Genomic DNA, 57,671 nt, shown 5'->3' with positions numbered 1-57,671 from the left:
CTCCACCTTTTCATGGTATAATAGAGTGAATCGATTGCGGGAGGACATCTGATGCTAAGGCTTGGAATTATTGGAACGAGTTGGATTTCACATGAATTTATAATTGCGGCTCACCAGACGGGTCACTATCGTTTGCAGGCTTTGTATTCGAGAAAAATGAAGACAGCTCGAGATTTTTGTGACCCATATGAAGCGATCTCCTGCTACACTGACTTAGTGGACTTCTTAGATAGCGAACTGGATGTAGTCTACATTGCCAGCCCCAACTCTCTTCACTACGCTCAGGCCAAGCTTGCTATTCTAGCCAAGAAGCATGTCATCATTGAAAAACCAGCTGTGACGAGTCCTGCTGAATGGAAAGAACTAGTGAAGCTTGCTAAAGACCACCATGTTTTTCTCTTTGAAGCTGCTAGAAATTACCAAGAAGCTGCCTTTCAAGTCGTTAAAGACTTCCTTTCAGGCCAGGAGATACTAGGCGCCAACTTTACCTTTGCCAAGTATTCTTCCAAGTTACCTGCCCTCCTTGCTGGTGAGATGCCTAATATTTTCTCAGATCTCTATGCAGGTGGCGCTCTAATGGATCTGGGAGTCTACTGCCTCTATCTGGCCATTGGCTTTTTTGGAGCGCCAGACTCTAGTCACTACACCGCTCACCAATTACCTAACTCAGTTGATCTCTATGGGCAAGGGATCTTGATCTATCCTGAGTTTCAGGTTGCTATTCAGGCGGGAAAAAACATTACCAGTCATCTCCCTGCTGAAATCTACACCAAGACTGGAACCCTGACCCTAAATGCTGTAGCTGCAATGGACCAGGCTCAATTCGTCAGCCATTCTGGAGAGGTTATCGACCTTCCTATTGAGTCCTGCAGTCATGTCATGCAAGAAGAGGCCGAGGCCTTTGCTCTTGCCATAGCTGGGCAAAAAGAGACGGCTTACCTCGAGTGGTTAAAAACGGCTGAGCAGGTCCATGAAACCCTCTACCAAATGCGCCAAAGCGCTGGAATACAATTTAAGGATAAAAAAGAATGAAAGAACAATTTCCACAAAGCTGGATAGACCAGCTAGAAACACTTGGATTTGATACCTTCACTGACATTCAGGAGCAAATCTTCTCCCCTATCTACGAAGGCGGAAATGTCCTCGGGATCAGTCCCACTGGTACGGGAAAGACCCTGGCCTACCTCTTTCCTAGCTTGCTCAAAGTCAAACCTAAGAAGGCCCAACAGCTCTTGATCTTGGCTCCTAATACGGAGTTGGCGGGACAAATTTTTGATGTCACCAAACAATGGGCAGAGCCTCTTGGGCTCCAGACCCAACTCTTCCTTTCTGGATCCAGTCAAAAACGTCAGATTGAACGCCTCAAAAAAGGACCCGAAATCCTGGTTGGGACCCCTGGTCGGATCTTTGAACTGATCAAGCTGAAAAAGATCAAAATGATGAATGTAGATACCATCATTTTAGATGAATTTGACCAATTACTGAGCGATTCTCAGTACCACTTTGTCGATAAGATCAGCCACTATGCTCCCCGCGACCATCAATATGTCTACATGAGTGCTACAGCCAAGGTCGATCCAGACCAGCTAGAAGAAAATACCCTTCGCATTGCGGTTGATGGGGTTTCTTTGGATAATATCCAACATTTTTACATGCAAGTGGATAAGCGGGACAAGGTCGAATTGCTCCGCAAACTCGCCCATGTTGAAGATTTCCGTGGCTTGGTTTTTTTCAATAGCTTATCCGATCTCGGAAGCGCAGAAGAAAAACTGCAATATAGAGATATCGATGCTGTTTCTCTAGCCAGTGATGTCAATGTCAAATACCGCAAGGTCATTCTGGAACGCTTCAAAGACCATCAGCTAACCCTCTTGCTTGCTACCGATTTGGTGGCACGCGGAATTGATATTGAACATCTCGAATGTGTGATTAACTACGATCTCCCCCGTGATGTGGAGACCTATACCCACCGTGCCGGTCGGACAGGACGGATGGGGCGTGATGGCTACGTGGTCACCTTTATCACCCACCCAGAAGAACTCAAATCCTTGAAAAAATACGCCTCTGTACGTGAAATCGTCTTAAAAAATTCTCAACTCTTTTTAAATGAATAAGAAAATCCTCTGCTAGTGAATGGAACTGCAGAGGATTTTTACGTTAATTTCCATTGTAATAAATGCGATGACTTTCAAGTTGATAGTTCAATAATTCATCGACCGTTACAAAGGTATAGCCTTGGGCTTTGAGATAGTCAAGCAGTGCTGGCAGAGCATCAATCGTGGTTTGATGGATATCATGCATGAGGATAATCGAACCTGGTTTGACAGCTTTTTTTACTTCATTCAGAATGGATGTTGTATTGTGGCTCTTCCAGTCTAAACTATCCACATCCCACATAATATAGGATTGGTCCACCCCGTATTGGATGGCACTATTAATTGCTCCGTATGGTGGACGCATGATCTTCGTTTGGACGCCTGTCGCTTTTTGGATGGCTTCTTGAGTATCTAGAATCTCTTTTTTAGCACCGTCTAAGCTCAATTTTGGTAATTGAGGGTGATTCCAGGTATGGTTTCCAATCTGATGCCCTTCCTTACGAACTTGCTTAGCAATATCTGGGTAAGCATTGACATTTTTTCCAACCATAAAGAAAGTTGCTTTGGCATTGTATTTCTTTAAGATAGAAAGAGCTTGAGGAGTCGTCGTTGGATCCGGCCCATCATCAAAGGTCAGTGCAATCATCTTGCGATGACGCTCTTCAATATAAGAATGATAGGAGGCCAAATCTTCAGAAAGCAACCGTTCAGTATCAATCACATCATAGAATTTAGACAAGGGAACAGTAAAGGTATCATCTCCCTTAACCTCAGTTGGAAAGGGAATGGTGAAATTTCCTTTTTCATATTGAAATTCCCATTGGCTCAGATCTAACTCTGCAAAATGAGCGACCATTTTCTCAATGCTCTCTTCATCCAGCTGACGAAAGGCTAGATTGCCTTGCAACTCTTCCAAAAAGATCTGCTTAGCTCCATCTGGATCCGCAAAAACCTGGCTGAGGGTCAGAGGATTGTTCTCATCATCCAAGTAAAAGAGAGGCAGCTTCACCGTCTCATCTTTGATGAATTTTCCTTTTCTGTACTGATACTCAGCCCGCTTGATCTGAATGGGATGATAGCCGACAAAAGGAGCTGCTGCTCCTTCACTATGGTAGAAAGTTAGATGCTTGGGTTCCTTGGTTTTCTCATCCGATCCTAAATGATTCAGGTCTTCTTGGATCTTTTCTTTAATGATCTCAACGGGTTGTCCATCTTTTGTAGGATAATAAGCCGTCACATAGGAGGTCCCTATTATTCCTTCTTGAATCTGAACATTTTTTCCTTTCTCCACCTCTACTTCTAGCTGGGTTACCTTAGAAAATTGGTCCTGATAGGCCTTGTTTTCTCGTGCTTTTTGAATCTTTTGGTAACCAATATACAAAAGACCAACTAAAAGAAGATTTATAAGGATTAATAAAATAATTTTTGTGTGTTTGAATCGCATAACTTTATTATAGCAAATTTCTCTCCAAAAAACAGTCCTTTTTTGTAAATGTTTTCATAAAAAAGAGGGCGACAGTCGCCCTGGTTATTATCAAATTGATTTCTCACGAATAACTTCAACTTTATAACCATCCGGATCTACTACGAAATAATAGTTTGGTGGTGTTCCTGGAAGCCCCTTTGGTTCAGTCACTTCATAACCTTTAGCCTTATGCTCTGCATGCAAACCTTCTGAATCTGGTGTGCTCAAAGCTACGTGAGCATAGCCATCTCCGATGACATAAGGACCATGATCATAGTTGTAAGTCAATTCTAACTCGTAGTCATCCCCAGGCAAGGCCAAATACACAATGGTGAATTTGTAGTCTGGGAAATCCTTCCGACGTTTTTCCTCAAAACCAAATGCATCTTGGTAAAAAGCGATTGATTTTTCCAAGTTTTCTACACGAAGGCAAGTATGCAACATTTTTGAAGTCATAAGATTTCCTCTTTTCTTTTTTTAAAAATTTATAAACGATTTTTTTTACGACTTTCCGTCTTAGTGAATAACTTCACTTCAAAGATAGTCCCCTTGGGTTTGTTATCTTTAACTTGAATAGTCCCTTTAAAGGCTTCAACGATCTGCTTAGCAAGCGATAACCCCAAACCAAATCCACCTTTCTGACGAGTTCTGGCCTTGTCCACCCGGTAAAAACGATCAAAGATTCGTTTCTTATCCTCATCACGAATCCCCGGACCATTATCCACCACTCTTAGAAAGAGATTCTTGTCCTTTAACTGGACTTCAAACTGGATCTCACCGTCTTCATCGGTGTATTTCAAGGCATTGTCATAGAGAATAGTCATCAACTGCTTGAGCAATGTTTTATCCGAACAAATGACTTTGTCCACCTGATTGTCTCCACGAAAGATCTTATCATTTTCTTCAGCAACAATCTCAAAATTCGAGAAAGTCTGATCAAAAAAGCTTGGCTCAATATCTTCCATCTCTGGCTTCAAGCCGTCATCCCTTCGGGCAATATTGAGAAGGTTGGTGGTCAAGAGCTTCATATTTCGAACTTCATCCAAGCTAGATGCAATGCTCTCGCTTGACTCCATAATGGTCGCTTCGGGCTTTCTAAAAAGCGTTTCGAGGCGATTTTGAAGGACTGCTAGAGGCGTCCGTAACTCATGAGAAGCATTTTCTACAAAAGCCTTTTGCTTTTGCATACTCTCAAGAAGCGGCTTAACGCTAAGACGGGCAAGGAAGAGACTCGCAAATAAGGAGATCCCCCAGAAGCAAATCATGACGAGTGCGATCTGGCTTTCGTGTTCCTCACTGGTCTGCTCTAGCTGACTGATATTGGTCATGACGACCGCATACTTGACGTCGCTATCTCCGTCATCAGACAAGCCCAAATCCGTCATGTAAGCCCGGTAACTTTCTTTTTTTCCGTAACTATTTGTAATTTGGAGCTGGGAAACTTTGTTGAGCAGTTTCCGGCCAAAGGTTACGGTTTTGAAGTTTAAAAATCCATTTCCTGTTGTCAAGTTTTGATATTTTTTATTCAGCAGAACAACAGTCGTATTGGAAGTAACATCTCCTTTTGGTTCCGATTTATCAGGATCAGGCATCATCATCTCATGCTCATCACCCTCTTTGGAATTAGACTGTTTCTGATCCCGGTTGGCAATAGCTATAATGGAATAGGGATCCTGACTCAGGGTCTTGAGATTCTCATCGACCGTTGTATAGAGACTCGAGCGCATGACCTGGATGATAATCAGGGTCATGGCTGAGAATATCAAGGTGAAGAGACCAAAATATCGGATGAAGTAGGAAAAATCATCTTCCCCGACGGTTTTCTTAATCCTTGTTAACATCTTTTAAGATATACCCCACACTGCGTAATGTTTGCAAGTTCTCAACAAAATCTGTTCCTTTTAATTTCTTACGGATTTTTGAAACATAGACTTCAACCACTGAGATGGTTGTGTCACTATCAAAGCCCCAGAGACGATCGAAGATCTGGGTCTTTGGAAGGATGACATTTTGGTTTTGAAGGAAATAGACCAAAAGATCAAATTCCTTCCCAAGAAGTTCTACTTCCTTATCGTCCACGTAAGTCGAATTAGTGGATAAATTAACCTTTAAATTGCCATAATTGAGGGTATTTTCATTGACCTTCCCTGAACGCTTCAAGAGAGCTTGAATCCGCATTTTAAGCTCTTCAAGATAGAAAGGCTTGGTGAGGTAATCGTCTGCTCCTAGCTCAAATCCATGCCCTTTGTCATCCAGACTTTCTTTAGCTGTCATGATCAAAACAGGGGTTGTCACGCCTTTTTCACGCAACTCTTTTAAGACATGGAATCCGTCTTTTTCAGGAAGCATGAGGTCCAGCAGAATCAAATCATAGATACCGCTCTCTGCTTCGTAAAGACCTTCTTCTCCGTCAAAGACCTGCATGACGTCCGCAAAATCATCTAAAAAATCAAATACTGAATTTGATAAACCAAGGTCATCTTCGACCAATAGAATTTTAATCATCGTGGCTTCCTCTTCTCTTTCCTGAGTGAGTCTTTCTAATCTATTCTTAATCATTATAACACGACTTTCCTTCATTTCCTATAGTTTCGAATCTTGTTTTACTAGCAAATTCAGTCTGCCTGAGGAAGGTTATTTTATGAGTTTGTCGTGTTTTCCTTGTTACTTTGACTGTCACTTGTCTTGTTTTTATTCTTCGCTTTCTTTTTGTTGGACTTGTTAGAGGAATCCTGGTTCCCTTCTTCTTGTCCGCCGGATTGGTTCATGCCATTTTCTGGACCATTTCCTTGTGGCCCACCAATTCCATCCTGCGGCATCTGACCAGGACCACCTCCTTGTGGACCACCATGTCCTTGGCCACCACCTTGTGGACCACCGACTTGAGGACCGCCATCCTGTAGGCCACCATTTTGCTGGTTTCCTTGTGAAGCATGGCCATTTTGACTATTTTGTTGCTGATTGGATCCTTGGTTCTGACCTGTTTGGACCGGTTGAGAAAATTGTTGGTTATTGGAGGATTGAGAGGCGATGACACCGACACCAAAGCCACTTCCAGCACCGACCAACAATCCACCAACTGCTGCCATACCGATCCACCACTTAGGACTTCGTTTTATGACGACCATTTTTTCTTTTGATTCTTGCGTTTCGACTACTTGTTTTGTTTCTTTTTGATTCATCTTTTTACCTTTTATCTTTGTGTACAAGTACTTGTCTTTTAAATTTTAAAGGGAGCTCGATCCTTTAAGTAAGGCGATTATACTGTAGGAGTCTTAAGCCTGCCTAAATTTTTACTTAAAAAAAACTAAACTAGCCTGTTCTTTCTCGTATGGGCTAAATCTTTCTCTTCTAGACATAAAAATACCTCTTAAATAGATTTTGGTTATTTACCATGTCTACTTAAGAGGTATCATATCAAAATTTTGTATCGATTATTTTCTTATTTCATGGATAGAAGCGCTGCTTCAACAGCTGCTTTCTCCCGCTCGATAAGATCGATTCGAGCCGCGATTTCCTTCATTCCCATCTTGATATTACGGCTGATCGCCATATCATCCAATTGAGGCTCAAAGAAGGCCTTGTATTCATTTAAGCGTTCACGGGTCTTGAAACAGTTAGCTGGGTAGATGACAAACTTATCAAAGCTCATATCACCACCGAGGGCTTTCTTGATCCAATCCCAGTTTTCACGCGCCCAAGTCCAAGTTCTTCCTTGGGTAAAGTCATCATGCAAGAAGTTGTAGTACCAGCTCATAGCCAAGTCCTGAGGTTTCACCACATCCTTGTTCTTCCACTCCTTCAATAGACTTTCCAAAGTTTCCTCATCCTTGGTATAAGAAAGTGCAGCCGCCAACTGGCGTTTAAAGTTCCCATCTACCGTCTTAACATAAGTATCCAGGTATTGTTGACTAAGTTCCTTGGTTTCCTGGTGCTTGATTTGGTTGACCAAGATTTGCAAGCGGATGGCAGCTGGAAGTTTTTCCAAATCAGCTGCATGCGCTTCAAAGATAGCGCTCGCTTGAGCTTTTGCAGCTTCATCATTGGCCTTGATCATATTAGCAATCATTAGCTGACGAACTTTTTCGTCTTCTTCTGTTTCACCAGGCTTAGCTTCTAGACCCAAGCGTTCAAAGTTGTAACGGTTCAAGCGTTTCAACAACTCATGGAAGGCAGCTTCTGTTTCAGTTCCTTCATCCACAAAGAGACTGATTCCAGCTAAGACGCTCGAAACAGCTGAAACAACCAAGTAGGAACTTTCTTCTGTCAAGTGTTCAATCACTGGCAAGAGGCTTGCATAAGAAATTTGACCACTTTCCGCTAAGAGACGGCGTTCTTGAACCACTTGTAGTTTCGAAGTGCTATCCAAGCTAGCAAGGTCAGCAAGAATGTCCTCTAACAATTCCCCACGGTAGTCACTGATATAGTGAGCCGTATTTTCTGTATTGAAGCGAAGAGCACCATTGTTAGCCGCTTTCAAGGCACTATAGTTTGGAATTTCTAAGACTTCTGTTTCCAAAGTATCTGGAATACCGGTCCAGTTGCTGTTCAAAGGAACAACCCACTTGCGACCTTTTTCTTCTCTTTCTCCGATGAAGAACTGCTCTTGACGGATGATCAAGGTGTCGTTCTCTACAGAAGCTGAGACAACAGGGTATCCTGGTTGCTCCAACCAAGAATCCATAAAGGCTGCGACATCACGACCGGAAGCTTGACCCAAGGCATCCCAAAGGTCACGACCGATAGTATTGCCGTATTGGTGTTTTTCAAAGTAGATCTTCAACCCTTTACGGAAGGCGTCATCGCCTAACCAACGGCGAAGCATGTGCATGAGACGGCTACCCTTGGCGTAAACGATTGCTGGGTCAAAGAGGGTGTTGATCTCATCAGGGTGTTTGACTTCCACATGGACGGATTGAACGCCATCTGTAGCATCGCGTTTCAAGGCAGCAGGCACTCCAGTTGTTTGGAAGTCTTCAAAGATATTCCAGCTTGGTTCAATGGCATCCAAGCTGACATATTCCATCATATTGGCAAAGCTTTCATTCAACCAGAGATCATCCCACCATTTCATGGTCACGAGGTTACCAAACCATTGGTGAGCCAATTCGTGAGCCACCACCAAGGCTACTGTTTGACGGCTTTGGGCCGTAGAGTTTTCATCTACTAGAAGGTAGACTTCACGGTAGGTTACCAAGCCCCAGTTTTCCATCGCTCCTGAAGAGAAGTCTGGAAGGGCGATATGAAGGGATTGAGGGATTGGATACTTCACGCCATAGTAGTCTTCATAAAATTCAATAGCACGAACGGCAATATCCAATGAGAAGTCCAAGTTTTCTAATGGGTGAGCTTTGGTAGAATAGACACCGACTAGGGTTCCATTCTTGGTCTTAGCTGTCACTCCTTGAAGATCTCCAGCAGCAAAGGCAAGGAGGTAAGAAGACATCCGTGGAGTCGTTGCAAATTTCCAAATGCCTGTTTCTTTGCGGTTTTCCACGTCGATTTCAGGCATATTTGAAAGGGCAATTTCACCTTCTTCTTGGTCAAATTTCAAAGAAAGATCGAAAGTTGCTTTGGCTTCAGGCTCGTCCACACTTGGAAAAGCTTCACGCGCAAAATGGCTCTCAAACTGAGTAGAGAGGACTTCCTTCTTCACGCCATCAATGCTATAGTAGGATGGGTAAATCCCAGTCATATTGTCTGTGATCTTACCAGAATAGGTCAGGGTAACTGTCACTTGACCTGTTCCTTCCAGTTCAACATAGACTGCTTCATTGGCATCATCAACCGTAAATGGACGGGCTTGACCGGCTACTTCTACTGTTTCGATGGTCAAATCCTTTTGGTGAAGCGAGATCTTTTCCGCCTTGGCCTGACCTTTAATGACCACACGACCACTAAAAGTCTTTGTTTTACGACTTAAATCCAAAAACACTTCGTAATGTTCTGGAACGAATGTTTCTACAAAATGTGCAACTGCTTGCATAATTTCCTCCTTTAAATTTCTTTGCTTTTCAACTAAAAGCCCTCATAAAACTATTTTATCACAAAGTCAAGATAAAAGAAAAGACAAGCATTGGAATGCCTGTCTGAGATCGAAAAGATTCAGCAATTCTACATTTCGATAATTTTACCTGTTTCGAAGTAAACTACCCACTCACAAATGTTTTTTGCATAATCTCCGATACGTTCCAAGAAGTTGATCACTTGGAAATAATCCCGTCCGGTCACGATGGACTCTGGATTCTTCCGGATTTCTTCTGTCGCCAATTCTTGAATGCTATCAAAGTAATGGTTGATCACTTCGTCCCGTGTAGCAACGTCATAAGCCAAATCCACATCACCTTTGAGGTAAACATCCAGTGTCGCTTCAACAAAGTCTTTAACTTCACGACCCATCTTGCTGATCTCTTCCTCAACAGATTGGATACGGACTTCACCCTTCATACGAATGGTTGCTTTGGCGATTGAAACCGCATGGTCACCCATCCGCTCTAAGTCTGAGACCGCTTTTAAGACCGTCATAACCACACGAAGGTCTTGTGAAACGGGCTGTTGAAGCGCGATAATCTCAAAGGATTTACGCTCTAATTTCACTTCGTACTCGTTGATCTCCGCATCATCTTCGATGACCTGGCGGGCCAATTCCCGGTCATGGGTCACGAAAGCACGAACCGTACGATTGATTTGGGTCAACACTTCATTTCCCATTGCATAAAATTGGTTATGCAATTTTTCTAAATCTTCTTCAAATTGAACTCGTAACATTTTATTTTCTTCCTATCCAAATTTACCAGAGACATAGTCTTCTGTTTCTTTCTTAGCTGGGTTCAAGAACATTTCATTGGTATCATTGTACTCAATCAAATCGCCATCCAAGAAAAAGGCCGTTTTATCGGAAATCCGACTCGCTTGTTGCATGGAACGTGTCACCAAGAGCATGGTGTAGCGGTCTTTTAGTCCATACAAGGTTTCTTCAATCTTCCCAGCTGAAATCGGGTCCAGCGCTGAAGTTGGTTCATCCAAAAGAATAATCTTTGGACTGGTCGCAAGGACCCGCGCCACACAGACCCGCTGCTGTTGGCCACCGGAAAGTCCGATCGCTGAATCATGCAGGCGATCCTTGACTTCATCCCAGATGGAAGCGCGTTTCAGTGAGGTTTCAACCGCCTCATCCAAGACAGCCTTGTCCTTGACACCATTAATCATCAAGCCGTAGGTCACGTTATCATAAATGGACATTGGAAAGGGATTGGGCTGTTGAAAGACCATTCCGATTTCCTTACGCAATTCGACCGTATCGGTCCGTGGTCCGTAGATATTGTGACCGTTGTAGAGGATGGTGCCTGTGGTTGTAACCTCATGGTTAAGGTCCCCCATGCGGTTAATGGCTTTTAAAAGGGTAGATTTCCCTGATCCTGAAGGACCAATCAAGGCTGTAATCTCTTTTGGAGCAAAGTCCAAGGAGACACTATTTAAAGCCTTCTTTTTATTGTAATAAACCGACAAGTCCTTGACTTGCAAAATTGGTTCTGTCATTCTATTTTCCTTTTTATTGTCATATTACTTTATCCAAAGTGACCTGATACATAATCGTTGGTCGATTGCAATTTCGCGTTTTGGAAAATATTCGAAGTCTTATCGTACTCGATGAGGTTTCCAAGATAAAAGAAACCGGTATAATCACTAGCACGGGCTGCTTGTTGCATGCTGTGGGTCACGATGACAATCGTGTAATCCTTCTTCAACTCCAGCATGGTTTCTTCTAATTGCGCTGTCGCAATCGGGTCAAGTGCTGATGCTGGCTCATCCATGAGTAAGATATCTGGCTTCACAGAGATGGCCCGCGCGATACAAAGTCGTTGCTGTTGACCACCTGAAAGCGTTAGAGCTGATTTATGAAGATCATCCTTGACCTGATCCCATAGAGCTGCCTGTTTCAAAGAAGTTTCGACCAATTCGTCCAAGACTTTCTTGTCTTTCACACCAGCACGTTCATGCGGGAAGGTAATATTTTTGTAAATCGATTTGGCAAAAGGATTGGGCCGTTGGAACACCATCCCAATGTGCTTGCGCATTTCATAAACATTGATATCTGGACGATTGACATCGATTCCTTCATACCAAATTTCACCCGTTACACGCGCAATATCGATGGTATCATTCATCCGGTTCAAACTACGAAGGTAGGTTGATTTCCCCGATCCTGAAGGACCGATCAAGGCTGTAATCTTATTCTTTTCAAACTGCATGTCGACGCCTTTAATGGACTCGTTCGTTCCATAATAGACATGCAAATCTTTGGTCGATAGGACCACCTTTTCTTCAGGAAAAGTAATGATGTGTCTCTCATCCCAATTGTATTTTGACATTTCTTCTCCTTTAAGCAGATGTTAGTTTTTTATGGAGGTAACTTCCGAGTTTGCGAGCTCCAAAGTTAAAGATCAAGATAAAGATCAAAAGAACAGCGGCTGAACCAGCTGAGACTTCAATGGAGTCAGGAATCGTTCCTTCACTATTAACCTTCCAAATATGGACAGCCAAGGTTTCAGCTTGACGGAAGATTGAAATCGGACTCGTCACACTAAAGATATTCCAGTTTGACCAATCGAGAGCTGGAGCTGATTGACCTGCTGTATAGATCAAGGCAGCGGCTTCCCCAAAGATCCGTCCTGAGGCCAAGACAACCCCAGTGATAATGCTTGGAAGAGCCTCAGGAACCACGACATGCATCACGGTTTCCCAGCGAGACAAGCCCAGAGCTAGACCTGCTTCACGCTGGGTATGATGGACGTGCTGCAAGCTATCTTCGATATTACGAGTCATCTGTGGAAGGTTAAAGACGGTCAAGGCCAAGGCCCCTGAAATGATCGAGAAGCCATATTTGAACTGGACAACAAAGACCAAGTAACCAAAGAGACCTACAACGACCGATGGCAAGGAAGACAAGATCTCAATACAGGTACGAACCAAATTGGTCAAGCGCCCTTTTTTAGCGTACTCGGAAAGGTAAATACCAGCCCCAAGAGAAAGTGGGAAGGAAATCACCAAGGTAATGACTAAGAGGAAAAAGGAATTATACAATTGAATTCCGATCCCTCCTCCTGCTTGATAAGAGGAGGATTTACCAGTCAAGAAATGCCAGGATACATGGGGCAAGCCACGGACCAAGATATAAAGGATCAATGAGGCAAGAATCGCAACGATGATCCCTGAAATAGCATACAGTACTCCTGTTGCAATTTTATCCATTCGTTTAGCGTGCATAGTTCTTCTTACCTCTTTCTTTCGTAATCAGTTTAATCACACTGTTAAAGGCAAGACTCATGAGGAGCAATACCAAGGCGAGTGACCAAAGAACATTGTTATTGACCGTACCCATGACGGTATTTCCGATTCCCATGGTCAAAATAGAGGTGAGGGTGGAAGCTGGTGTTGTGAGCGAGGTTGGCACCACTGCAGAGTTTCCGACCACCATCTGGATAGCCAAGGCTTCCCCGAAGGCACGCGCCATACCAAAGACAACTGCTGTAAAGATTCCAGAGCGGGCTGCCTTGAGGGTGACATGCCAAATGGTTTGCCAGCGGGTCGCACCCATGGCCATACTAGCTTCCCGGTAATGACGGGGTACAGCTCGGAGGCTATCGGTCGTCATAAAGGTAACAGTTGGTAGGATCATAACAAAGAGGACAAAGACCCCGGAGAGGATCCCAAAACCAGTCCCTCCAAAGAGACTACGGGTGAAAGGGACAACGACTTGAAGACCAATGAATCCATAAACAACGGAAGGAATTCCCACCAAAAGCTCAATCGCTGGTTGCAAGAAACGAGCTCCTTTGGGAGAAACTTCTGTCATAAAAACAGCTGCTCCAATGGCAAATGGCGTTGCCAAAAGGGCAGAAAGCAAGGTTACAATAAAGGAACCTAGAATCATTGGTAGGGCTCCGAATTCCTTTGCGGCAGGATTCCAAGAGCTCCCAAATAGAAAACTAAAGATATTGACTTTATTGACAAAGAAAGTCGATAAGCCTTTTTGAGCCACAAAAATCAAAATCATGGCTACAACGACAACAATCAAACTCATACATAGAAAGGTAATGGTCTTCCCAAATTTTTCTAGGCGGGAGTTTTTTGATTTCGTCAGCATTTTTTTTGCTACTTCGTTCATTTTTTACCTAATTCTTTTATTTTTTTGTCACATTCCCTTTTAAATCACGGGTGACTTTCATATCATTGATTGGGATATAGCCCATCTTACCAACAACCTTTTGCTGGATCTCATCGGTCATCATGTAGTCAATGAATTTTTTAGACAACTCATTGGGTTTTCCTTTGGTATACATGTGTTCATAAGACCAGATTGGCCAGTTATTGTTGATAACATTGGCTTTGGTTGGTTGATAACCATTGAGCTTCATGGTTTTGACACTGCTATCCAAGTAGGTAAAGGCCAGATAAGAGATGGCTCCTGGAGTCTGGGAAACGATATTTTTCACCATTCCATTAGAATCTTGCTCTTGGGCCTGCTTAGGTTGTTTGCCATCCATGATAATGGCATCAAAGACTGCACGGCTACCAGAACCAACAGCCCGGTTCACAATCGTGATCTCAAGATTTGGTCCTCCCAATTGCTTCCAGTTGGTATATTCACCCGTAAAAATCTTTCGCAATTGCTCAGTTGTCAAATTATCGACTGAGATATTTTTATTGGCAATGATCGCTGTCCCTGCTACGGCTACCTGGTGATCGACAAGACTAGAAGCATCAATCCCAGATTTTTCTTCGGCAAAGAGGTCACTATTTCCGATATCAACTGCGCCTGATTGAACTTGAGAAAGTCCTGTACCAGATCCTCCTCCTTGCACATTCACAATTTTACCTGGATGTTCCTCAATGTAGCGGTCCACTACTCCCTCAACTAGAGGTTGTAAGGCAGTCGAGCCAACTGCTGTGATAGACTCTCCACGATTGATCCAAGAAGCACAAGCAGATAAGCTTCCTGCTAATGCGATCGTCGCTAATCCTAAGACTAACTTTTTAGACGTTTTCAAATCATGTCTCCTTGATATTTCACTATTTCACTTTCGATTTTTTGTCAATTTTTTCCAAAAAACCTTTACTTCCACTATATCATAGAACCAGTTCTTTGCCTAGCATTTTACCTAAAACGTAGGCCCTTGGGATAGAAATTTTTCAGGGTCTGTCCAGTGACTTTGGCAAAGCCCAAACCATTGCCTTCAACGAGGACCTGGTACCAACCATTTGGATGTGTTTCCTTCAATTGGATGGTCTCTCCCACCACATAATGGACAAAGTCCTCTGGTGTGATGGCAACGGTCTCTTTAACTTCACTCGGTCTCAGAGCTAGACCAAGGGCAAAACTAGGTTCAAAACGATTTTTCTTGAAGGTTCCGAGGTGCAAACCATTTCGAGCAATTTTTACTTTGCGCAAATCTGGTAAACCTAAAGGAACAATATAAAGCTCGTCACCAAAGGTTTCGAGGACCCCTTCCAGTGTGACTTTCAAGTGTTTCTTAGCAAATTCCTGCCACAATTTCTTTTGTTCTGCAGATAATTGGTCCTTCTTCGAAGGGACTTTGGCAGGTCGATTCTCTCCTAGATAGCGGAACTTAGCAACAAATTGTCCCTCCCCTTTAAAGAGATGAGGATACATGCGCGCCGTTTCTGGATAGTCAATGCCTTCTGCCATACCATTGATCTTCTGGATCGTTTCCAGCTCCAGATTATAGTTTTCCAAAAGCCAGGATACGATCTCTTCATTTTCCTCAGGAGCCCAAGTACAGGTTGAATAAACCAAGAAACCACCCGGAACCAACATCTTGAGAGCATCCTCTAGAATCTCTCTTTGAAGGAGACTGCACTCTCGAGGATAATCGATGGACCAATAGTCCATGGCCTCCGGTTGCTTACGAAACATCCCCTCGCCTGAACAAGGGGCGTCTAGTACAATCAGATCAAAAAAGCCTGAGAAGACTTTGGCCAGACGATCGGCTGATTCATTGGTCACCAGCACATTTCGAGAACCAAAGCGTTCGACATTCTCTACGAGAATTTTCGAGCGGCCCTTGTGGATTTCATTAGAGACCAAGAGTCCCTGATTGTCCAAATAAGACAAGAGCTGGGTCGTCTTTCCTCCAGGAGCTGCCGCCAAGTCTAAGACCTTCATCCCAGGATTAGGGTGGGCTACTTGGGCCACTATCTGTGCTGCTGGCTCTTGCGAATAGACCAAGCCTGTTGCGTGCTCGATGGATTTCCCTGAGACCTTTCCGTAGTGCCCCCAAGGCGTATTCGGAATGGGATCGTCAAATACTTTTTGCGCTTCTTTCAAGGGATTGGTGCGAAAGGCTGCTAACGCTTCTTGATCAAAGGTCGCAAAAAAAGCAGCAGCATCCTCACCTAGAAGATGCTGGTATTTTTCTTTAAAACCATTGGGAAAATTCATTTAACTTCTCCCTTTCTTAAGATAGGTTTGAATTTCTGTTAGCTTAGCTTTTGGAACCATCATAATGGGTTCCACTGTCTGGTAATTGGGGCTATCCCCATTTAGATTTAAGACTGTGTATCCTAACCGTTCGCCCATGATCGCTGCTGCTGCGTAGTCCCATGGCCAGATATAGCTAAAGTAAGCCAAAATACCGCCTGAGAGAATTTTTGCAAAACTAATGCCTGCACTCCCATAGACTCGAATTCCTAGTGAATCCATTCCAAGATCGGCCATCCCCCAGTCATTTTTCTCAAGCATACCGACATTTGACGCAATCAGGAAGTTCTCCAAAGGCTGATCCACAAAGGGCGTCAGTTCAACCTCATTGCGATAAACTGGGAATTCCCCACCACCATAAAAGAGGTGGTCCCGCATGACATCGTAGATCAAACCAAACTGACCAATCCCGTCTTCAAAATAGGCTACCATGACCGCAAAGTCTTCCTTTTGGGTCACAAAATTATTGGTCCCATCAATGGGATCGATTACCCAAACCGCTCCTTCTGAAATCGGGGATCGAAGACCATCTTCCTCCGCAAAAATCCGATCTTCGGGATAGCGACGATTGATTTTTTCAACCAAATCCTGTTGAACTTGTTGGTCCATTTGGGTGACCAAGTCCGTTGGCCCCGTCTTTTTCGTAATCATTAAGGAATCATTGAGATGAAGACGTAAATACTCCCCTGCTTCCAAAACGATCTGTTTTGCATACTCTAATTTATTCTTCAAGAGAAAACCATCCTTCCTCTTTTTGCTTTGCAGCCTGGGTCGCGCGATAGAGAGAATAACCACTCACTTCTTCGAACTCCCGTCCAAGTCGTTTTTCTTCTCCGATACTTGGCACAACCTTTTTAAAAGCCCGGTAGGCATCCATGTATTCTTTAGCCTCTACCTTACTTTCATAGGCTTCTTCGACTTTATTGAAAAAAGAAAGCACTGAAGCAAGCTCTTCAGTGCTCCACGATAAGTCCAGTGGGTAACTATAATTTTTTTGCATTCGACATACTTCTTAGTTTATTTCTGCTCTTAGAGTGGCAGAGCGTAACTCTTGTTTGCGATAACTGCGCGGCAAGAAGGCGCGAATTTCATCTTCGTTAAAGCCAATCTGCATGCGTTTGTTATCTAAAATAATCGGTCTCCTCAAGAGACTTGGATTTTCCTCAATCAGATGAATCAAGGCTGAGATCGATAAATCTTCGACATCAACATCCAATTTTTGAAAAATTTTTGAACGAGTTGAAATAATGTCGTCTGTTCCGTTTTCGGTCAAGGCCAATATACTTGTCAACTCCTGTTTGCTCAAAGGACTTGTCATAATATTGTGTTCTTTAAATGGAACATCGTGCTTTTTTAACCAAGCCCGAGCTTTTCGACATGATGTACAACTCGGTGATAAAAATAATGTAATCATGTGGTTCACTTCTTTTTTTATATATAACTATCTAACTCTATTATACAAAAAAATTAGGTGCTTGAAAAGCGCTTTTTTGATTTCTAGTCGATTTTTCTGAATTTCTTTGGAAATCAGAAAGCACTTCCATTTTTCTTCTAAAAAACCTAGAAAAAAGGATTAGGAGAACTCCTAATCCTTGGTCCATTTTCGTGCGACCACTTCGTCCTCTTCTAATTGAGCCACTAATTGGGGAATGCTATCAAATTTGATCATCTCCCGAATCTTGTCCAACCAATGAACCGTCAGCGTATGGCCGTAGATGTCTCCTGAAAAGTCAAAAAGATTGACTTCAAACCGAAGCTCCTTCCCATCAAAGGTAATATTCTTCCCGACAGAAGCCATGCCCCGATAGGTATGCCCTTTAAAATCGACATCAACCACATAGACCCCGTCAGATGGTAGATAGGTCCGATCAATCGGTGCTAGATTGGCAGTAGGATAGCCAATAGTCCGGCCACGCGCATCTCCATGGACAACAATTCCCCGACTGGACAAGGGATGACCAAGCAACCGTGCAGCTTCCTTGACACGCCCTTTTATGACATCTTGTCGTATGCGGGTTGAGCTAATTTTTTCGCCCTGATCCAATACAGGTGGAATGACTTCAACCTGGCCATCAAAATAAGTAGCTAAATGAGAGACATTATTTTTATCTGAACCAAAACTGTAATCAAATCCAGCAATTAAGACCCGAGCTCTCAAGGCTTTCACGTACTGTTCGACAAATTCTTTTGCTGTTTTTGAAGCAAAATCAGTCGTAAAATCAATGAGGAAGAGTTCATCAACACCTAGTTCTTTTAATTTTTGGAACCGATCCTCAGGGCTCTGCAAATGAAGGAGTAATTCCGGTCGGTAGCGAACAAAGGCTAATTTAGGAGATTCAGGAAAGGTTAGCAAAGCAACCTTCAATCCCTTTTCATCTGCCATTTGACGGGCCTTATTAAAGAGTTCTTGATGCCCCAGATGCAGGCCATCAAAATAGCCTAGGACTAAAACAGTATCACTGTCTACATGGATCTGATGAGCAGTAGTTATCAAACGAATATTCATAAATTTATTGTAACACACTTTCTGTCAGAAAAACCTTGCGAGGTTTGTAAAGTTCTTCCCTTTTTTCCAAAATAGCTACCAATTTCCCTTGGTAAAAAGCAGCTAACTCTCTGGCTTCGCTCTCAACTGGAATAAAGCGTCCCACTTGGACTTCACCAACCTCTTCAACTGTCAGCTCTACTTTTTCCAGATCCCCGGTTCCAATCTCAAGTGGATGAAGGAAGCTCAAATCTCCTTGCGCTACTTTTTCAGCAAGCTCTTCCAGGGTCAGGGCATCATCCAGTGACAAACCGGCAGCACTGGTCCGGGTCAGATAGGACATGTGGGCGGCGTAACCCAACTTTTGACCAAGGTCCACCGACAAGGTCCGGATATAGGTCCCCTTGCTGCATTTGACCCGGAAGCGAAAACGGGCCAGGCCTTCCTCGTAGCCAATATCACTGGTACGCGTAAAGTCATAAATGGTCACCTGTCGAACCGGCCGTTCCACTTCTTCACCTGCACGCGCATATTCATAGAGCTTACGTCCATTAACCTTGATCGCTGAATACATGGGCGGGACCTGCTCCATTTCTCCCACCATTTGAGCTATCTTGCTGTCTACCTCTGCTACATCTAAAGACGCTTCTACAGGGGTCCGCTCTACGACTTCCCCGCTGGCATCCTCCGTTGTGGTAGAAAATCCCAAAGTGATTTCTCCCTCGTAGATTTTACCCTCATCCTGCATAAATTCAACCATCCGGGTCGCTTTTCCTACGGCAATCGGAAGCACCCCCACCACATCCGGGTCCAGAGTCCCTCCATGGCCAATCTTCTTGGTTCCTAAGATTTTCCGCAGTTTAAAGACCACATCATGTGAAGTCATGCCTGCTTCTTTTTTTACATTAATAATTCCGTCCATTTGAATTGATCTTTCTATCTCATGTGTGACCATGACGGTCACCGACCCTTTATTATACCATGAAAGCAGACTTCTTGTCCCTCTTTCCCCCTTCCCATGAGCTCCTAAAAAAACCCGTAGCAGATTTCAGACTTTTTAAAATGGGTTTGATACAATAGAAGACGAAAGAAGGTGTAACATATGTTAATGTATGATGTTATTGTTATTGGATTTGGTAAAGCTGGTAAAACACTCGCAGCGAAATTATCAAGCCAAGGGAAAAAAGTCGCTCTGATTGAAAAGAGCAAATCTATGTACGGTGGTACTTGTATCAATATCGCTTGTATTCCCACCAAGACCTTGATTGTTGCCGCAGAAAAAGGCTTGGATTTTGAGCAAGCCATGAAGGAGAAAAATGCAGTCACCACTCGTCTCAACGGCAAGAACTACGCAACTATTGCAGGAACTGGTGTAGACATTATCGATGCGACAGCTCGTTTCCTTTCCAACAAGGTCATCGAAATTCAAGCTGGAGATGAAAAGGAAGAATTGACTGCTGAAACCATTATTATTAATACTGGTGCGGTGCCAACTATCCTTCCAATCCCAGGACTGGCTGAAAGCAAATTTGCTGTAGATTCAACCGGTATTCAACGTTTGGAAAACCTACCTAAACGCCTGGGCGTCCTTGGTGGTGGACCAATCGGATTGGAATTTGCCCACCTCTACAATACCTTGGGTAGCCAAGTAACAGTACTGGATGCTTCTGAAGCGTTCTTGCCACGGATTGAGCCAAGCATCGCAACTCTTGCAAAAAGCTACCTTGAAGAAGATGGCATTCAATTCTTGCAAGGCGTTCATACCCAAGAAATCAAAGATGGTGAAGCTAGTTTAACCCTTGTAACCGATAAAGGAGACTTCGAGTTCGATATCCTCCTCTACGCAACCGGACGCAAGCCAAATACAGCAGGTCTTGGTCTTGAGAACACAGACATCCAAGTCACTGATCGTGGAGCGATTCAAGTCAACCGTCATTTGGAAACCAGCGTCCCTGGTGTCTTTGCAGTTGGGGATGTCAATGGTGGGCCTCAGTTCACTTACATGTCACTCGATGACTTCCGCATTGTCTTCAACTACCTTACAGGTGATGGTAGCTACAATCTCGAAACACGTGGAAACTATGCGACAACACTCTTCATTGCTCCTCCATTGGCCCAAGTCGGCTTGACTGAGCAAGAAGCACGCGACAAAGGACTTCCAGTGGCTGTCAAAGAATTGCCAGTTGCTGCCATGCCACGTGGCCATGTCAATGCAGACCTTCGAGGTGCTTTCAAAGCTGTGGTTAACCCAGAAACCAAAGAAATCCTTGGAGCAACTCTCTTTGGAGAAGCCGCAGGTGAACTCATCAACCTGATCACCATGGCCATGGACAACAAGATCCCTTACACTTACATCGCAAAACAAATCTTTACCCACCCAACCATGGCAGAAAACCTAAACGACCTCTTTGCGATTTAACTAACATAAAAAAGCTGGAAATATTCCAGCTTTTTTTAGTTTAAGAATTCACAGACAGCCTCTTGAAATGCTTTATTTTCTTCATACAGAGCATGACCTGAATGCTTAAGAATAAGGAGCTGACAACCCGAAATCGCTTTTGCCAGTTCCTTGGATCCATCCACACCAATCACATCATCTTCGAGGGCACCAAGAACCAAAGTCGGACATTGAATTTCTTTTAAGACCTCAAGGCTATCATGAGTAAGGCAAGACTGAGACTGAATGGCAATTCGTTTCTCATCTTTGATTCGTCCCAAGCGCCCCATAATGTTAGAAAGAAAGCGCCACTTTTGGTAGCTCTTTTGCGTATAGGAGTGCTTTGCGATATCCAGCATGAGGTCTCTAAAAGTTCCAGATTGACTAAGCTTTTGCCAATGCTCAATTCGCTCTCTAGCAAGTTGACTAGGCTTCGCTGTTGTCACAGCTAGGATGAGCCTTTGAACCCTTTCTGGAAAATCTACAGCTAGCCATTGAGCAATCATTCCACCTTGTGAAATCCCCATAACATAGGCGGCATCTAGGTTTAGTGTCTCCATTGCTTCTGCTACATCTGCTGCCATATCTCGTGTCGTATAGCCCTGCCTCAACTCATTGATTCGAGAAAAAACATAAATTTTGTAACGTTTGGCAAGTATACGGTATGTGATTGAAAAAGGCATAGCCATACCTTTAACCGTCTGCACCCCATCCCCCAAGCCTGGTATGATAACGAGAGGCTTCTTTCCTTTACCAAAGGTCACATAGTCCATGGTTTTCTCATTCATGGACAAGGTAGCGTTCTTAGCTGAATACAAAGATTATTCTCCTTTCAGAGCATCAAACTTGGCCTTCATGGTTGGATTCTTCCGAGTCAATTTTTTAACGGAAACATCATCCAACTTGTTGTTAGCGAGGCGGAGTTGGTTTTCTGATGTGGTCAGGAATTTCTTGACTTCTTCCATCCGTTTGATGGCCTTGTCGATTTCATCGATGGCCTTACCGAAGTTGACTGAGGCTGAATTGTAGTTCTTTGCAAAGGCAACTTTAAATGCATCCAGGTCTTCTTCAAAGTGGGTGATGTCGATATTTTGTTCACGAACAAGCGCCAATTCCTGCTTGTACTTCAGGGAGTTGAGAGCGGCATTACGTAAGAGGCCGATGATTTGGATAAAGAACTGAGGACGAACGACATACATCTTCTCGTATTCATGACTGACATCGACAATCCCTGTGTTGAAGTAGTCGTTATCTGCCTCAAGCATGGTTACTAAAACGGCATACTCACAGTTTTTTTCCCGACGATCCTTGTCCAATTCTTTGTAGAAGTCTGCATTTTTGTGTTTCTTTTCGGTCCCGTCGGCTTCATTCTTCATCTCGAACATAATGGAGATAATCTCTACCCCATTTTCATCGCATTCGCGGAAGATAAAGTCCCCTTTAGACCCACGCGCAGAGACCTTGTTGTCCTTTTCAAAATAAGCATTTGGAAATGCAAAACTGCGAACCTTGTTGAATTCACTTTCCGCATACTGTTCTAAACTTTCTCCGATTGCCTTGGTCGACTGTTGGGCCTTGAAGTTCTTATAGAACTCAACTTGCTCATTTGCTGCTTTTAACTGGGCCTCATAGTTTTGTTTAACAGAAGTCAGAGAAAGCTCGTTTTCTTTTTCTTGTAAGAGAAGCTGGTTTTTGACCTGATCTCTTTCTTTCTCTAGATCAGACAGTGTTTTTTGAAGCTGATTTTCATGCTCCAAGCGCAAGGTAGCCAACTGATTTTCCAGTGCCTGCACTTCTTTTTCTTTCTCTAGCAGGCTTTGGCTAGCCGTTTGCTCCACCTCTTTTTTGGCCAATTCTTTTTCAGTATCAAACTGTTGAATCTGGTTTTGTAACTGAGCAATTTCTTGGTCCTTCTTGGCTAACTTCTCTTGCTGCTCATTAAGGGCCTTTTGCTCAGCTAAAGCCAACTCTTGCCGAATCCGCTCATGAATTTCCTTGTCAAACTCAGCTGTACGTACCTGTGACAAGAGCTCGCTGTATTGACTTTCATTAACTGTAAAAACTTCCCCACAGTTGGGGCACTTGATTTCGTTCATAGCCTGCCTCTTTCTCTATTCTTAGTATATTATATCATGCCGCCTGTAAAATCAAAACCAGCAAACGAGGCTTGCTGGTTTTAACTGAAAATTCATTTCTCTATTGAGACTTTCCTTAAGTGAGGACGGACAGTAGCGACTCCCTTTGGGATTCCATACCTTAGATTTGAGCCTTCCGTCTCAAATCTACCGAGCACCTGAAACTAATGCGTTTCTGATGCTTTCCTCACGGCGAAAAGTCTCAATCTATTTTGAACTAGTTCCAAAATATTTTTTCAATAGTCTCATTCAGTAACAACTTTAGATTTCTGAAAAGATGTTGCTTGTTTATAATCTTAAACAGTACACTTAGCTTACTGGTCTCCACTTATTTCTTCTCAATCGGCGCGACACTGGCCAAGAGTTTCTTGAGCCCCACTTCTGGGAAGTTGATCTTGAGTTCTTGGGTGTTGCCACTACCAGAGACTTCAAGCACAGTTCCTTCTCCCCACTTCTTGTGAATTGCAATGTCGCCAATAGACCAAGCGACGCTCTCTTTGGCACTAGAACGGTTGCTAATGCCAAAGGGGAGGCTTGATGATGTGAGGGCACTTGGAGCTGCTTGTCTCTTGCGCTCTTGAAGGGCTTGTGACAGACTCATTCCTTTTCCAAAGATCGTTCCGCTACCATTGCTATAAGAAGCCTTAAAGCTAGTGTTGGCCGGACGCGCTAATCCTTGGTAGGTTAACAAATCTGAGCTAATTTCATTTATAAAGCGCGTCGGACGGTTGTAGCTGGTCCTCCCAAAGAGCAAACGTGAGTTGGCGTTGGTCAAGAAGAGAACCTTCTCTGCCCGCGTGATCCCCACGTAAGCCAAACGACGTTCTTCTTCCAACTCATCCGGATCCTCTGCCGCTCGACTAAGAGGAAAGACGTTTTCTTCCATCCCAATCAAGAAGACCACTGGGAATTCCAAACCTTTGGCCGCGTGAAGGGTCATCAAGGTGACTTCTGAGGTCTCTTGCGCTCCATCATCTGTATCGGCAATCAAGGCCAAATCGTTCAAGAAACGACTCAAGGTGTCCACACCTGTTTCGTCTTCAATAGAATCGCCATTTTCATCAAAATTCTTGGTAACAGATAGGAACTCTTGAATATTCTCGATGCGGGCCTGACTTTCCAGATTTCCTTGATTGGTTAGGGCCGTCATATAACCTGTTTTGTCAAGGACCTCTTCGACCAACTCTGTAATGGTCAGCTGGTCCAATCTTTCTCTCAAATCAAGAATGAGATTGGCAAAGTCCCAGATGGCCTGAGCTGCCTTTCCTTTGATGCCTGAAAGCATGATATTGGCTGAAGCATCCAGAAGTGAAGACTCTTGCATTTGAGCAAAATCACGAATCTTATCCACTGTACCTGGCCCGATTCCCCGCTTGGGTTCATTGATAATTCGCTCAAAACTGATATTGTCACTGAGGTTGGCAATCAAGTTCAGATAAGCAATGACATCCCGAATTTCCTTCCGGCTGTAGAACTTGGTGCCCCCTACCATGGTATAGGGAATGTTGGACTTGAGCAGCGCTTCTTCAATGGTCCGTGACTGGGCATTGGTCCGGTAAAGAACCGCAAAATCACGGTGCTTGTAGCCCGCTTCGCGACTGAGCTCTTCAATGGTTTTAGCAACAAATACTGCTTCATCCTGCTCATCATTGGCCCGATAATAGACAATCTCTTCCCCGTCAGCATTTTGGGTCCAAAGATTCTTCGGACGGCGGTTCCGATTGTTTTTGATAACATCGTTAGCTGCTTGTAGGATGGTTTTAGTGGAGCGATAATTTTCCTCTAACAAAACGACCTTGGCATCGGGATAATCCTTCTCAAAATCCAGGATATTCTGCATATCCGCTCCCCGCCAGCCATAAATAGATTGGTCAGCATCCCCAACGACACAGATATTTTTAAAACGTGAAGCCAAGAGTTTGACCAATTGGTATTGGGCATGGTTGGTATCTTGGTACTCATCTACATGGATGTATTGGAACTTCTGCTGGTAATAGGTCAGTACATCAGGATACTGGTCAAAGAGACGCAAGGTCAACATGATCAAATCATCAAAGTCCACCGCTTCTGACTGACGGAGTTCCTTTTGGTAAGCCTCATAGCACTTAGCTACGATCTGGGTGTACATATCTCCCGCTTGGGCAGCATAGGCCACTTCATCGATCAAGTCATTCTTGGCATTGGAAATGGTCCCCAAAATAGTCCGTTCATTCCATTTCTTAGGATCCAAGTTTAACTGCTTGAGAATACGTTTCATCAGTGTTCGTTGCTCACCTGGATCAACAATGGTGAAGTTGCGGTTGTAACCAATATGATCTGCATCTCGACGAAGGATGCGCACACACATAGAGTGGAAGGTGGCAATCAAGCAATCTTGGGTCGCTGGATTCAACTGATAAGCCCGCTCCTTCATCTCCCGAGCAGCTTTATTGGTAAAGGTAATGGCCAAAATATTCCAAGGATTGACCATTTTTTCATCGATCAAGTAAGCGATGCGATGGGTCAAGACACGTGTCTTACCCGAACCAGCCCCCGCCATGATCAAGAGGGGGCCTTCTGTCGTTTGGACCGCCTCTGCTTGGCGATCATTCATACCATTCAATAAAGGATTCATCTCATACTCCTCATTCATTCAATCGTTCTATTATATCACAATTTGCCTCTTTCTCCTTGAGAAAATGGTCGGCTTCATTTGAATTTTAAGCGTAAAAAGTCTATAATGAATCTTTAAGAAGATACGTTTTTCTTTATCAAAGGAAAACGAGGAAACGAATGAAATAAAAAATGAAAAGTAAGGAGGGACTCGTGGAAAAGTCACAAAGTAATTTAAAACTAGCCGAACGTGGAGCCCTGATCAGTATCGTGGCCTACCTGCTCCTATCCGCCGCTAAGTTAGCAACCGGCCACCTCCTTCACTCCTCCAGTTTGGTTGCTGATGGTTTTAATAACTTATCCGATATTATCAGTAATGTCGCCCTTCTCATCGGCATTCGCATGGCCCGCCAGCCAGCTGACCGCGACCATCGATTTGGTCATTGGAAGATTGAAGATCTAGCTAGCCTGGTAACTTCCATCATCATGTTTTATGTGGGCTTTGATGTCCTACGAGATACGGTTCAAAAAATCCTCAGCAGGGAAACAACTGTTATTGATCCTTTAGGAGCCATTGTTGGAGTTGGGTCAGCCCTTGTCATGTTTGCGGTCTATCTTCATAACCGCAATTTAGCCAAGAAAGCCCAATCCAAGGCCCTCAATGCTGCTGCTAAAGATAACCTGTCTGATGTAGTCACTTCTTTAGGAACCTCTGTTGCGATTGGAGCTAGTGCTCTTAACTATCCGATTGTAGACCAATTAGTGGCCATCGTTATTACCTTCTTTATCCTAAAAACTGCCTACGACATTTTCATTGAATCCTCCTTCAGCCTCTCAGATGGATTTGATGAAAGTCTTCTTGATAAATACAAGGCTGCCATTCTAGAATTGCCCAAAGTCAGCCGGGTCAAATCCCAAAGGGGACGGACTTACGGAAGCAACATTTACCTAGATGTCGTCATCGAAATGAATCCAGACCTCTCTGTTTATGAGAGTCATGCCATTACCGAAGAGGTCGAGCGCCTTCTTAAGGAAAAATTTGGCGTCTTTGACATCGATGTGCATGTGGAGCCAAGTTCTATCCCAGAAGATGAGATCCTGGACAATGTCCTTCTCAAATTAAAAACTTATGAAGAACGCTTGCAGGCTCAGCAGGAATATTCAACCCTCCTAGCAGACAACTTCACCCTCATTAATGAATTCGGTCAAGAAAGCCACAAAGAGGATCTCGTTCGTTTGCAAGAAGAGCATCAAATTCCCTTTAAGAATTTCGAAATCGAATCCATCAGTCAAAAGACCAAATTGATTCGCTATGAATTACACAACCAGGTTCATACCAGTCTCTGGCGTCGCCATGAACACTGGCAAAAGGTCTTTCACCAAATCACTAGTAAACAAGAAAAATAGATCCCTCTCCCTCAATTTAACCAGAACAAAAAGCTACTGCAATTCCTTTCCGCAGTAGCTTTTTTGTAAGAAAAAATAGCCTTTCGACTATTCTTCAACTTTTATAAAACCAAATTTATTGAGGGGGTAGAGACGAAGATTGACAACTCCTTCAATCTGATTTTTATGGATATACCCAAACTCCCGACTGTCTTCTGTGTCCCCACGGTTATCATTTAAAACCAAGTAAGTATCCGATGGTACCCGGCCAGCCTTGGTTCCCTTTAACTCTGATAAGAAGAAGTCATCTGTGTAATAGCCATTACTGGTTGGAGCAGCTAGATGTTTGTTGAGCATGTTATTCAAGTAAGGTTCTGGCGTTGCCTGCCCATTCAAATAGAGAACATCATCCACATAGCTAACTTCATCATCTTCTTTAGCAATGACACGTCCAAGGTATTCTTTTCCACCAACCTTGTATAAAACCAAATCACTGCGATCCACCTGAGCATTTCTAGTTGCCACAACGAGATCCCCATTTTTTACAGAAGCATTGGCCATTTTCTCAGTAATTGTTAATGGATGAAATACAAAAATTCGCAATAAAATCAGTGCTAATACTAGTACACCGACAATGACGATATTTCTAATTAAATCTCTCCTTGGCATGTGTGTCTCCCTTCCTTTTTATTTATTATACCATGTTTTCAATCTTTAAAAAAGAGAAAGTAAACATTAGTGAGAATTCACTTGATAACTTCCTCCGATAGACAAGTCAACGAGAAAAAGAAAAACCTTGCTTGTTGATCCTTTTCGATCAACGAGCAAGGTTTTAAGAACAATTGTCTTTATTAACGTACTGTACGGATACGCATTGTGTTTGTACGAACAGCTTCGCCAAGTGGCACACCTGCAACGATAACGATATCGTCACCAGATTCTACAAGACCTGCTTCAACTGCTTTACGTTCAGCGATTTCGAACATATCATCAGTTGATGATGGAGCTTCAGTCAACATTGGGATAACACCCCAGTTCAACATCAATCCACGCTCTGTCAATTCGTCGAATGTCAATGCCAAGATATCAGCATTTGGACGGTATTTAGAAATCAAACGTGCAGTGTGACCAGTCTTAGTAAGGGTAACAACCAATTTGATATTCATTGAGTTTGTAGCGTCTTTAACAGCTGAAGCCATAACTTCTGTCTTAGAGTTACGTTCGAAAGTATCTGAGTTCAAACGTCCGTATTCGTTAAGAAGAGTTTGAGCGTTCTTGTCAATTGTAGCCATTGTTGTTACTGACTCAAGTGGGTATTTACCATTCGCAGACTCACCTGAAAGCATTGTAGCGTCAGTTCCGTCGATAACAGCGTTAAATACGTCTGATACTTCTGAACGAGTCGCACGTGGTTTTTCAGTCATTGTTTCAAGCATGTTTGTTGCAGTGATAACAACTTTACCAGCAGCGTTCACTTTAGTGATGATCATTTTTTGGTAAACTGGAACCATTTCGAATGGTACTTCGATACCCATGTCACCACGAGCGATCATGATACCGTCAGCAGCTTCAATGATTTCATCCAAGTTATCGATACCTTGTTGGTTTTCGATTTTCGCAAACAATTGAACGTGACCGTTACCAGTTTCTTCACAGATGGCACGAACTTCGTTGACGTCTTTTGCAGTACGTACGAATGAGATCGCGATGAAGTTGATACCTTGTTCCAAACCGAAGCGGATATCATCGTTATCGCGTTCAGCAAGAGCAGGGAAAGGAATTTTCGTGTTAGGGATGTTCACACCTTTTTGTTTAGCGATCACACCGTCGTTTTCAACTTCAACGACAAATTCACGAGTTGCATCATCTTTTTCTACAACACGAAGACCCAATTTACCATCGTCAACCAATACTTGGCGACCAACTTCAACGTCATCATAGATGTCAAGCGCACCTGCAACGTTCAAAGCAATCACTTCACGAGTTGATTTGATTCCTTGTTTAGTTGCAACACGGATTTTTTCACCAGTTTTGTATGAGTACTCTTTAGCTTCACCTTCGAACAATTCAGTACGAATTTCTGGTCCTTTAGTATCAAGAAGGAAACCAACTTTTTTACCTGCAAGTTTTTCTGCAAGTTTAACAGTTGCCATCCGTTCACCTTGTTCTTGGTGGTCACCGTGTGAGAAGTTGAAACGGAAAGTGTTAGCTCCTGCTTCAATCAATTTAGCAATGTTTTGTGCTGAAGCTTCAACGTCAAGTTTTTCACCCCAGTATCCATCTTCACCGAATTTTTTTCCACCACGGATTTCTACCGCAGGACCTAAGGTTGCAACGATTTTAACACGTTTGTTCATGATATATGTGACTCCTTTTTAAATATATCTGTCTATTTAGACAAAGTTACCAAATTTAATAAATAGAAATTAGATTGAAGACAAGTTACGGTTTAACTCACAAAGGTCAAGATCAGCCTTGTGAGGATTGTTCACCACAATCTTACCTTCTTCTGTCAAGCTAAAGAGCGCGCCTTCTTCTGCTTTACCAAGGATTGGGCTTTCCACCATCTTCTCATTACGGATTCCAACGGCTACACCACCGATTCCTTGTTTGAGCAGTTTAACTGCGTGTGCACCCATACGTGAAGCAAGGACACGGTCACGTGCAGTTGGTGAACCACCACGTTGGATGTGACCAAGTTCAGTCACACGAAGGTCACTTGTATCTCCAGCATCTTTCAAAGCTTGACCAAATTCATCCGCAGACATCACACCCTCAGCCAAAACGATGATGTTGTGGGTACGACCTTTAGCGTAACCTTCTTTGATACTTTCAACAACTTCTTCGATTTTGAATCCTTCTTCTGGAATAATGATTTCATCTGCACCAGAAGCAATTCCTGCCCAAAGAGCAATATCTCCAGCATTGCGACCCATAACCTCGATAACAAAGGTACGACGGTGACTAGATGAAGTATCACGGATTTTGTCAATGGCGTCCATTGCAGTTGTAACTGCCGTATCAAAACCAATTGTAAAGTCAGTTCCAACAATATCATTATCAATGGTACCAGGAAGACCAACAGCTGGGAAACCAAGTTCTGTCAAGCGCATCGCTCCATGGTAAGAACCATCTCCACCAATGACAACAACACCTTCGATTCCATGTTTCTTCAATTGCTCGATCCCTTTTAATTGACCTTCGCGCTGAGCGAATTCAGGGAAACGAGCAGAGTGAAGGAAGGTCCCTCCACGGGAGATAATATCACCAACAGATGATCTATCAAGTGGCTTAATTTTACCAGCAACCATTCCGGCATATCCATCATAGATACCGAAGACTTCCATTCCTTCTGAAATTGCTTGGCGAACAACTGCACGGATAGCAGCATTCATTCCAGGGGCATCTCCACCACTGGTTAAAACAGCAATACGTTTCATTTCGATATTTGCTCCTTTTTTTCTTTTACATTCTACGTAATTATAACACAAAGAAAATCAAAATTCTCGTATTTTTAGCAGTTTTTATCGATAAATCGTTTTCATAACGAGATTCTTTAGTTCCTCTTCTAATTCTTGGTTTTTCTGAACTGTATAGCCCTTCAATTGAAGAGTTTTTTTCTCATCCTCATAGCGCAATACTACAGGATACGGCCCTGGATATTTTTTTAAAATAGACAGAATCGTTTTATCCTGACCATGATCAAACAATTGCAACCAAAATTTCTCATTGGTCGCTAGTTGAGCTTCCGCTAAAATCATCTGCAAACGACCATCTCGCTCTTGAACCTTTCCAGTCAAGTAGTAGTAACCACCTTCTTTGATCAAGGAAGAGAATCGATTGTAAGTTTCAGGAAAAAGGGTCACATCTAATTTGTTCTTAGTATCGCTGACCTGCAAAAAGGCCATCGGTTCCCCCGACTTGGTTCGAATGGTTCGAATGCTGTGTACCTCAATAAGAATGCGTGCTTGCTCCCCTTGTACAAGTTGGGCAATAGGCTGGATCTCAAAAGGACTTGTTTTCCCAATTGCAACCAGTGGATGGTTGCTAAGGCCAACTCCAATAATCGCCTCTTCCTTCTCATATTTTTCAGCCTGGCTAAAGTCTTCTGTCTCTATCCAAGAGTAATTGGAATCTGCAAACAAGCTTCCTAATTCATCAGCAAAAACAAACAAATTCGGTAAATTTTGAAGGACTTTGCGTCTATTCTTTTCAAAAATATCAAACAATCCAAGCTCCGCTAAGGGAGTCAAGAGAGGCAATTTATGGTACTGCCTTGGAAGTCTTAAGATGAAATCTTCGACACTTTCAAAGTGGCGATTGTCGATAATCCAATACGCTAAATCCCTGGGGAGTCCCTTGATATTTTTCATTCCCAAGTAAATTTTTCGATCCTGAAACTTATCTCTGTAAGGGATGGTATTGATGGATAATGGCGCGACTTTAAAATCAGACTGAAGAGCATCCGTCAGATAATCGCTACTCGAATAATTGAGCATGATATCAAAGAAAACATCGGGATAATGCACCTTGAAATAGGCCATTTGAAAAGCTAAGGCAGAATAGGCATAAGCATGGGAACGGTTAAAGCCATAACCAGCAAATTTTTCCATGATCGCAAAGACCTCTTTAGCTTTTTCTTCCGTATGACCTAAATTTTGAGCACCAAGGACAAAATCGTCTTCCATCTTATGCATTTCCGCCGCATTTTTTTTACCCATGGCACGCCGTAAAATATCGGCTTTCCCCAGGCTAAAACCTGCAAAGCGTTGGGCAACCTGCATGACCTGCTCCTGATATAGCATGATGCCATAAGTAGGTCTTAAGATTTCTTCAATGGCTGGATCCAAAATCTCCACTCTTTCTTGGCCATGCTTTCTTTTGACGAAATTATCGATGTAATCGCTGGCACCCGGACGATTGAGAGAGGTGGTCGCTACCACTTCTTCGAAATGATTGGGTTTCACCCGTCTCAAGAGGCGGATGGCTCCAGCCTGTTCAAATTGGAAAATCCCCTTGGTATCTCCTGCCGCAAACAAGGCCAAGGTTGCTGGATCTTCTAAATCAATGGCTTCAATCACAATCTCTTCTTGGTACTTTTCATGGACTGCTTCCTTCATCTTCTGAACAAAGGTTAAATTGCGCAGGCCCAAAAAGTCCATCTTTAACAGACCATTGGCTTCAACTGCATGGGCATCATACTGGGTGACGAACATATCTTCTCCGTACTTGAGAGGAATGTAGTCCGTCAAATCCTGGTCACTCATCACAACACCCGCCGCATGGATAGAGGTCTGTCTTGGTTGGCCTTCAATTCTTTTAGCAATCTCAAAACCACGCTCAAATTCTGCCCGGCTATGGATTACTTGTCGAAAAGCTAAATTCTGTTCATAAGCGGTTGTGAGTGTATCTCTAAAACCAATCCGCTTGGTAATAGAAGTCAATTCGTACTCAGGAACTCCAAAGCGTTTAAAGACGTCTCGAATGGCTTGTTTGGCTCCAAAGGTTGAAAAGGTGACAATCTGAGCCGCATGGTAACTCCCATACCGGTCTCTCACATAGCGGATAAATTCTGGACGATAGATATCAGGAATATCAATATCGATATCTGGCATGGTGTAGCGCTCCACATTTAAAAAGCGCTCAAAGAGGAGATCCTTAGCTACAGGGTCGATCCCTGTAATTTCAAGGACATAAGCTACCAGCGAGCCTACAGCTGATCCACGCCCCATTCCCATATAATATCCCTGACTCCGTCCGAAACGAAGGAGATCCCAGACAATCAAGAAATAATCATCAAAGCCCATTTGATGAATAATCTCTAACTCATGCTCTAGACGTTCTTGATAGACCGGACTGGTCAAGTTCTTTCGAAGAAGACCCGCTTGGGCTAATTCTCTGAGTTCCTCCACTGCGGGTCTTTGAGGATTGAAGCGAGGTAATTTCAATTGGGTATCCATGTCATAATGAATCCCTTGGACAAGTTTTTCAAGATTTGTGATGGCTTGCGGAAATGTTTCTGCAAAATCCTTCTCCAAGTCCTGAGGAGCTTTTAGGACAAGGGCAGGATCAATTGGTCCGGTTTCGGTCAAGGTTTGATTTTCTTTAATAGCAGCTAGCATTTGCATAGCTTCCATATCCCCAGCCTCAAAAAATCGAACAGTATGAAGAGGAATCACAGGGTGCGAAAACACTTGGGCGGGAGTATCCACAAACACCCCGATCAAGTAATCCAGACCAAGTGCTAATTCTTCGCTGGCAAAAGGAGCTGGGACAATGACTGCTACCCCTTCAGTCAAATGCTTCACATCCTCCCAATTGCTCTTCCCCATCATCTTGACGGTCGACATCTTCAGCAGATTCTGGTATCCCTTGGTAGATAAGGCCAACATCCGAAAGGGAATCGTTTCATTCCCGAGCTCCAGTTCAAGTTCCAAACCGACTAAGGGCTTAATATTTGCCTCCTGACAAGCTTCGATAAACTCATAAGCTCCATACAAATTATCCACATCCATCATTCCTAAAGCATCATAGCGCAAGCTTTTAGCCTTTTGGACATAGTCTTTTAGGGTCACAAGGCTTTCCATAAAAGTATAGACTGTTTTTGTATCCAGCTGTGCAATCACTTTTTCTCCTCCCTCACTTGTCTATTTTTGGGACTCTTTATTGTACAAAAAAACACCACTGCTACACAATGATGTCTCAACAACGGAAGACATGGGATTCGAACCCACGCACGCTTTTACACGCCTACCGCGTTTCCAACACGGCCTCTTAAGCCTCTTGAGTAATCTTCCATGAATAAAAATATGGAGCCGGTGGGAGTCGAACCCACGTCCAAACACCTGCCAGCATATTTGTCTACAACCATAGGTTATGTCTTATTTTAACAGCTACATGACACATAACTCAAGCCCTGTACCTGCGAGTCTATCACTCTCTTATCTAACTCCTAGACAAAGTTAGATCGTATCTCGCTAAAATAAAGACCTGTCATCAAACACGAGCGATTCGAATCGGGTCACGCCTGCTGGTGTTTAGGCAGCTAAAGCGTAAGAATTATTATTTTTTGCAGTTATATTTAACTGGCGTTTTACATCCGCTAGATGAGTTGCAAAATATGCCTCATAATGCCTGTCGAATCCGTAACGACCCCAAAACGAATACCATTAGTATATCAAAATCTAGCTAAAAATGCAAAAGAAAAAATTGAACAAAGAAGCCTTCTGAAGAAAGATCCTTGTTCAATTAGCTATCATTATTGAAGATTCAACTTATACTTGCTGATATAGTGAACCGTAAAGTACATAGAAACAATTTTAATCGCTTCATAGATGAGTCCTGGGATGAAGTCAATTCCAAAATCATCGGTAGTACTAGACATCGTACCGATTAGATTAAATATGTTTTCTAAATCTCTAAAAGGATTGACAATTGTACCGATGATACTTAAAACAACCCACAATAAAAAACCAAATAAAATTGCTTTAAGACCACGACGATTTTGGAAGAGTTGACCAAGCGCAATCGATACATAAAACATCAAAATTCCTGAAGCTGTTGTAACCATTATCCAGACGATCTGCCATAGGGTAAAAGAATGGCTCAAGATAGAAAGGTAGTTATCCCAAATAAGAGAGAGATCTTCACCTGTTACAGAACCCATGACTAACAAAGTCACAATACCACAGATATAGAGAAGAACAAAGCAGTAAATGCTCGCTATCCAAGCTCCCAAAAATTTAGACAAGAGAATCGCATGGGGACTGGCTGGAAGGGTCCAAGTCAAGTAGCCTTCACGTCCATATAAGTTCGTATAGAAACGCCGGATAATAATATAATAGTTACTGAGAAAGAGAACAATCAAAATTCCAAAAATGAGAATAAAAAGAATCCCAATAATCGTTTCCAGCATTTGGTTTTCCAAGAAGTTGGCATTTGATGCATTACTTCCACCAATGACACCTACTAGAACTGATAAACCTAGGACAATCAAAGTCATCAACAAATACCATTTCGCTGTTGATTTAAATTCGTATTTTAATAATTTACCAAACATGGGGTCCTCCTAATAAACACGGAATTGATCACGGAAGATCTCATCGATTGATTTTCCGTGCTGATTGCGTAAAACAGTCGTATTTTCATGCAAGAGGATTCTTCCTTGGTTGATGAAAATAGCCTCATCCAAAACTTGCTCAATATCAGAAATCAAGTGAGTAGAGATCAAGACAGAAGAATTTGGACGTCTATTCTGAATAATGGTCCGTAAAATATAATCACGCGCTGCTGGGTCAACCCCACCGATTGGTTCATCGAGAACATACAAGTCAGCTTCACGGCTCATCACCAAAATCAATTGCACTTTTTCCTTGTTTCCTTTTGAAAGGCTATTCAATTTTTGATTTGGAAGCAAGTGTAAGTCATTGAGCAATTGATAAGCACGTTGGACATTAAAATCAGCATAAAAATCTTGAAAATAACGAATGGCATCGTTAATTTTCATATTTTCGTTCAAATAAGTTGTATCTGGTAAATAAGAAATAACTTTTTTAGACGCTGGGGATGGCAATTGTCCATGGATATAAATATTACCAAGACTTGGTTGCAACAAACCATTAATCAGTTTAATGATAGTTGTTTTGCCACTACCATTGGGACCTAAAAGCCCAATAATACGGCCAGGTTGGATGTTCAAACTAACATCCATAAGAGCAACTTCGTGCCCATAATTCTTTGTCACATGGTCCAAGTAGACCAAAGGATATTGATTCATGTAAATCTCCTTAATGTTCTATTTATGTTATTATACCGTTCCCTTTTAATGTTTGCAACTTTATCTGAAAATTTGCAAATAATTTGTACGCACTCATTCTGAATCAAGTGCCTGTTTAAACTAACAAGAGGTTGGGAACATTCCCAACCTCTTGTTATTCTGAAAGATAATCCCCTATTGATTGGAGAAGGTTTTAACTAATGCCGAGAGCAATCCGTGCATAGCGGCTCATTTTTTCAACCGTCCAAGCCGGATACCAGACGAGTTTCACATCCACAGATGTCACTTCTTCTACTTCGGTCAAAACATCATGGATTTGATCTGTTAGCAGATCAGCCAATGGGCATCCCATGGTCGTTAAGGTCATATCGATAATGGTTGCTCCAGTTTCACCATCAAAATGGATCTCGTAGACAAGACCTAAATTGACAATGTCAATCCCAAGCTCAGGATCGATTACCTCTTCCAAAGCATTTAAGATTTTATTTTTAATTTCTTCAATTTGCTCAGTTGTATAAGCCATATGACACTTCCTTTTTTACTAGTTTACTCCCGCCAGACCTAGGTTGCTTCTTCATTTCTAGGCGACCGTTAAAAAGGTCCACCGGACCTTTTTAATCCTCAATAAAGTCACGCAATGGTTTGCTTCTGCTTGGGTGGCGGAGTTTGCGGAGGGCTTTGGCTTCGATCTGACGGATCCGTTCACGGGTCACGTTAAAGACTTTGCCCACATCTTCCAAGGTCCGCATTTTTCCATCATCCAAACCGAAACGGAGACGAAGCACGTTTTCTTCCCGATCTGTCAGAGTATCGAGGACTTCATCCAACTGTTCACGTAGTACCACTCGAGTGGTGTAATCTACTGGATTTTCAATCACTTCGTCTTCGATGAAATCTCCCAAATGGCTATCATCTTCTTCCCCGATTGGAGTTTCGAGAGACACAGGCTCTTGAGCAATCTTCAAGATTTCACGCACCTTGTCTGGTGTCATATCCATACGTTCAGCAATTTGTTCAGGTGTTGGATCTTGTCCCAATTCTTGCAAGAGATTGCGTTGTTCACGGACCAACTTGTTAATAGTTTCCACCATGTGAACAGGAATCCGAATGGTACGAGCTTGGTCTGCAATGGCACGAGTGATAGCCTGACGGATCCACCAAGTCGCGTAAGTAGAGAATTTAAATCCTTTGGTATAGTCAAACTTATCAACGGCCTTCATCAAGCCCATATTTCCTTCTTGGATCAAATCTAAGAATTGCATCCCACGACCAACATAACGCTTCGCAATGGAAACAACCAAACGAAGGTTGGCTTCTGCAAGACGTTGCTTAGCTTCCAGGTCTCCTTGTTCCACCAAGATGGCCAATTCTTGCTCTTCTTCATTGGTCAAAAGTGGAACGACCCCAATTTCTTTCAAATACATCCGTACTGGGTCATTAACCTTGGCAGAGTTGCTTCCAAGCAATTCCTCATCTGACAGTTCTGGTTCTTCTTCGTTGTTTAAGACCCGGGTACTTGGATTTCCTTCTTTATCTGTGATTGAAATCCCTGCATCCTGAATCCGTTGCAAGAGATCTTCAATTCCGTCTGCATCCAGTGTGAAAGGAATAACCAACTTGTCATTAATTTCATCATCTGTTGCAGTCCCGCTTTGCTTGTGGCTACGGATAAATTCTGCAATTTGAACGTCCAATGTTGTAATATCTTTTTGTTCTTTAGCCATTCCTACTCCATTCTTCTTTTTTGAGCGATCAAGCGCTCGAGTTCCAATAAAGCTGTTTCCGCATCCCCAGTTGAGGAAGCTTCTTTCACTTTATTTCCAATTTGTTGACTTTCTTTACGAAGGAGCTCACGAGTTCTTGTCGCTTCTACTTCTTCGAGTTCACCATCCGCTATCTCTTCTGGTAAATCTTCTTCTAACATACGGTACCAGGCATGCTGGACCCCTTCGGCTTGCTCGGACAAATCCTGCGAAGTAACTTCCCCATTTTGACAGAGCAATTGATACAAGATCTGAAGCTCCGGTGTATCGAAGGAAAAATCAGGTCGTAAACGATAATCATTCAGCACCATGGGAAAATCCTTCATCCTGCTCAACAAATGATTTTCTGCCTTGATCAAGCGCGTCATCCCACGATTCGGCAAGAAATCTACTGAAAAATTCGACGTTTTTGCTCGCCCACTCGTTTGAGCCTCTTGTCGTTGATGCAAGCGACTATTATTAACAATCTGCTCAATCTGCAAATAATCAAAATCTGGTAATAAATCAGCCAGTTTATAGATATAGGTATTTTGTGCTGTGATGGAGCGCGTCTGAGCAATCATAGGCGCCATCTTTTCAACAAATTCAATCTGTGCTTGCAGATTTTCAATATACTGGGGCTTCCAGTAATGCATCAAGAATTCCACCTTACTGATCCGAGAATTCTTTAAGAGTCCTGATAGATCTTCTGGGGAAGTCTTTTTGAGATACTCATCTGGGTCCATCTGATCCGGAATACGGACAATCTCTAGTTCCAGATCCTGCAAAAGCTCCAAGGCCTTAGCTGTCGCTTCAAGTCCAGCTTGATCTCCATCATAGGTCAGAATGACTTTTTTTGCGAAACGAGACAGATGCTGGACGTGCTCCGGTGTCAATGCTGTCCCCATAGAGGCGACTGCATTTTCAATACCAGCTCGATAAGCCGCAATGACATCCATAAAGCCTTCCATGACATAGATTTCATGCTGTTTTTTTGCACTAGTCTTAGCTTGATCTAAATGATAGAGTTCATAACTTTTATTAAAGAGACGGGTACTACGACTATTCTTGTACTTGGCTTGATGACTCCCATCATCCATCTTTTTCCATAACCTACCAGAAAAAGCAATGACTCGTCCGCTATCATCCGTCAGAGGAAACATGATCCGATCCTGAAAAGCATCAAAAACTGTTCCAGCATCTGATATAGTAAACAAACCCGAATCGGTTATAACCTTTTCAGAAAACTTCTCGGATAGATTGCGATAGAGGTAGTTCCCTTCTGCTGGTGCTAGTCCCAATTGAAAATGTCGGATGACCTCATCGGTCAACCCCCGTTCATGCAAATAGTGTCTCGCTTCTTCCCCCATCTTTGTCGTCATCAGAATGGCTTGATAGAACTTGCTAGCTTCCTGATGAATGTCATAGAGTTCTTGATTGGGATTGGTTTGCACTTGTTGACTTGGCCTTGCCTGATACTGAAGCGCAATACCAGCTTTGTCTGCTACAATCTGGACTGCATCCATAAAGGCAACTCCCCGATAGTCTTCAATAAATTTAAAGACATCGCCAGAGCGACCACATCCGAAACAATGGTAAAACTGTTTGTCTTCAACGACATTAAAGGACGGAGTCTTTTCTCCATGAAAAGGACAAAGGCCTAAAAAATTACGACCAGCCTTGGTCAAGGAAACGACCTCGCCAATCACTTCGACAATGTTTACACTGTTTTTAATCTCTGCAATTAGCTCTTTTTCAACCATAAACAGTGCCTCCATTTTACCATAGATTATCACTTTATATTTTATACTAAAAGTTAGTAAAAGTAAATTTTTTCCTACCGATTTCACACTCAAAAGAAAAGATTTTCACCCTTTATCACTAATTTTTAAAAAAATTGTGCATATTTCTTGTCAGTCTAACTATTTTCCGTTATACTATCATAGTAAAAAATTATTATGAAAGGACATATTTAGGATATGTTAAAAGATTTGAAAGATTTTCTCCTTCGTGGGAATATTGTTGACCTTGCTGTTGCAGTCGTTATCGGAGCTGCATTTGGAGCTATCGTAACATCATTTGTTAACGATATCATTACTCCACTTATTTTGAACCCAGCTTTGAAAGCTGCTCGTGTTCAAAATATTGCACAATTGTCATGGAACGGTGTTGCTTACGGTAGCTTCTTGAGCGCTGTGATCAACTTCCTTGTTGTTGGTACTGTTCTTTTCTTCGTAGTGAAAGCTGCAGAGAAAGCTCAAAACCTTGGTAAAAAAGAGGAAGCTGCTGAAGAAGAAGCTGCTGCTCCTACTCAAGAAGAGTTGCTTGCTGAAATCCGCGACTTGCTTGCAAACAAATAATCAGATAAAAAGATCCGATCTTCTAGTTAGAAGGTCGGCTTTTTTTGTGTTGAATTTTTTTAGAGAAACAAAAAACAGACCGAAGTCTGTTCTTGTATTCAATTAGAATTTTTTACGTTTACGAGCTGCTTCTGATTTACGTTTACGTTTTACAGAAGGTTTTTCATAGAATTCACGTTTGCGTGTTTCTTGAAGAGTACCAGCTTTAGTAACCGCGCGTTTGAAACGACGAAGAGCATCGTCAAGAGATTCATTCTTACGTACTACTGTTTTTGACATGTTTTTCACTCCCTTCAAGCCTAAAATCTTAATCATTTTATCACACTTTAAAGGTGCTGTCAATATCTTTTGAAACTTTTCTACTATCCCCATTCATTTTTTGCGCTTTCCAACTTTTTCATTCCTTGCATTTTATGTTACAATGGAAACAAAGAAAACCATGAAGGAGACACCATGTCAGAAATTTATGATATTACCATTGTTGGGGGCGGACCAGTTGGTCTCTTTGCTGATTTTTATGGTAATTTGCGCCAAGTAAAAGTCAAACTAATTGATTCCCTGCCACAATTGGGAGGGCAACCAGCTATCCTCTATCCAGAAAAAAACATTCTTGATGTCCCTGGATTTACGAATTTAACAGGTCAAGAGTTGAGTGACCGTTTGATCGAGCAAGTGAAAGGATTCGACACTCCGATCTTCCTCAATGAAACCGTAGAGGGGATTCAAAAAGAGGGCGATATTTTTACCATCACTACTTCTCGCCAAAAACATTTGTCTAAAGCAATCGTCATTGCCATGGGAGGTGGAGCCTTTAAGCCACGCACCCTTGATATTGAAGGCGCTGAGGACTTTGACAATGTTCACTACCACGTTTCAAACATCCAACAATACCAAGGACAGCAGGTAACTGTCCTTGGGGGCGGGGACTCTGCAGTCGACTGGGCCCTTGCTTTTGATAAGATTGCTCCGACTACGATCATTCACCGAAGAGATAACTTCCGCGCCCTCGAACACAGCGTGGAGGAATTGAAACATTCTTCCGTGCAGATTAAAACACCCTTTGTTCCAAGTCGCTTGATTGGAGAAAATGGACAAGCAACTCATCTAGAAATCACCAAAGTCAAATCCGATGAAACAGAAGTGATTCCAATAGATCACTTGTTTGTTAACTATGGTTTTAAATCTTCCATCGGGAACCTAAAAGAATGGGGTGTAGACCTGCAACGCCATAAAATAAAGGTGAATCAAAAACAAGAAACTAGCCTTCCTGGAATTTATGCCTGTGGAGACTGTTGCTTCTACGAAGGAAAGATCGATCTCATCGCTACAGGTTTGGGTGAAGCCCCTACAGCTGTCAACAATGCCATCAACTACATCTATCCAGATAAGAAAGTCCAACCAACCCACTCAACCAGTTTATAATAAAAAAGTTAATCGATTCTGCAAGTAAGTAAAAATGAGTTCCTATTTTTAGAATGAATCAAGAAAAAATATAAACTTTCCGCTGTGAGAAAAGTGCCTGAAACAATACGTTTCAGGCACTCGAAATTACTAAGACCTTAGGCTCAATAATTAGTCATGGAACTTCTACGAAGTTCGCTGACGTCCGTACTCACCTAAGGAAAGTTTTTAAAAAGACTTTATCCTCATTATGAAAGGCCTTTGGCCTTTTTTATTTGTCTAAATCGTCTGCGATCTTATTGATCCTACGCAAGCGGTGATTGACGCCACTTTTTGAAATAGGTTGTTGCAAACTATCTGCGATCTGCTGGATGGAATAATCTGGATGGTTCATCCGGATATAGGCAACCTCTTGCAGGTCACTTGGTAAACTTCCTAAGCCGACCGTATCCATGATTTTACTAATATTATTGATGGTTTTCATACTAGCTGTGACCGTTCGCTGGATATTGGCCATCTCGGCATTATTGGCCCGATTGAGATCATTGCGCGTCTCTCTCATGACCTTGATAGCTTCAAATTCTTGCATAGCTTCCATAGCCTCTACCACAATCAAAAAATCAATGATATCTTCCGCTCGTTGAAGATAGGTTACCACACCCTTTTTACGCTCAATGGTTTTGGCATCTAGCAGAAAGCCTTGCATAAGAAGGGCAATTCCTTCCGCGTGATCCGTGTAGACAGAATGGATTTCCAACTGGTATTTTCCTTTTTCAGGATCCATGATGGAACCACTCGACAAAAAAGCTCCCCGAAGATAAGCACGACTCGCTACTTCATCTTCTAAAACACTGGCATCAATTCCTGTCTCGATTCCAAAGAAGGCATCTGCCAAATGTAAGTCAGCTAGAATCTCTTCCACCTTTTCATCCAAGAATACCGTGTAGACACGATTTTTTTTCAAATTGGTTTTTTGGTGGTGACGAATATCCGACTTGGCTTCATAAAAATGATGCAACAACTCATAGATATGGCGAGCGATCTTGGCATTTTCTGTCGTCACTGAGAGCGTCAAGCCCCCCATTGATATTCCAAGGCTTCCAGACATTTTGATAATGGCAGCCAACTCACTCTTTTCAAATCGCTTAAGAGACAATAATTCTTCTTTGACGCGAATCGTAAAACTCATTTTATCACCTGCACGATCTGCATCAGTTCTTCTACTACTTTTTCACCATCATGAAAAGCCCCCCCGTTGACCAGCTTTAAGAAATCGGAAGAAATCACTTGAGGCACTTGCTCTCGCAAGCCCTTAAAATCATGCTCTACCTGCACCAAGTACTCATCAAATTTATTGCTATTCATATAAGTCGCAGGAACCTGATTGATATTGACAAGAACTGTATCAATAAACTTGTCTCCCAAGTGTTTGTGAAGGACAGCCACATGGTCACTATCCGTGAAGTGTTCGGTCTCCCCTCTTTGGGTCATGATATTGCAAACATAGGCTACTTGGGCTTTGGTTTCAAGGATAGCGGCTCCAATCTCATCAATCATCAAATTGGGAAGAATTGAGGTAAAGAGCGATCCAGGCCCCAAGACCACCATATCACTTTCAAGAATCGCTTCCACCACTTTTTTACTAGCTCTTGGACGCTCTTGATCAAAGGTATTGGTCACATAGACATGATCAATCATACCAGTGTAGTTGGCAATTTGACTCTCCCCTATCACTTCTTTTCCGTCTTGAAAGACGGCATGAAGGGTCAAGGGACTATCACTGGAAGGGTAGATCTTTCCCGTTGTATGGAAAAACTTGGTCAATAATTGCATGGCGTTGTAGGTTGAACCTTGCATCTCTGAAATTCCTGCAATGATCAAATTTCCCAAAGGGTGGCCAGCCAAAGGCCCATCATCGTCTGCAAAGCGGTATTGAAAGACCTTTTCATAAAAACGAGGCATATCTGACATGGCAACCAGCACATTTCGAAGATCTCCAGGTGGTGTCAATTTTTGGATATTCTTCCGCAATTCACCTGAACTCCCACCATCATCTGCAACGGTTACAATGGCCGTGATGTCGACAGGTTTCTTTCTCAGGCTATCTAAAATAACAGAAATCCCTGTCCCTCCTCCAATAACGGTTACTTTTGGTTTTCTCATGAGCGATTCACCGTTTCTTTCCGTCTGTCCTTGTCTCTATGACTGCAATTGACCTGCCAATTTTTTTCTAAATCATGCGCTAAACGTTCGGCAAAGGCAACTGAACGGTGTTGCCCTCCGGTACAGCCCATAGCGATGGTGAGAACAGATTTTCCTTCTCGTTTGTAAGACGGTAAAATAGGAAGGATCAGGTCATGGAGATGACGGTAAAAGTCCTCTGATTCAGGGTGATCCATGACATAATCATAGACAGCCGGATCTTGACCTGTTAAATTACGAAGTTCTAACTTGTAATAAGGATTGGGAAGAAAACGCACGTCAAAGACCAAGTCGGCATCAATCGGAAGGCCATATTTAAAACCAAATGACATAACCTCAACCCGAAAATCTGGCTGATTATCTTGACTGGCAAATTGTTCGGCGATGGTTTTTCTCAGATTACGGGGCGTCAACTCAGTCGTGTCCACCACATTTTGACTAATATTTTTCAAAGGAGACAAGAGCTCTCGCTCTAACGTAATCCCATCCAAGACACGACCATCTGCCGCTAGTGGGTGACTTCGACGGGTTTCCTTATACCGCGCTACCAACTCACTGTCCGTGGCATCCAAAAACAACACCTTAAAATCGAGGTCTTCTTGGTTGTCTAATTCGTCCAAAATCGTGCGAATTTCATTGAAAAAGGAACGGCTGCGCATATCCACAACAACGGCTAATTTATTGTTATCTGGGCTGAGACGCATGAGCTCAATAAATTTCAGCAAAAGCGCTGGTGGCATATTGTCGATGGTAAAGTAACCTAAATCCTCAAAAGATTGGATGGCGACGGTCTTACCAGCACCGCTCATCCCCGTTACCATAACCAGTTGAATCTTACTTTTTGTCATTTTCTACTCCCATAAATAAAACAGAGTGGTCTTACAGTCTCCTGATCTCCACTCTGTTTTTTGTCTTTGAATCGTTATTAGGCCTTGATTTCCGCAATAACTTCAATTTCAACCTTCACATCACGTGGCAGGCGGGCTACTTCAACAGCAGATCGAGCTGGAAACTCTGTAGTAAAGACTGTTTGATACACTTCGTTAAAAGGTACAAAGTCATTCATATCACTCAAGAAACAAGTAGTTTTCACTACATGGTCAAAGTCTGTTCCGGCCTCTTCCAAAATAGCTGCAATATTTTTGAGAACTTGTTGTGTTTGCTCTTGGATGGTTTGCCCAATGATTTCCCCAGTTTCAGGCGATAAGGGAACCTGACCGCTTGCAAAGAGAAGATTGCCTACAATTTTTCCTTGAACATAAGGTCCAATTGCAGCAGGTGCTTTATCTGTATGAATTGTTTTTGCCATAGTATTCTCCAAGTCTATTTACTTCTGCTGGTTTTCTTTTGCTGCTTTTTCCCTCTGTAAGCGCATTTTGCGCTTAGGATTTAGCGTATTAAAAAGTTCTTCTAGTTTTTCAGCATTCCAAACATCAGCTGCTGAAACAAAATTTCCATTTTCATCTCGAAAAGAGATCGGTTTATCTCCCACTGAAAAAGCCTCATTTCTTATTTGGAATCCTTGATCCGCTCGGGACCACCCTTAATCTACAAACTCAAACTCAAATTTACCGATTCGAACGATATCACCGTCTTTGGCTCCACGCGCGCGGAGAGCTTCATCGACACCCATTCCACGCAATTGACGCGCAAATTTCATGACAGACTCATCGCGATCAAAATTGGTCATATTGAAGAGCTTCTCTAGCTTGTCACCTGACAAGATCCAAGAAGCATCGTCATCGCGATTGATCTCGAAGGCTGGTTGGTCCTCATCAAAGCCGTAGTAAACTTCTTCTTGCGCCATATCTTCTTCTGTATAGAGCAAGAATTCTGGTGTTTTGTCTAACAAGTCTGCTGTTGCTTCTAACAAGTTGTCCAAACCGTGATGCGCTAAACTAGAGATTGGGAAGATTTGTGGCAGTTCATCAAACTCGTCGTAGTTGGCCGCCAATTTTTTCTTGAACTCTTTCAAATTTTCCTGGCTTTCTGGCATATCCATCTTATTCGCCACGATAATCTGAGGACGTTCCATCAAACGAAGATTATAAGTTTCGAGCTCTTTATTGATTTGAACGTAATCTTCATAAGGATCGCGTCCTTCACTGGCTGACATATCGATGACATGCAAGATGACACGGGTGCGCTCGATGTGGCGGAGAAACTGGGTTCCTAGTCCGACACCTTGGCTTGCCCCTTCGATCAATCCAGGAAGGTCAGCGACTGCAAAGGATTCACCTGACGGCGTCCGAACCATGCCCAAATTTGGAACGATCGTTGTAAAATGATAGGCCCCAATCTTTGGTTTGGCAGAAGTTATCACACTGAGAAGAGTTGATTTCCCGACTGATGGGAAGCCAACTAAACCAACGTCTGCTAATACCTTGAGTTCTAATTCGAGTTCTCGTTCCTGACCTGGTTCCCCATTTTCTGAAATCTCAGGAGCTGGATTCTTTGGAGTAGCAAATCGAATATTTCCACGTCCGCCACGTCCACCATGGGCTACAATATACTCCTGTCCATTTTCAACCAAGTCGGTAATGACCTTACCAGTCTCAGCATCTCGGACTGTCGTTCCTTGCGGTACTCGTACATAGAGATCTTCTGCTCCCCGTCCGTGCATCCCTTTGGTCATCCCTTTTTCCCCATTTTGGGCTTTAAAATGTCGGTTATAGCGGAAGTCCATCAGTGTGCGCAAGCCTTCGTCTACAACGAAAATGACATTCCCGCCACGGCCTCCATCACCACCCCAAGGTCCGCCATTAGGGACATATTTTTCACGGCGAAAGGCCACCATGCCATCGCCGCCATTTCCAGCCTTGACCTTAATCTTGGCTGTATCTAAAAACATACTCATAAATTAAAGATTTCCTTTATTTCTGTGCGCGCTTTAATAAGAAAGAGCGCCAATTGCTGTTGCAAAGATTGCACCAACGGTGACAATCAACATGATCACAATAACCACCATGGTGATCATTTCAAATACTGTTTTTTTACGTTTTCCGTTATCTCCAAAAGCCACTGCTACTACCTCGATTACTATAAATTCATTAGCCCTATTTTACCACGAAATAGGGGATTTTTCAAATCGAGCCTACACAAAAAGACCAGACAAACGTCTGATCTTTTATGGATAGATTTAGGAATCTTTTCTTACTCGTAAAACACTAACAGAAAGAACTGCCAGTAAGACACCCATCACAAGAACAACCGGTGTCATCTTCTCACCTGTACTTGGAAGAACTTTTTTCTTACCAGGTTTTGGAGCTTCTTCTTCTTTGACAGAAGTTGATGATGAGCTTGATGAAGAGCTAGAACTTGATGAAGATGATGAGGTTGATGATTTTGGATCTGGATTCGGACTTGGTTTTGGATCTGGTTGTGGTTTTGGATCTGGTTGTGGTTTAGATGGCTCTGGATCTGGTTTTGGATCCGGTTGCGGTTTAGATGGCTCTGGATCTGGGGTCGGTGGGGTTTGTTCTTTCTCACCTAATCCTTCGCCAGATCCTGATTCTAATCTCACTTCGCGGGTTAAACTACGTGGTGCCGGGAAATTAGTTGCTGTCCATGTTAGCGTATTATGAACAAGATCACCTACTTTTGTACCAGGAGCTACTTTGGTCGAATATTCGATATACATTGGCCAGTTGTAGTTATCTCCAAAATTAATGGTAAAGCCAGTAATTTTGCCATCTGCATTCTTTTCGAAGACCGCTTTTTTAGTAAAGTTATCAAGAACTGGAAGATTTAAAATCTGCGCTTCGTTCTTGATGCCACCTGCTACAGGATTATACCGAACAGCACGCAAGCTACCTTCAACTAAAGTTAAACCATCTCCAAATTGGTCTTTAATGACCATTCCACGGAGGATATCTTGATGAGCATTTAAGAGAATACGCCATTTGACAATGGTCGGATCCGACTTATCTTGATAGCCGTATTTCATCTCGTATTCTCCAGCTTCCCCATCTGTCTTTTCATAATTCAATGAAAAATCCGTATTTCCAAGTTTAAATTGGATTGGGGAGGTTTTAGTAACCACATCGGAATCTACTTTTACATCAAAATGTAAGGCAACTCGTTTATTAAGTGGATGAGATACGAAATAATCATTAAAGGTAACGGTCACTGTTTTCTTACCTGTATCAACGACCGCTTTCCCCACAGTTTGACCATTTGATTGGCCTTCCTCTAGAACATTGAATTCCAATGCTGTGTAGAGGGTTAATTCTTTTGGTAAGCTAAGTGTTAAAGTATCACCAGCTTGGATGGCTTGCGAATCAGGGAAGGTCAAAGAAATGCTTGCTGACAATTTTTCATTCGTCAACACCTTGCTCCCATTCGTTAAAGGATTGCCATCTTTCGTTAAGCTGGCTGTCTGTGTATAAGACGAGACTTCTGCGGCCTGAATGGTTTTAGTAAAAGCACTTGCAAATACAACCGTTAGCACTAAGACAAGTGACCATACAATTTGACGGACCTGTTTCATAATTTCCTCCTCTGCTCGCCTGTTTGCGAGCTATTTTTATAGATTTATAGACCAATTTCTGCTTGAACAACTGCTGCAATGGTATCCACATAGTAATCGACTTCTTGGTCGGTAGGAGCTTCTGCCATGACACGAAGCAGTGGTTCAGTACCACTAGGGCGAACAAGGATGCGACCATTTCCTGCCATCTCCGCTTCCATTTTTTCAATGATTTCACGGATGGCTGGAACTTCCATAGCCTTGTCTTTCATACTATTTTCAACGCGAATATTAACGAGTTTTTGCGGGTAAATCGTTACTTCAGCGGCTAATTCAGATAATTTCTTGCCAGTTTCTTGCATGATTTTGGTCAATTGAACGCCTGTTAATTGACCATCGCCGGTCGTGTTGTAATCCATGATGACTACATGACCGGACTGTTCCCCACCAAGGTTGTAACCAGATTTGCGCATTTCTTCGACCACATAACGGTCTCCAACAGCTGTGATTTCTTTTTGAATCCCCTTCGTATCTAATGCCTTGTGGAAACCGAGATTGGACATGACGGTTGTAACGATCGTATTTTTCTCGAGTAAGCCTTTGCTTGAAAGATACGAACCGATGATGTACATGATCTTATCTCCGTCTACGATCTCTCCATTTTCATCCACAGCAATCAACCGATCGCTATCTCCGTCAAAGGCAAGACCAATCGCTGCGCCCACTTCTTTCACTTTTTCTTGCAAATGCTCTGGATGTGTCGAACCGACCCCGTCATTGATATTCAAACCATCTGGATTTTCACCGATAACCGTCAAGTGAGCTCCTAAATCTGCAAAGATTTGACGAGCACTGGTAGAGGCAGCACCATTTGCTGTATCCAAGACCACGTGCATGCCTTCTAATTGCACCCCTGTCGATACAAGGAATTCTTGATACTTACGCAATCCTTCTGGATATTCCATAACGGTTCCTAAACCGTGCGCACTTGGACGAGGAAGAGTATCTTCTGTAGCATCAAGCAAGGCTTCAATTTCTAGTTCACGATCGTCATCCAATTTGAAACCATCGCCTCCAAAGAATTTAATTCCATTATCCAATGCCGGATTATGACTAGCAGAGATCATCACTCCAGCGCTAGCTTTTTCAGTACGAACTAAGTAGGAAACTCCTGGTGTTGCAATCACACCCAACTTATAGACGCGAATACCAACAGATAACAAGCCCGCAATCAAGGCATGCTCTAGCAATTCACCAGAAATACGCGTATCACGCCCAACAAAGACTAAGGGAGTTTCTTCTTCATGTTGACTTAATACATAGCCTCCAAAACGGCCCAACTTAAAGGCCAATTCTGGTGTTAACTCTACATTCGCTTCTCCACGGACACCGTCCGTTCCAAAATATTTACCCATTCTTTTCACCTTTTTTCTTTCTAATTACTTGAACTGGAGGAAGTCGACGACGAGCTGCTGGAGCTTGACGTAGACGAACTAGTCTTTGTGGTTACTTGAATCCGTGTTTCACTCGGATTGACCAAGCCAGGTAGACCATCTCCTTGAACATCTACTGGATTTAAGGAAAGAGTTCCACTATAATTTCCACTGATGACCTCACTGGATGGGAAGACTGCTTGGACATGATCAATGCGACTCAAGGTTTCTTGATCACTCGTCACTTCTACTTTAGTGGTTTCCAGAGAAATATCCGTTACTGTGATTCCATTAACAATTTGATTTTCTGGAATCGAGGCTCTGACAGCAAATGTTTTTTTCGCTTTCTTCCCGATTTTTACAGAAACTTTCTGAGGTTCTACGGTTGCTGTCAACCCAGCCGGAAGATCTTCCACAATCAAAGGAACTTCGACAGTGCCTTCCTTGACCTTGCGAAGATCCGCTACTACCTGAAACTTCCGAGTCCCCGGTTGCATCTCACTAGCAAGAGCCACTCGATTTGAACCTTTCAGAAAGACCGTTACCTCTGATGTTAACCCGCTAACAAAGTACTTGTTGTCATTATATTTAGCATCAATCGGAATATTGGTCAAGGTATTGGTGTAGGTTTCTGAACTAACTTGCCTGGCGCTACTATTATTTTGATAATTAAAAGAAGACGCATTGATGAACAAAATAAAGGACAACAAGACGGAGGCGAAAACATAAAGAAATTCTTTTTTTGATCTCATTTTGTGACCCTCCCAAATAGACGTTCTTTCCAACTATTCGGTTTATTCTCTTCAGGAACCAAGAAGGCTCTCAATTCAGTTTCAAACTCTTCTAAGCTCAAATCATGACGGAAGGTTCCATTGTAGGTCACAGAGATGCCACCCGTTTCTTCAGATACTACAAAGGTAAAAGCATCAGAAACTTCAGACAAGCCGATCGCTGCGCGGTGTCGGGTACCAAATTCTTTTGAAATTCCAGTGTTTTCTGTCAAGGGCAGGTAGGCACATGAAACGGCAATTTTGTCATTACGGACAATGACTGCTCCATCATGTAGAGGCGTATTGGGAATAAAAATATTGATTAATAACTCTCCTGAAATATCAGCTTCTAAAGGAATCCCTGTAGAAATATATTCTTGAAGAGTTCTAGCTCCCTGAATGGCTACCAATGCTCCAATCTTACGTGGGCTCATATAAGCTACTGCCTTGACATAGGCCTGTACCATCTTTTCTTCCTGACTAACTTCACTCGTCATAAAGAATTCTGTTGCACGCCCCAGTCGCTCCAAGCCAACTCGAATCTCGGGGGAAAAAATCACAACCAGAGCAATGACCCCATAAGTAATGACTTGATTAATCAACCACGAAATAGTAGTTAGACCTAAGAAATTAGCTAAAAACTGAACCAGGAAAAAGATAATGACACCACGCACCAAAATCATGATCTTGGTCCCCACAATAGCCTTGATCAAAAAATACAACAACCAAGCTACCAGGGCAATATCGATGATATTGATAATGATACTCCACCAATTCGGGAACAAACTGGTCCAAAATTGTGGATTTGTAAACTGTTGAACATTCATATTCTCATACCTACCACTTCTCTAAAAGACATCAACCTATTATAACATGTTTCAACAGATTTTTCTGTAACCTTCTGATGCTTTTTATGATAAAATATGATTTATGAAGATAAAAACAACCTTGGGCGTTCTAGCAGGTAAACTTTCCGGCTCTATCCTTGAAAAAATGGGGCGTGGATCAACTCTACCAGGTAAATTAGCCCTTAAATTTGATAAAGATATTCTCAGTCAATTGGCAAAAAACTATGAGATTGTTGTGATTACGGGGACAAATGGAAAAACCTTGACCACTGCGCTAACAGTTGGCATTCTCCAAGAAGCTTTTGGACCAATTTTAACCAATCCAAGTGGGGCCAATATGATCTCGGGAATCACGACGACCTTCTTACGGGCCAACCATTCGAAATCGAATCGCCCGATTGCGGTACTTGAAATCGACGAGGCTAGCCTCTCTCGGATTTGTGATTACATCCAGCCCAGCCTGTTTGTGGTCACCAATATTTTCCGGGACCAGATGGACCGCTATGGGGAGATCTATACGACCTACCAGATGATTTTGGATGCCATTCAAAAGGTTCCAACTGCAACAGTCTTGTTAAATGGTGATAGTCCGCTCTTTAATAGTCAAACCTTGTCCAATCCAATCCAGTATTATGGATTTGATACAGATAAATCAGAGCCACAACTAGCCCATTACAATACGGAAGGAATCCTCTGTCCGCATTGCCACAACATTCTCAAGTACAAGCTCAATACCTATGCTAACCTTGGCGACTATGTTTGTGAACACTGTGGATTCCACCGGCCACCTCTGACTTATGCCGTGTCCGACTTACTGTCTTTAACCCATCGCTCTTCCCAATTCCGGATCCAAGGCCAAGACTACCACATCAATATCGGTGGTCTCTACAACATCTATAATGCCTTAGCAGCTGTTTCCGTTGCTGGATTCTTTGGAGTTCAACCCGAAGTGATTAAGCAAGGATTTGATCGCAGTCGCGCTGTCTTTGGTCGTCAAGAAACCTTTAAGATTGGCGATAAGGAATGTACCCTAGTCCTGATCAAAAATCCAGTTGGAGCTACTCAGGCTATTGAAATGATCAAACTAGCGCCGTATCCCTTCAGCTTGTCTGTTCTTCTCAACGCCAACTACGCGGATGGGATCGACACCAGCTGGATCTGGGATGCGGACTTTGAGCAAATCACCCAGATGGACATCCCAGAGATCAACGCCGGAGGAGTGCGCCACTCTGAAATCGCTCGGCGACTCCGGGTCACAGGCTATCCGGCTGAAAAAATCACAGAAATGGCAGCATTAAAAGAGGTCTTCCAACGCATCCAGCAACAGGAAACCCCTCACGCCTATATTTTAGCCACCTATACGGCCATGCTAGAATTCCGTGAATTGCTAGCTCAAGAACACCTGATTGAAAAGGAGATGAATTAATGACGTATACTTCACTACAATCCCCTGATCAGGAAAACTACCAATACGAATTGAGAATTGCCCATCTTTATGGGAATCTGATGAATACATACGGGGACAATGGGAATATCCTCATGCTCAAGTACGTTGCGGAAAAACTTGGAGCCCATGTCACAGTGGATATCGTCTCTCTCAAAGACCGGTTCGACCCTGATGCCTACGATATCGCCTTTTTCGGTGGAGGTCAAGACTACGAACAGACCATTGTATCAGAAGATCTACCAGATAAAAAAGAAGACATCGAACGCTTTATTGATGACGATGGGGTGGTCCTTGCTATCTGTGGTGGCTTTCAACTTCTAGGCCAGTACTACATTGAAGCCTCTGGCAAGCGCATTGAGGGCCTTGCTATTATGGGGCATTACACTCTCAACCAAGAAAACAATCGCTATATTGGCGACATCAAAATCCATAATGAAGAGTTCAACGAGACCTACTATGGTTTTGAAAACCACCAAGGTCGGACCATCTTGGCAGAGGATGAAAAACCGCTAGGTAAGGTCATCTACGGAAATGGGAACAATAAAGAAGATGGGGGCGAAGGGGTTCATTACAAAAACGTCTTTGGCAGCTACTTCCACGGTCCTATCTTGTCTCGCAACGCCAATTTGGCCTATCGCTTGGTGACAACAGCTCTAAAGAAAAAATATGGACAAGACATCGTCTTAGCGACTTACAATGATATCTTAAGCCTTGAAAAAGCAGAAGAATACGCTGATATCAAAAGCAAGGCTGAATTAGAAGAATAGGGAGACAAAATGAATAAACGAAAACTACAATATGTTGCACTACTGATTGCAGTCTTGCTCATTGCAATTATTTCCTTGGCCAATATGCAAACGGTGACTGTGAACTTTTTGCTGGTCCAATTTAAACTCCCTCTCATCATTTTGATTCTGGTTTGTGTCCTTCTTGGTTCGCTGGTGACTTTCTTAGTCAGCCTTCCAAAAAATTTCTCATTAAAACATGAGTTAAAAACTGCGAAAAAACAACTAGGACAAAAGATGTCAGGTGATAAAGAGGAAAAAATCAAACAAATCGAAAACTAAAAAGCACCGATCGGTGCTTTTTTCATGTTGTTCTAATGACTTTTTGCATGTAGCTGTTTGGCGACTACTTGAGCTAAGAGTGAAAAGAGAATAACACCAGCTCCAATCAGGAGAAAGGATTCTACTCGGACACTTGGTAACCAAGTCATCAAGCCTTTGGAGATGGGCATAAAGAGAATAGCCAGGGTAAAAATAGTGCTTAAGACCCTGCCCAGATAGTCTCCTTCCACCTTTGTTTGCACTTGGGTAAAAAAGTGAATATTAAAAATCGTCATAAAGAGTTCACAGACCAAATTTCCAGAAAAGGAAAGAAAATGCGGAAGGGGCAAGCCCATAATGAATACTCCCACTCCTGTTAAAATCAATAAGAAGAGAAGCATCTCCATGCTTGATTTAAATTTATTTGCGATCAAGGCTCCGATGATGGAGCCAACAGCGCCCAAAGTTAAGATGGTCGCATAAGCGCCCTTGACCCCGTAGAGTCGATTGGAAAAGGGAAGTAAAAACTCAAAAGCTGCAAAAAAGAAATTGACGCTGGAAGCCACCAAGAGAAGGAAGAAAATCTCTTTCTGATGCCAGATATAGTCTAACCCCTCCTTGATATCAGAAAAAATATCTTTCCCCGTAAACTGTTTCTTTTCTTGAACTTTGGCTTCTTCTTTCGGAAGGAATGCCACTAGGACAAAGGCGATGAAAAAGGTCAGCGCATCTAGTAAGAGGGTCGCATGGAGACTGGCAAATTGTAAAACAAGGAAAGAGAACACAGGTGAGCTAACACCGACAACCTGTAAGACCAACTCCAAGCGGGCATTATAGGTCACAATCTTGTCTTTCTCTACGACTTCAGTGATAATGGCTTTGTTGGCCGTACGAGAAAATGCAAAGGCAATGGCCTGGACAATATTGGCAACAATCAGGGCCGCAATCATCCAACGATCGTTCCTGATAAAAGAAATCACAAAACAAAGGAGTCCACACACCAAGTCGGTCGTCATCAAAATCTTGCGACGGGAAAAACGGTCTGAGATCACGCCTCCAAATGGATTGACTAGAATGGAGGTGACGAGTTCAGAAATCTGATAAATCCCCAACACTGTCTTTCCAATAGTCCCCATCGAGGCCAGCCAGACACTGTTCCCATAATCATAGAGCATATTTCCCATTCTATTGATTGCTCCACGAGCAATTAATTGGACTGCATGTCGATTCATAAAAAAACCTCCTTCATTTTCTGAAACTATTGTATCAGTTCATGAAAGAGGTTTTCATTTTGTCCCTTATTTGGGAAAATTAATAAATTACAATTTTATAAAAGGATATCTACTGTTCTTTTGATTGAAGTTGCTTAGCTACTAGCTGAGCCAAGAGTGAAAAGAGAATAACTCCAGCTCCAATAAAAAGAAATGATTCCATGCGGACGCTTGGCAACCAAGTCATCAAACCCTTGGCGATGGGCATAAAGAGAACAGCCAAAGTATAAATCGTGCTCAAGACTCTCCCCAGATAATCATCTTCCACCTTGGTTTGCACTTGAGTAAAAACGTGGATGTCGAAAATGGTCACAAAAAATTCACAGACCAGATTTCCCGAAAAGGAAAGATAAGTCGGAAGAGGCAAGCCCATCATGAACACTCCTACACCTGCCATGATCAGTAAAAACAGGAGAATTTTCATACTTGATGTCATTTTATTGGCAACAAGTGCTCCTAGAATAGATCCAATAGCTCCCAATGTTAAGATGGTCGCATAAGCCCCCTTGCCCCCGTAGAGTCGATTGGAAAATGGAAGTAAAAACTCAAAAGCCGCAAAAAAGAAATTAACGCCGGAAGCCACCAACAAGAGAAAGAAAATCTCTTTCTGATGCCAGATATAGTGCAATCCATCCTTGATATCCGAACAAATATCTTTTCCCGTGAACTGTTTCTTTTCTTGAACTTTGGCCTCTTCTTTCGGAAGGAATGCCACTAGGACAAAGGCAATGAAAAAGGACAGGGCATCTAGTAAGAGGGTCGCATGGAGACTGGTAAATTGTAGAACTAGGAAAGAAAACACGGGAGAACTGACACTAACAACTTGTAAGACCAGCTCCAAGTGCGCATTATAGGTTACAATCTCTTCTTTCTCCACAACTTCTGTAATAATGGCTTTATTGGCAGGTCGAGAAAAACCAAAGGCAATGGCCTGAACAATATTGGCAACAATCAGGGCCGCAATCATCCAACGATCGTTCCTGATAAAAGAAATCGCCAAACACAGGAGACCACACACCAAGTCGGTCGTCATCAAAATCTTGCGACGAGAAAAACGGTCTGAAATCACCCCTCCAAAAGGATTCACGAGGATCCCTGTCACTAACTCAGAAATCTGATAGATTCCTAATACCGTCTTTCCTATAGTCCCCATTGAGGCCAGCCAGACACTATTCCCATAATCATAGAGCATATTTCCAATTTTGGTAATCGCTCCACGACTAATTAATTGGACCGCATGTCGGTTCATAAAATCTCCTTTATCTCTCTCCTATTTAGGAACATTCATCTATTACAAATTTATCAAAGTGTTCTTGATAATAGGCCACCTGCTCAGGAAGTCCTAGCACATCAAAAATATGCATAGCCTCTTGCATCTGCTGACAGCCTTCATTTGTTTTTCCCTTCTGGTAGAGGGCAAATCCCTTGAGATAATGAAAGACATTGCGTTCGTAGAGCTTGATGCTCTTGCCGATAATCTTTTCTACATAGGCTTCAAAATAGCTGGCATTTTCAAAAGAACAGTGTTCTAAACAATGCTGGTAACAATTCAGAGCCAGAATCAAGACCAGTTTTCGATGGCGACCAATTTCTTTGTAGAAATCTTCACGCTCCATCACTTCTCTCCCAAGCCGTGTGACATAGTCCACCTCATAAAAGCTGTAGAGATTGCCAAAGAGGATCAACTCATACATGGTCCACTCTTCCGTTTGAAAGAGGTAATCTGCCACCTTATCCAGATCACGCTGCTTCATCGTGTAGCTGGCATCTCTCTGGCAAATCAGGCCTTGTAGCAGGATCCAGTTCAGCTCAAAATAGAGGGGATTGGTGGAATGTTTGGCTTTTTCAAGTTGTTCTCTTTGAAGCTTTTGAAAACCTGCAATATCATTTGAATAGTAAAGTGGAATAATCTGAGCCATTAAGGCGACATGCTCATGGTGTTGAAAATTTCTGGCCTTATCCATAAAATTCTCAATTGTCACATGGATATTGTCCAAAATGTCAAAGAAGCGCGAAGCAGCCAGATCCGACTCCCCCAATTCAAAACGGGATAACTGGGAGGTCGAGCAAGCCTCTCCTGCAGCTTCTTTCAACGAATAATTCTTACTGATTCGAAATTCACGAAAAACTTTGCCTAAATCTTCCATTTGATTACCACTTAAATTCCTTTAAGTGCCTTTCTAACTCTTGCAAGTACCCTTCGTAGAATCCTAGATCTTCTTTCACGGAAACATCTAATTGTCTTAAGTAGGAAATCAGCCAATCAACCAATAGATCATACTGATGAAGAGGTAGGCGTTTCATCTGCTCTTCAACAAAAGAAATGGCCTCTGCAAAGCGCTGCTCTTCTAGAACTTGCTGAAGATAGTGAGCCCCGTTGATGAGTCTTCCTTCCTCATCTTCATACTGCCCCAAATCTAAATTTTGAATCTGTAGGCGCAAAGTTGTACCAATCATGTCGGCTACACCTTTAACCTGCTTCATAAACCAATCATTTTCAGTCGCCATAATGTTCTCCTTATACAAATTAGAAAACTATACTTACTGCGCTAGTTCTTCCCATTCTAGCTCGGCTTCTTCTTGGGCGGCGCTCAGCTGGTCGATTTGCTACTGGCTCTCCATGAGTTCGCAAACGTCAGTGGCCCGCAACTTCTTTCAACGTGTAATTCTTATTAATTCGAAATTCACGAAAACTTTGCCCAAATCTTCCATTTATTCCACCTGCTCTGACAGTTCTGCCCACTCTTCCATGACCGCTTCCTGCTGGACAGTCAGTTGATCCAGCTCGCTTTGGAGTTGAACCAAGTCG

General features: G+C 42.7%; 56 protein-coding genes, 1 tRNA gene and 1 other RNA gene (1 of these 58 only partly in view). 9 read left to right on the top strand and 49 right to left on the bottom strand.

Annotated features, from left to right (window positions below; genetic code table 11):
• The first annotated feature begins 51 nt into the window (after nt 1–51).
• Both QM830_RS01490 and QM830_RS01485 read left to right on the top strand, forming a co-directional pair.
• The gene (locus tag QM830_RS01490) at nt 52–1,032 is read left to right on the top strand and encodes a Gfo/Idh/MocA family protein (RefSeq protein ID WP_414325285.1); all 981 of its coding nucleotides are present in this window, start codon (nt 52–54) and stop codon (nt 1,030–1,032) included.
• A complete protein-coding gene (locus QM830_RS01485; protein ID WP_414325284.1) occupies nt 1,029–2,114 on the top strand; it encodes a DEAD/DEAH box helicase in 1,086 nt (361 codons plus the stop codon). Before QM830_RS01490 ends, QM830_RS01485 begins: the two co-directional genes overlap by 4 nt.
• Nucleotides 2,115–2,157: 43 nt before the next feature.
• Here the strand turns inward: QM830_RS01485 and QM830_RS01480 are convergent, their stop codons facing one another.
• The 18 genes from QM830_RS01480 to truB all read right to left on the bottom strand — a co-directional run bounded on the left by QM830_RS01480 (nt 2,158) and on the right by truB (nt 19,470).
• On the bottom strand, nt 2,158–3,540 hold the full coding sequence (locus QM830_RS01480) for a polysaccharide deacetylase family protein (RefSeq protein WP_414325282.1): 1,383 nt from the start codon (nt 3,538–3,540) through the stop codon (nt 2,158–2,160).
• Between the two features lie 90 nt (nt 3,541–3,630).
• Entirely contained in the window at nt 3,631–4,017 is a 387-nt protein-coding gene (locus QM830_RS01475) for a VOC family protein (RefSeq protein ID WP_414325280.1), read from the bottom strand.
• Nucleotides 4,018–4,046: 29 nt separating this feature from the next.
• The gene (locus tag QM830_RS01470) at nt 4,047–5,402 is read right to left on the bottom strand and encodes a sensor histidine kinase (RefSeq protein WP_414325278.1); all 1,356 of its coding nucleotides are present in this window, start codon (nt 5,400–5,402) and stop codon (nt 4,047–4,049) included.
• Nucleotides 5,386–6,066, bottom strand: coding sequence for a response regulator transcription factor (locus QM830_RS01465; RefSeq protein ID WP_009732669.1), 681 nt, complete (start codon nt 6,064–6,066; stop codon nt 5,386–5,388). Before QM830_RS01465 ends, QM830_RS01470 begins: the two co-directional genes overlap by 17 nt.
• Before the next feature lie 134 nt (nt 6,067–6,200).
• A complete protein-coding gene (locus QM830_RS01460; protein ID WP_414325276.1) occupies nt 6,201–6,743 on the bottom strand; it encodes a hypothetical protein in 543 nt (180 codons plus the stop codon).
• Between the two features lie 260 nt (nt 6,744–7,003).
• Entirely contained in the window at nt 7,004–9,547 is a 2,544-nt protein-coding gene (locus QM830_RS01455; RefSeq protein ID WP_414325275.1) for a M1 family metallopeptidase, read from the bottom strand.
• 128 nt (nt 9,548–9,675) lie between these two features.
• On the bottom strand, nt 9,676–10,329 hold the full coding sequence (phoU, locus tag QM830_RS01450) for a phosphate signaling complex protein PhoU (RefSeq protein WP_214259813.1): 654 nt from the start codon (nt 10,327–10,329) through the stop codon (nt 9,676–9,678).
• A gap of 12 nt (nt 10,330–10,341) precedes the next feature.
• A complete protein-coding gene (pstB, locus tag QM830_RS01445; RefSeq protein ID WP_003003393.1) occupies nt 10,342–11,100 on the bottom strand; it encodes a phosphate ABC transporter ATP-binding protein PstB in 759 nt (252 codons plus the stop codon).
• Between the two features lie 29 nt (nt 11,101–11,129).
• Complete coding sequence (pstB, locus tag QM830_RS01440; RefSeq protein WP_049496102.1) at nt 11,130–11,933, bottom strand: phosphate ABC transporter ATP-binding protein PstB; 804 nt, start codon at nt 11,931–11,933, stop codon at nt 11,130–11,132.
• A 10-nt stretch (nt 11,934–11,943) separates the two neighbouring features.
• Entirely contained in the window at nt 11,944–12,828 is an 885-nt protein-coding gene (gene pstA / locus QM830_RS01435; RefSeq protein ID WP_009732664.1) for a phosphate ABC transporter permease PstA, read from the bottom strand.
• The gene (gene pstC, locus QM830_RS01430) at nt 12,818–13,729 is read right to left on the bottom strand and encodes a phosphate ABC transporter permease subunit PstC (RefSeq protein WP_014713132.1); all 912 of its coding nucleotides are present in this window, start codon (nt 13,727–13,729) and stop codon (nt 12,818–12,820) included. Before pstC ends, pstA begins: the two co-directional genes overlap by 11 nt.
• A gap of 16 nt (nt 13,730–13,745) precedes the next feature.
• On the bottom strand, nt 13,746–14,612 hold the full coding sequence (locus QM830_RS01425) for a phosphate ABC transporter substrate-binding protein PstS family protein (RefSeq protein ID WP_414325274.1): 867 nt from the start codon (nt 14,610–14,612) through the stop codon (nt 13,746–13,748).
• Between the two features lie 107 nt (nt 14,613–14,719).
• Entirely contained in the window at nt 14,720–16,024 is a 1,305-nt protein-coding gene (locus QM830_RS01420) for an RsmF rRNA methyltransferase first C-terminal domain-containing protein (protein WP_414325273.1), read from the bottom strand.
• Nucleotides 16,025–16,795: an inositol monophosphatase family protein gene (locus QM830_RS01415; RefSeq protein ID WP_414325272.1), complete on the bottom strand. Its 771-nt coding sequence runs from the start codon at nt 16,793–16,795 to the stop codon at nt 16,025–16,027. It lies immediately after the preceding gene.
• Nucleotides 16,785–17,063, bottom strand: coding sequence for a UPF0223 family protein (locus QM830_RS01410; protein WP_414325271.1), 279 nt, complete (start codon nt 17,061–17,063; stop codon nt 16,785–16,787). Before QM830_RS01410 ends, QM830_RS01415 begins: the two co-directional genes overlap by 11 nt.
• Before the next feature lie 12 nt (nt 17,064–17,075).
• The gene (locus QM830_RS01405) at nt 17,076–17,477 is read right to left on the bottom strand and encodes a Spx/MgsR family RNA polymerase-binding regulatory protein (protein ID WP_009732658.1); all 402 of its coding nucleotides are present in this window, start codon (nt 17,475–17,477) and stop codon (nt 17,076–17,078) included.
• 171 nt (nt 17,478–17,648) lie between these two features.
• A complete protein-coding gene (locus tag QM830_RS01400; protein ID WP_414325269.1) occupies nt 17,649–18,569 on the bottom strand; it encodes a bifunctional riboflavin kinase/FAD synthetase in 921 nt (306 codons plus the stop codon).
• Between the two features lie 4 nt (nt 18,570–18,573).
• Complete coding sequence (gene truB / locus QM830_RS01395) at nt 18,574–19,470, bottom strand: tRNA pseudouridine(55) synthase TruB (protein ID WP_414325267.1); 897 nt, start codon at nt 19,468–19,470, stop codon at nt 18,574–18,576.
• Between the two features lie 180 nt (nt 19,471–19,650).
• On the opposite strand from truB, the gene QM830_RS01390 reads away from it, so the two are divergent.
• The gene (locus QM830_RS01390; RefSeq protein ID WP_140813873.1) at nt 19,651–20,967 is read left to right on the top strand and encodes an FAD-containing oxidoreductase; all 1,317 of its coding nucleotides are present in this window, start codon (nt 19,651–19,653) and stop codon (nt 20,965–20,967) included.
• A gap of 35 nt (nt 20,968–21,002) precedes the next feature.
• On the opposite strand, the gene QM830_RS01385 is transcribed toward QM830_RS01390, so the two are convergent.
• The 3 genes from QM830_RS01385 to pcrA form a co-directional block, all read right to left on the bottom strand.
• Entirely contained in the window at nt 21,003–21,803 is an 801-nt protein-coding gene (locus QM830_RS01385; RefSeq protein WP_414325266.1) for an alpha/beta fold hydrolase, read from the bottom strand.
• A 3-nt stretch (nt 21,804–21,806) separates the two neighbouring features.
• A complete protein-coding gene (locus QM830_RS01380) occupies nt 21,807–23,081 on the bottom strand; it encodes a DUF2130 domain-containing protein (RefSeq protein ID WP_023917750.1) in 1,275 nt (424 codons plus the stop codon).
• A gap of 367 nt (nt 23,082–23,448) precedes the next feature.
• The gene (pcrA, locus tag QM830_RS01375) at nt 23,449–25,734 is read right to left on the bottom strand and encodes a DNA helicase PcrA (RefSeq protein ID WP_414325265.1); all 2,286 of its coding nucleotides are present in this window, start codon (nt 25,732–25,734) and stop codon (nt 23,449–23,451) included.
• A gap of 191 nt (nt 25,735–25,925) precedes the next feature.
• Between pcrA and QM830_RS01370 the strand changes: the two genes are divergently transcribed.
• The gene (locus tag QM830_RS01370; protein WP_070589324.1) at nt 25,926–27,119 is read left to right on the top strand and encodes a cation diffusion facilitator family transporter; all 1,194 of its coding nucleotides are present in this window, start codon (nt 25,926–25,928) and stop codon (nt 27,117–27,119) included.
• A gap of 87 nt (nt 27,120–27,206) precedes the next feature.
• Here QM830_RS01370 and lepB read toward each other — a convergent pair whose 3' ends face one another.
• The 11 genes from lepB to dnaG form a co-directional block, all read right to left on the bottom strand.
• On the bottom strand, nt 27,207–27,767 hold the full coding sequence (gene lepB / locus QM830_RS01365) for a signal peptidase I (RefSeq protein WP_009732648.1): 561 nt from the start codon (nt 27,765–27,767) through the stop codon (nt 27,207–27,209).
• Between the two features lie 182 nt (nt 27,768–27,949).
• On the bottom strand, nt 27,950–29,455 hold the full coding sequence (gene pyk, locus QM830_RS01360) for a pyruvate kinase (RefSeq protein WP_009732647.1): 1,506 nt from the start codon (nt 29,453–29,455) through the stop codon (nt 27,950–27,952).
• 69 nt (nt 29,456–29,524) lie between these two features.
• On the bottom strand, nt 29,525–30,538 hold the full coding sequence (pfkA, locus tag QM830_RS01355; protein WP_414325264.1) for a 6-phosphofructokinase: 1,014 nt from the start codon (nt 30,536–30,538) through the stop codon (nt 29,525–29,527).
• An 84-nt stretch (nt 30,539–30,622) separates the two neighbouring features.
• Nucleotides 30,623–33,724: a DNA polymerase III subunit alpha gene (locus QM830_RS01350; protein WP_414325263.1), complete on the bottom strand. Its 3,102-nt coding sequence runs from the start codon at nt 33,722–33,724 to the stop codon at nt 30,623–30,625.
• A gap of 83 nt (nt 33,725–33,807) precedes the next feature.
• Nucleotides 33,808–33,895: transfer RNA gene (locus QM830_RS01345), tRNA-Ser, on the bottom strand.
• Between the two features lie 10 nt (nt 33,896–33,905).
• Nucleotides 33,906–34,254: a transfer-messenger RNA gene (gene ssrA, locus QM830_RS01340) on the bottom strand.
• A gap of 102 nt (nt 34,255–34,356) precedes the next feature.
• A complete protein-coding gene (locus QM830_RS01335) occupies nt 34,357–35,157 on the bottom strand; it encodes a hypothetical protein (protein WP_414325262.1) in 801 nt (266 codons plus the stop codon).
• A 9-nt stretch (nt 35,158–35,166) separates the two neighbouring features.
• The gene (locus QM830_RS01330; RefSeq protein WP_414325261.1) at nt 35,167–35,874 is read right to left on the bottom strand and encodes an ABC transporter ATP-binding protein; all 708 of its coding nucleotides are present in this window, start codon (nt 35,872–35,874) and stop codon (nt 35,167–35,169) included.
• A gap of 193 nt (nt 35,875–36,067) precedes the next feature.
• A complete protein-coding gene (locus tag QM830_RS01325; RefSeq protein ID WP_009732581.1) occupies nt 36,068–36,397 on the bottom strand; it encodes a metal-sulfur cluster assembly factor in 330 nt (109 codons plus the stop codon).
• A gap of 91 nt (nt 36,398–36,488) precedes the next feature.
• Nucleotides 36,489–37,598, bottom strand: a complete 1,110-nt coding sequence (gene rpoD / locus QM830_RS01320) for an RNA polymerase sigma factor RpoD (RefSeq protein ID WP_414325260.1) — start codon at nt 37,596–37,598, stop codon at nt 36,489–36,491.
• 2 nt (nt 37,599–37,600) lie between these two features.
• Complete coding sequence (gene dnaG / locus QM830_RS01315) at nt 37,601–39,379, bottom strand: DNA primase (protein WP_414325259.1); 1,779 nt, start codon at nt 39,377–39,379, stop codon at nt 37,601–37,603.
• A gap of 216 nt (nt 39,380–39,595) precedes the next feature.
• Here dnaG and mscL point away from each other — a divergent pair, with 216 nt between their 5' ends.
• Complete coding sequence (gene mscL, locus QM830_RS01310; protein WP_414325258.1) at nt 39,596–39,976, top strand: large conductance mechanosensitive channel protein MscL; 381 nt, start codon at nt 39,596–39,598, stop codon at nt 39,974–39,976.
• Between the two features lie 102 nt (nt 39,977–40,078).
• On the opposite strand, the gene rpsU is transcribed toward mscL, so the two are convergent.
• Nucleotides 40,079–40,255 (bottom strand): 30S ribosomal protein S21, encoded by a 177-nt coding sequence (gene rpsU, locus QM830_RS01305; protein WP_000048054.1) that lies wholly within the window; start codon nt 40,253–40,255, stop codon nt 40,079–40,081.
• Between the two features lie 174 nt (nt 40,256–40,429).
• Here rpsU and QM830_RS01300 point away from each other — a divergent pair, with 174 nt between their 5' ends.
• Nucleotides 40,430–41,398, top strand: a complete 969-nt coding sequence (locus QM830_RS01300) for an NAD(P)/FAD-dependent oxidoreductase (protein WP_414325257.1) — start codon at nt 40,430–40,432, stop codon at nt 41,396–41,398.
• Nucleotides 41,399–41,648: 250 nt separating this feature from the next.
• Here QM830_RS01300 and whiA read toward each other — a convergent pair whose 3' ends face one another.
• The 11 genes from whiA to cdaA all read right to left on the bottom strand — a co-directional run bounded on the left by whiA (nt 41,649) and on the right by cdaA (nt 51,077).
• On the bottom strand, nt 41,649–42,566 hold the full coding sequence (whiA, locus tag QM830_RS01295) for a DNA-binding protein WhiA (RefSeq protein WP_414325256.1): 918 nt from the start codon (nt 42,564–42,566) through the stop codon (nt 41,649–41,651).
• Nucleotides 42,563–43,540, bottom strand: coding sequence for a gluconeogenesis factor YvcK family protein (locus QM830_RS01290; protein WP_414325255.1), 978 nt, complete (start codon nt 43,538–43,540; stop codon nt 42,563–42,565). Before QM830_RS01290 ends, whiA begins: the two co-directional genes overlap by 4 nt.
• Nucleotides 43,537–44,427 (bottom strand): RNase adapter RapZ, encoded by an 891-nt coding sequence (gene rapZ / locus QM830_RS01285; protein ID WP_414325254.1) that lies wholly within the window; start codon nt 44,425–44,427, stop codon nt 43,537–43,539. The genes QM830_RS01290 and rapZ overlap by 4 nt, the downstream gene beginning before the upstream one ends.
• 77 nt (nt 44,428–44,504) lie before the next feature.
• Entirely contained in the window at nt 44,505–44,888 is a 384-nt protein-coding gene (locus tag QM830_RS01280) for a RidA family protein (RefSeq protein ID WP_414325252.1), read from the bottom strand.
• Between the two features lie 18 nt (nt 44,889–44,906).
• A complete protein-coding gene (locus tag QM830_RS01275; RefSeq protein ID WP_247923117.1) occupies nt 44,907–45,071 on the bottom strand; it encodes a hypothetical protein in 165 nt (54 codons plus the stop codon).
• 51 nt (nt 45,072–45,122) lie between these two features.
• Entirely contained in the window at nt 45,123–46,436 is a 1,314-nt protein-coding gene (obgE, locus tag QM830_RS01270; RefSeq protein ID WP_414325250.1) for a GTPase ObgE, read from the bottom strand.
• A gap of 33 nt (nt 46,437–46,469) precedes the next feature.
• Nucleotides 46,470–46,601 carry a DUF4044 domain-containing protein gene (locus tag QM830_RS01265; RefSeq protein ID WP_368404014.1) on the bottom strand — a complete coding sequence of 44 codons (132 nt, stop codon included), beginning with the start codon at nt 46,599–46,601 and terminating at the stop codon, nt 46,470–46,472.
• A 117-nt stretch (nt 46,602–46,718) separates the two neighbouring features.
• The gene (locus tag QM830_RS01260; RefSeq protein ID WP_414325248.1) at nt 46,719–48,068 is read right to left on the bottom strand and encodes an Ig-like domain-containing protein; all 1,350 of its coding nucleotides are present in this window, start codon (nt 48,066–48,068) and stop codon (nt 46,719–46,721) included.
• A 44-nt stretch (nt 48,069–48,112) separates the two neighbouring features.
• Nucleotides 48,113–49,462, bottom strand: coding sequence for a phosphoglucosamine mutase (glmM, locus tag QM830_RS01255; protein ID WP_414325246.1), 1,350 nt, complete (start codon nt 49,460–49,462; stop codon nt 48,113–48,115).
• Between the two features lie 20 nt (nt 49,463–49,482).
• The gene (locus QM830_RS01250; RefSeq protein WP_414325244.1) at nt 49,483–50,232 is read right to left on the bottom strand and encodes a YbbR-like domain-containing protein; all 750 of its coding nucleotides are present in this window, start codon (nt 50,230–50,232) and stop codon (nt 49,483–49,485) included.
• Nucleotides 50,229–51,077: a diadenylate cyclase CdaA gene (gene cdaA, locus QM830_RS01245; RefSeq protein WP_414325242.1), complete on the bottom strand. Its 849-nt coding sequence runs from the start codon at nt 51,075–51,077 to the stop codon at nt 50,229–50,231. The genes QM830_RS01250 and cdaA overlap by 4 nt, the downstream gene beginning before the upstream one ends.
• 103 nt (nt 51,078–51,180) lie before the next feature.
• Here cdaA and murT point away from each other — a divergent pair, with 103 nt between their 5' ends.
• From murT to QM830_RS01230, 3 genes are read left to right on the top strand one after another with little or no spacing between them, the layout of a single operon-like run.
• Nucleotides 51,181–52,524: a lipid II isoglutaminyl synthase subunit MurT gene (gene murT, locus QM830_RS01240; RefSeq protein WP_414325241.1), complete on the top strand. Its 1,344-nt coding sequence runs from the start codon at nt 51,181–51,183 to the stop codon at nt 52,522–52,524.
• Entirely contained in the window at nt 52,524–53,312 is a 789-nt protein-coding gene (gene gatD, locus QM830_RS01235; protein WP_414325239.1) for a lipid II isoglutaminyl synthase subunit GatD, read from the top strand. The genes murT and gatD overlap by 1 nt, the downstream gene beginning before the upstream one ends.
• 9 nt (nt 53,313–53,321) lie before the next feature.
• A complete protein-coding gene (locus QM830_RS01230) occupies nt 53,322–53,612 on the top strand; it encodes a lipopolysaccharide assembly LapA domain-containing protein (protein WP_048689338.1) in 291 nt (96 codons plus the stop codon).
• A gap of 32 nt (nt 53,613–53,644) precedes the next feature.
• On the opposite strand, the gene QM830_RS01225 is transcribed toward QM830_RS01230, so the two are convergent.
• The 5 genes from QM830_RS01225 to QM830_RS01205 all read right to left on the bottom strand — a co-directional run.
• Nucleotides 53,645–54,823 carry an MFS transporter gene (locus QM830_RS01225; RefSeq protein ID WP_414325237.1) on the bottom strand — a complete coding sequence of 393 codons (1,179 nt, stop codon included), beginning with the start codon at nt 54,821–54,823 and terminating at the stop codon, nt 53,645–53,647.
• A gap of 109 nt (nt 54,824–54,932) precedes the next feature.
• Nucleotides 54,933–56,111 (bottom strand): MFS transporter, encoded by a 1,179-nt coding sequence (locus QM830_RS01220; protein ID WP_414325236.1) that lies wholly within the window; start codon nt 56,109–56,111, stop codon nt 54,933–54,935.
• Nucleotides 56,112–56,136: 25 nt separating this feature from the next.
• Entirely contained in the window at nt 56,137–57,009 is an 873-nt protein-coding gene (locus tag QM830_RS01215; protein WP_414325234.1) for an XRE/MutR family transcriptional regulator, read from the bottom strand.
• A gap of 4 nt (nt 57,010–57,013) precedes the next feature.
• Nucleotides 57,014–57,370, bottom strand: a complete 357-nt coding sequence (locus tag QM830_RS01210; RefSeq protein ID WP_045759259.1) for a hypothetical protein — start codon at nt 57,368–57,370, stop codon at nt 57,014–57,016.
• A gap of 204 nt (nt 57,371–57,574) precedes the next feature.
• On the bottom strand, nt 57,575–57,671 hold the end of the coding sequence (locus QM830_RS01205) for an ABC-F family ATP-binding cassette domain-containing protein (RefSeq protein ID WP_045759258.1). The gene runs 1,811 nt beyond the window's last position; the window shows 97 of its 1,908 coding nt (coding positions 1,812–1,908); the start codon falls outside the window, past its right edge; its stop codon occupies nt 57,575–57,577.

The sequence above is a fragment of the Streptococcus sp. OMI750 genome (genome assembly GCF_047463895.1).
In the GTDB taxonomy this organism is placed as follows: Bacteria; Bacillota; Bacilli; order Lactobacillales; family Streptococcaceae; genus Streptococcus.
Note: the sequence above shows the minus strand (reverse complement) of the source record. Positions and strands in the feature narration are given on the sequence as shown.

Excerpts from the sequence above, each read along its gene's own strand:
- QM830_RS01490 (WP_414325285.1), top strand. The coding sequence starts at position 52 with ATGCTAAGGCTTGGAATTATTGGAACGAGTTGGATTTCACATGAATTT.
- QM830_RS01485 (WP_414325284.1), top strand. The coding sequence starts at position 1,029 with ATGAAAGAACAATTTCCACAAAGCTGGATAGACCAGCTAGAAACACTT.
- QM830_RS01480 (WP_414325282.1), bottom strand. The coding sequence starts at position 3,540 with ATGCGATTCAAACACACAAAAATTATTTTATTAATCCTTATAAATCTT.
- QM830_RS01475 (WP_414325280.1), bottom strand. The coding sequence starts at position 4,017 with ATGACTTCAAAAATGTTGCATACTTGCCTTCGTGTAGAAAACTTGGAA.
- QM830_RS01470 (WP_414325278.1), bottom strand. The coding sequence starts at position 5,402 with ATGTTAACAAGGATTAAGAAAACCGTCGGGGAAGATGATTTTTCCTAC.
- QM830_RS01465 (WP_009732669.1), bottom strand. The coding sequence starts at position 6,066 with ATGATTAAAATTCTATTGGTCGAAGATGACCTTGGTTTATCAAATTCA.
- QM830_RS01460 (WP_414325276.1), bottom strand. The coding sequence starts at position 6,743 with ATGAATCAAAAAGAAACAAAACAAGTAGTCGAAACGCAAGAATCAAAA.
- QM830_RS01455 (WP_414325275.1), bottom strand. The coding sequence starts at position 9,547 with ATGCAAGCAGTTGCACATTTTGTAGAAACATTCGTTCCAGAACATTAC.
- phoU (WP_214259813.1), bottom strand. The coding sequence starts at position 10,329 with ATGTTACGAGTTCAATTTGAAGAAGATTTAGAAAAATTGCATAACCAA.
- pstB (WP_003003393.1), bottom strand. The coding sequence starts at position 11,100 with ATGACAGAACCAATTTTGCAAGTCAAGGACTTGTCGGTTTATTACAAT.
- pstB (WP_049496102.1), bottom strand. The coding sequence starts at position 11,933 with ATGTCAAAATACAATTGGGATGAGAGACACATCATTACTTTTCCTGAA.
- pstA (WP_009732664.1), bottom strand. The coding sequence starts at position 12,828 with ATGCACGCTAAACGAATGGATAAAATTGCAACAGGAGTACTGTATGCT.
- pstC (WP_014713132.1), bottom strand. The coding sequence starts at position 13,729 with ATGAACGAAGTAGCAAAAAAAATGCTGACGAAATCAAAAAACTCCCGC.
- QM830_RS01420 (WP_414325273.1), bottom strand. The coding sequence starts at position 16,024 with ATGAATTTTCCCAATGGTTTTAAAGAAAAATACCAGCATCTTCTAGGT.
- QM830_RS01410 (WP_414325271.1), bottom strand. The coding sequence starts at position 17,063 with ATGCAAAAAAATTATAGTTACCCACTGGACTTATCGTGGAGCACTGAA.
- QM830_RS01405 (WP_009732658.1), bottom strand. The coding sequence starts at position 17,477 with ATGATTACATTATTTTTATCACCGAGTTGTACATCATGTCGAAAAGCT.
- QM830_RS01400 (WP_414325269.1), bottom strand. The coding sequence starts at position 18,569 with ATGAATATTCGTTTGATAACTACTGCTCATCAGATCCATGTAGACAGT.
- truB (WP_414325267.1), bottom strand. The coding sequence starts at position 19,470 with ATGGACGGAATTATTAATGTAAAAAAAGAAGCAGGCATGACTTCACAT.
- QM830_RS01390 (WP_140813873.1), top strand. The coding sequence starts at position 19,651 with ATGTTAATGTATGATGTTATTGTTATTGGATTTGGTAAAGCTGGTAAA.
- QM830_RS01380 (WP_023917750.1), bottom strand. The coding sequence starts at position 23,081 with ATGAACGAAATCAAGTGCCCCAACTGTGGGGAAGTTTTTACAGTTAAT.
- pcrA (WP_414325265.1), bottom strand. The coding sequence starts at position 25,734 with ATGAATCCTTTATTGAATGGTATGAATGATCGCCAAGCAGAGGCGGTC.
- lepB (WP_009732648.1), bottom strand. The coding sequence starts at position 27,767 with ATGCCAAGGAGAGATTTAATTAGAAATATCGTCATTGTCGGTGTACTA.
- pyk (WP_009732647.1), bottom strand. The coding sequence starts at position 29,455 with ATGAACAAACGTGTTAAAATCGTTGCAACCTTAGGTCCTGCGGTAGAA.
- pfkA (WP_414325264.1), bottom strand. The coding sequence starts at position 30,538 with ATGAAACGTATTGCTGTTTTAACCAGTGGTGGAGATGCCCCTGGAATG.
- QM830_RS01335 (WP_414325262.1), bottom strand. The coding sequence starts at position 35,157 with ATGTTTGGTAAATTATTAAAATACGAATTTAAATCAACAGCGAAATGG.
- QM830_RS01330 (WP_414325261.1), bottom strand. The coding sequence starts at position 35,874 with ATGAATCAATATCCTTTGGTCTACTTGGACCATGTGACAAAGAATTAT.
- QM830_RS01325 (WP_009732581.1), bottom strand. The coding sequence starts at position 36,397 with ATGGCTTATACAACTGAGCAAATTGAAGAAATTAAAAATAAAATCTTA.
- rpoD (WP_414325260.1), bottom strand. The coding sequence starts at position 37,598 with ATGGCTAAAGAACAAAAAGATATTACAACATTGGACGTTCAAATTGCA.
- dnaG (WP_414325259.1), bottom strand. The coding sequence starts at position 39,379 with ATGGTTGAAAAAGAGCTAATTGCAGAGATTAAAAACAGTGTAAACATT.
- mscL (WP_414325258.1), top strand. The coding sequence starts at position 39,596 with ATGTTAAAAGATTTGAAAGATTTTCTCCTTCGTGGGAATATTGTTGAC.
- rpsU (WP_000048054.1), bottom strand. The coding sequence starts at position 40,255 with ATGTCAAAAACAGTAGTACGTAAGAATGAATCTCTTGACGATGCTCTT.
- QM830_RS01300 (WP_414325257.1), top strand. The coding sequence starts at position 40,430 with ATGTCAGAAATTTATGATATTACCATTGTTGGGGGCGGACCAGTTGGT.
- whiA (WP_414325256.1), bottom strand. The coding sequence starts at position 42,566 with ATGAGTTTTACGATTCGCGTCAAAGAAGAATTATTGTCTCTTAAGCGA.
- QM830_RS01290 (WP_414325255.1), bottom strand. The coding sequence starts at position 43,540 with ATGAGAAAACCAAAAGTAACCGTTATTGGAGGAGGGACAGGGATTTCT.
- rapZ (WP_414325254.1), bottom strand. The coding sequence starts at position 44,427 with ATGACAAAAAGTAAGATTCAACTGGTTATGGTAACGGGGATGAGCGGT.
- QM830_RS01280 (WP_414325252.1), bottom strand. The coding sequence starts at position 44,888 with ATGGCAAAAACAATTCATACAGATAAAGCACCTGCTGCAATTGGACCT.
- obgE (WP_414325250.1), bottom strand. The coding sequence starts at position 46,436 with ATGAGTATGTTTTTAGATACAGCCAAGATTAAGGTCAAGGCTGGAAAT.
- QM830_RS01260 (WP_414325248.1), bottom strand. The coding sequence starts at position 48,068 with ATGAAACAGGTCCGTCAAATTGTATGGTCACTTGTCTTAGTGCTAACG.
- glmM (WP_414325246.1), bottom strand. The coding sequence starts at position 49,462 with ATGGGTAAATATTTTGGAACGGACGGTGTCCGTGGAGAAGCGAATGTA.
- QM830_RS01250 (WP_414325244.1), bottom strand. The coding sequence starts at position 50,232 with ATGAGATCAAAAAAAGAATTTCTTTATGTTTTCGCCTCCGTCTTGTTG.
- cdaA (WP_414325242.1), bottom strand. The coding sequence starts at position 51,077 with ATGAATGTTCAACAGTTTACAAATCCACAATTTTGGACCAGTTTGTTC.
- murT (WP_414325241.1), top strand. The coding sequence starts at position 51,181 with ATGAAGATAAAAACAACCTTGGGCGTTCTAGCAGGTAAACTTTCCGGC.
- gatD (WP_414325239.1), top strand. The coding sequence starts at position 52,524 with ATGACGTATACTTCACTACAATCCCCTGATCAGGAAAACTACCAATAC.
- QM830_RS01230 (WP_048689338.1), top strand. The coding sequence starts at position 53,322 with ATGAATAAACGAAAACTACAATATGTTGCACTACTGATTGCAGTCTTG.
- QM830_RS01225 (WP_414325237.1), bottom strand. The coding sequence starts at position 54,823 with ATGAATCGACATGCAGTCCAATTAATTGCTCGTGGAGCAATCAATAGA.
- QM830_RS01220 (WP_414325236.1), bottom strand. The coding sequence starts at position 56,111 with ATGAACCGACATGCGGTCCAATTAATTAGTCGTGGAGCGATTACCAAA.
- QM830_RS01215 (WP_414325234.1), bottom strand. The coding sequence starts at position 57,009 with ATGGAAGATTTAGGCAAAGTTTTTCGTGAATTTCGAATCAGTAAGAAT.
- QM830_RS01210 (WP_045759259.1), bottom strand. The coding sequence starts at position 57,370 with ATGGCGACTGAAAATGATTGGTTTATGAAGCAGGTTAAAGGTGTAGCC.